At 41.5% G+C, this 57,671-nt stretch carries 51 protein-coding genes, 1 tRNA gene and 2 pseudogenes (2 of these 54 running past the window's edge); 34 read left to right on the top strand and 20 right to left on the bottom strand.

Annotation, left to right across the window (positions count from 1 at the left end):
* The 6 genes from FD725_RS09295 to FD725_RS09270 form a co-directional block, all read left to right on the top strand.
* On the top strand, nt 1-45 hold the 3' end of the coding sequence (locus tag FD725_RS09295) for a ferredoxin thioredoxin reductase catalytic beta subunit (RefSeq protein ID WP_179047861.1). The gene continues 321 nt to the left of window position 1, outside the view; 45 of the gene's 366 nt are visible here — the last part of the coding sequence; its start codon lies off the left edge, out of view; its stop codon occupies nt 43-45.
* A complete protein-coding gene (locus tag FD725_RS09290; protein WP_179047860.1) occupies nt 42-419 on the top strand; it encodes a DUF309 domain-containing protein in 378 nt (125 codons plus the stop codon). The genes FD725_RS09295 and FD725_RS09290 overlap by 4 nt, the downstream gene beginning before the upstream one ends.
* Nucleotides 420-751: 332 nt before the next feature.
* Nucleotides 752-1,234: an LptA/OstA family protein gene (locus FD725_RS09285; RefSeq protein ID WP_179047859.1), complete on the top strand. Its 483-nt coding sequence runs from the start codon at nt 752-754 to the stop codon at nt 1,232-1,234.
* A gap of 28 nt (nt 1,235-1,262) precedes the next feature.
* Complete coding sequence (gene lptB / locus FD725_RS09280; protein ID WP_179047858.1) at nt 1,263-1,991, top strand: LPS export ABC transporter ATP-binding protein; 729 nt, start codon at nt 1,263-1,265, stop codon at nt 1,989-1,991.
* A 198-nt stretch (nt 1,992-2,189) separates the two neighbouring features.
* Nucleotides 2,190-3,305, top strand: coding sequence for an LptF/LptG family permease (locus FD725_RS09275; protein WP_179051485.1), 1,116 nt, complete (start codon nt 2,190-2,192; stop codon nt 3,303-3,305).
* 144 nt (nt 3,306-3,449) lie between these two features.
* On the top strand, nt 3,450-4,694 hold the full coding sequence (locus FD725_RS09270) for a hypothetical protein (protein ID WP_179047857.1): 1,245 nt from the start codon (nt 3,450-3,452) through the stop codon (nt 4,692-4,694).
* A gap of 16 nt (nt 4,695-4,710) precedes the next feature.
* Here the strand turns inward: FD725_RS09270 and FD725_RS09265 are convergent.
* Nucleotides 4,711-4,795: transfer RNA gene (locus tag FD725_RS09265), tRNA-Ser, on the bottom strand.
* A gap of 503 nt (nt 4,796-5,298) precedes the next feature.
* Between FD725_RS09265 and modA the strand changes: the two genes are divergently transcribed.
* Nucleotides 5,299-6,255: a molybdate ABC transporter substrate-binding protein gene (modA, locus tag FD725_RS09260; RefSeq protein WP_179047856.1), complete on the top strand. Its 957-nt coding sequence runs from the start codon at nt 5,299-5,301 to the stop codon at nt 6,253-6,255.
* Between the two features lie 112 nt (nt 6,256-6,367).
* The gene (locus tag FD725_RS09255; protein ID WP_179047855.1) at nt 6,368-7,078 is read left to right on the top strand and encodes a PEP-CTERM sorting domain-containing protein; all 711 of its coding nucleotides are present in this window, start codon (nt 6,368-6,370) and stop codon (nt 7,076-7,078) included.
* A gap of 68 nt (nt 7,079-7,146) precedes the next feature.
* Here the strand turns inward: FD725_RS09255 and FD725_RS09250 are convergent, their stop codons facing one another.
* Nucleotides 7,147-9,051: a S8 family serine peptidase gene (locus tag FD725_RS09250; RefSeq protein WP_256871881.1), complete on the bottom strand. Its 1,905-nt coding sequence runs from the start codon at nt 9,049-9,051 to the stop codon at nt 7,147-7,149.
* A gap of 610 nt (nt 9,052-9,661) precedes the next feature.
* On the opposite strand from FD725_RS09250, the gene FD725_RS09245 reads away from it, so the two are divergent.
* A complete protein-coding gene (locus FD725_RS09245) occupies nt 9,662-10,984 on the top strand; it encodes a DUF642 domain-containing protein (RefSeq protein ID WP_179047854.1) in 1,323 nt (440 codons plus the stop codon).
* Nucleotides 10,985-11,873: 889 nt separating this feature from the next.
* Here the strand turns inward: FD725_RS09245 and FD725_RS09240 are convergent.
* Entirely contained in the window at nt 11,874-12,020 is a 147-nt protein-coding gene (locus FD725_RS09240; RefSeq protein WP_179047853.1) for a hypothetical protein, read from the bottom strand.
* Between the two features lie 173 nt (nt 12,021-12,193).
* On the opposite strand from FD725_RS09240, the gene FD725_RS09235 reads away from it, so the two are divergent.
* The 9 genes from FD725_RS09235 (at nt 12,194) to FD725_RS09195 (ending at nt 21,974) form a co-directional block, all read left to right on the top strand.
* Nucleotides 12,194-12,808, top strand: coding sequence for a hypothetical protein (locus FD725_RS09235; RefSeq protein WP_179047852.1), 615 nt, complete (start codon nt 12,194-12,196; stop codon nt 12,806-12,808).
* A 105-nt stretch (nt 12,809-12,913) separates the two neighbouring features.
* The gene (locus tag FD725_RS09230; protein WP_179047851.1) at nt 12,914-13,291 is read left to right on the top strand and encodes a hypothetical protein; all 378 of its coding nucleotides are present in this window, start codon (nt 12,914-12,916) and stop codon (nt 13,289-13,291) included.
* A complete protein-coding gene (locus FD725_RS09225) occupies nt 13,239-15,986 on the top strand; it encodes a hypothetical protein (RefSeq protein ID WP_179047850.1) in 2,748 nt (915 codons plus the stop codon). Before FD725_RS09230 ends, FD725_RS09225 begins: the two co-directional genes overlap by 53 nt.
* 16 nt (nt 15,987-16,002) lie before the next feature.
* Nucleotides 16,003-16,803: a hypothetical protein gene (locus tag FD725_RS09220; RefSeq protein WP_179047849.1), complete on the top strand. Its 801-nt coding sequence runs from the start codon at nt 16,003-16,005 to the stop codon at nt 16,801-16,803.
* A 142-nt stretch (nt 16,804-16,945) separates the two neighbouring features.
* A complete protein-coding gene (locus tag FD725_RS09215; RefSeq protein ID WP_179047848.1) occupies nt 16,946-17,989 on the top strand; it encodes a hypothetical protein in 1,044 nt (347 codons plus the stop codon).
* 15 nt (nt 17,990-18,004) lie between these two features.
* Nucleotides 18,005-18,823, top strand: a complete 819-nt coding sequence (locus FD725_RS09210) for a hypothetical protein (protein ID WP_179047847.1) — start codon at nt 18,005-18,007, stop codon at nt 18,821-18,823.
* An 86-nt stretch (nt 18,824-18,909) separates the two neighbouring features.
* Nucleotides 18,910-19,617, top strand: a complete 708-nt coding sequence (locus FD725_RS09205; RefSeq protein ID WP_179047846.1) for a hypothetical protein — start codon at nt 18,910-18,912, stop codon at nt 19,615-19,617.
* The gene (locus FD725_RS09200; RefSeq protein WP_179047845.1) at nt 19,614-21,221 is read left to right on the top strand and encodes a TrbI/VirB10 family protein; all 1,608 of its coding nucleotides are present in this window, start codon (nt 19,614-19,616) and stop codon (nt 21,219-21,221) included. Before FD725_RS09205 ends, FD725_RS09200 begins: the two co-directional genes overlap by 4 nt.
* Before the next feature lie 204 nt (nt 21,222-21,425).
* Entirely contained in the window at nt 21,426-21,974 is a 549-nt protein-coding gene (locus FD725_RS09195) for a hypothetical protein (protein WP_179047844.1), read from the top strand.
* Between the two features lie 93 nt (nt 21,975-22,067).
* Here the strand turns inward: FD725_RS09195 and FD725_RS09190 are convergent, their stop codons facing one another.
* On the bottom strand, nt 22,068-22,343 hold the full coding sequence (locus FD725_RS09190) for a hypothetical protein (protein WP_179047843.1): 276 nt from the start codon (nt 22,341-22,343) through the stop codon (nt 22,068-22,070).
* Nucleotides 22,324-22,569: a hypothetical protein gene (locus FD725_RS09185; RefSeq protein ID WP_179047842.1), complete on the bottom strand. Its 246-nt coding sequence runs from the start codon at nt 22,567-22,569 to the stop codon at nt 22,324-22,326. Before FD725_RS09185 ends, FD725_RS09190 begins: the two co-directional genes overlap by 20 nt.
* A 1,108-nt stretch (nt 22,570-23,677) precedes the next feature.
* Here FD725_RS09185 and FD725_RS09180 point away from each other — a divergent pair.
* The 4 genes and pseudogenes from FD725_RS09180 to FD725_RS09165 form a co-directional block, all read left to right on the top strand.
* Nucleotides 23,678-24,037, top strand: a complete 360-nt coding sequence (locus tag FD725_RS09180) for a hypothetical protein (protein WP_179047841.1) — start codon at nt 23,678-23,680, stop codon at nt 24,035-24,037.
* A 240-nt stretch (nt 24,038-24,277) separates the two neighbouring features.
* Complete coding sequence (locus tag FD725_RS09175) at nt 24,278-24,817, top strand: Dps family protein (protein ID WP_179047840.1); 540 nt, start codon at nt 24,278-24,280, stop codon at nt 24,815-24,817.
* 179 nt (nt 24,818-24,996) lie between these two features.
* On the top strand, nt 24,997-25,764 hold the full coding sequence (locus FD725_RS09170) for a ChaB family protein (protein WP_179047839.1): 768 nt from the start codon (nt 24,997-24,999) through the stop codon (nt 25,762-25,764).
* 158 nt (nt 25,765-25,922) lie between these two features.
* Nucleotides 25,923-26,315 (top strand): annotated as a pseudogene (locus tag FD725_RS09165) (Rpn family recombination-promoting nuclease/putative transposase); the annotation flags it as partial.
* Between the two features lie 12 nt (nt 26,316-26,327).
* Here FD725_RS09165 and FD725_RS09160 read toward each other — a convergent pair.
* The 11 genes from FD725_RS09160 to FD725_RS09110 all read right to left on the bottom strand — a co-directional run bounded on the left by FD725_RS09160 (nt 26,328) and on the right by FD725_RS09110 (nt 33,773).
* Nucleotides 26,328-26,780 carry a hypothetical protein gene (locus tag FD725_RS09160; RefSeq protein ID WP_179047838.1) on the bottom strand — a complete coding sequence of 151 codons (453 nt, stop codon included), beginning with the start codon at nt 26,778-26,780 and terminating at the stop codon, nt 26,328-26,330.
* Nucleotides 26,777-27,268: a hypothetical protein gene (locus FD725_RS09155; RefSeq protein WP_179047837.1), complete on the bottom strand. Its 492-nt coding sequence runs from the start codon at nt 27,266-27,268 to the stop codon at nt 26,777-26,779. Before FD725_RS09155 ends, FD725_RS09160 begins: the two co-directional genes overlap by 4 nt.
* Before the next feature lie 5 nt (nt 27,269-27,273).
* Complete coding sequence (locus FD725_RS09150; RefSeq protein WP_179047836.1) at nt 27,274-27,537, bottom strand: hypothetical protein; 264 nt, start codon at nt 27,535-27,537, stop codon at nt 27,274-27,276.
* The gene (locus tag FD725_RS09145; RefSeq protein WP_179047835.1) at nt 27,537-28,118 is read right to left on the bottom strand and encodes a hypothetical protein; all 582 of its coding nucleotides are present in this window, start codon (nt 28,116-28,118) and stop codon (nt 27,537-27,539) included. Before FD725_RS09145 ends, FD725_RS09150 begins: the two co-directional genes overlap by 1 nt.
* Nucleotides 28,119-28,248: 130 nt before the next feature.
* Nucleotides 28,249-29,109, bottom strand: a complete 861-nt coding sequence (locus FD725_RS09140; protein WP_179047834.1) for a hypothetical protein — start codon at nt 29,107-29,109, stop codon at nt 28,249-28,251.
* The gene (locus FD725_RS09135; RefSeq protein ID WP_179047833.1) at nt 29,109-31,607 is read right to left on the bottom strand and encodes a hypothetical protein; all 2,499 of its coding nucleotides are present in this window, start codon (nt 31,605-31,607) and stop codon (nt 29,109-29,111) included. The genes FD725_RS09140 and FD725_RS09135 overlap by 1 nt, the downstream gene beginning before the upstream one ends.
* Before the next feature lies 1 nt (nt 31,608).
* Nucleotides 31,609-31,860, bottom strand: a complete 252-nt coding sequence (locus tag FD725_RS09130) for a hypothetical protein (RefSeq protein WP_179047832.1) — start codon at nt 31,858-31,860, stop codon at nt 31,609-31,611.
* A gap of 3 nt (nt 31,861-31,863) precedes the next feature.
* Nucleotides 31,864-32,436 (bottom strand): hypothetical protein, encoded by a 573-nt coding sequence (locus FD725_RS09125; protein ID WP_179047831.1) that lies wholly within the window; start codon nt 32,434-32,436, stop codon nt 31,864-31,866.
* Nucleotides 32,433-33,095: a discoidin domain-containing protein gene (locus FD725_RS09120; RefSeq protein ID WP_179047830.1), complete on the bottom strand. Its 663-nt coding sequence runs from the start codon at nt 33,093-33,095 to the stop codon at nt 32,433-32,435. The genes FD725_RS09125 and FD725_RS09120 overlap by 4 nt, the downstream gene beginning before the upstream one ends.
* A complete protein-coding gene (locus tag FD725_RS09115; RefSeq protein WP_179047829.1) occupies nt 33,082-33,426 on the bottom strand; it encodes a hypothetical protein in 345 nt (114 codons plus the stop codon). Before FD725_RS09115 ends, FD725_RS09120 begins: the two co-directional genes overlap by 14 nt.
* Nucleotides 33,427-33,428: 2 nt before the next feature.
* Nucleotides 33,429-33,773, bottom strand: coding sequence for a hypothetical protein (locus tag FD725_RS09110; RefSeq protein WP_179047828.1), 345 nt, complete (start codon nt 33,771-33,773; stop codon nt 33,429-33,431).
* A 212-nt stretch (nt 33,774-33,985) separates the two neighbouring features.
* On the opposite strand from FD725_RS09110, the gene FD725_RS09105 reads away from it, so the two are divergent.
* Nucleotides 33,986-34,567 (top strand): tyrosine-type recombinase/integrase, encoded by a 582-nt coding sequence (locus FD725_RS09105; protein ID WP_179047827.1) that lies wholly within the window; start codon nt 33,986-33,988, stop codon nt 34,565-34,567.
* 65 nt (nt 34,568-34,632) lie between these two features.
* On the top strand, nt 34,633-34,755 hold the full coding sequence (locus FD725_RS32435) for a hypothetical protein (protein WP_256871880.1): 123 nt from the start codon (nt 34,633-34,635) through the stop codon (nt 34,753-34,755).
* Between the two features lie 172 nt (nt 34,756-34,927).
* On the opposite strand, the gene FD725_RS09100 is transcribed toward FD725_RS32435, so the two are convergent.
* From FD725_RS09100 to FD725_RS33115, 3 genes are all read right to left on the bottom strand, one after another.
* Complete coding sequence (locus tag FD725_RS09100; RefSeq protein WP_179047826.1) at nt 34,928-35,344, bottom strand: hypothetical protein; 417 nt, start codon at nt 35,342-35,344, stop codon at nt 34,928-34,930.
* Complete coding sequence (locus FD725_RS09095; RefSeq protein ID WP_179047825.1) at nt 35,341-36,033, bottom strand: hypothetical protein; 693 nt, start codon at nt 36,031-36,033, stop codon at nt 35,341-35,343. Before FD725_RS09095 ends, FD725_RS09100 begins: the two co-directional genes overlap by 4 nt.
* 355 nt (nt 36,034-36,388) lie before the next feature.
* A complete protein-coding gene (locus FD725_RS33115) occupies nt 36,389-36,610 on the bottom strand; it encodes a ribbon-helix-helix protein, CopG family (protein ID WP_179047824.1) in 222 nt (73 codons plus the stop codon).
* A gap of 545 nt (nt 36,611-37,155) precedes the next feature.
* Between FD725_RS33115 and FD725_RS09085 the strand changes: the two genes are divergently transcribed.
* The 6 genes and pseudogenes from FD725_RS09085 to FD725_RS09060 form a co-directional block, all read left to right on the top strand.
* Entirely contained in the window at nt 37,156-37,407 is a 252-nt protein-coding gene (locus FD725_RS09085) for a hypothetical protein (protein ID WP_179047823.1), read from the top strand.
* Nucleotides 37,404-37,586, top strand: a complete 183-nt coding sequence (locus FD725_RS09080) for a hypothetical protein (RefSeq protein WP_179047822.1) — start codon at nt 37,404-37,406, stop codon at nt 37,584-37,586. Before FD725_RS09085 ends, FD725_RS09080 begins: the two co-directional genes overlap by 4 nt.
* A 110-nt stretch (nt 37,587-37,696) precedes the next feature.
* Nucleotides 37,697-38,014 carry a hypothetical protein gene (locus FD725_RS09075; protein ID WP_179047821.1) on the top strand — a complete coding sequence of 106 codons (318 nt, stop codon included), beginning with the start codon at nt 37,697-37,699 and terminating at the stop codon, nt 38,012-38,014.
* A 19-nt stretch (nt 38,015-38,033) separates the two neighbouring features.
* The gene (locus FD725_RS09070; protein WP_179047820.1) at nt 38,034-38,411 is read left to right on the top strand and encodes a hypothetical protein; all 378 of its coding nucleotides are present in this window, start codon (nt 38,034-38,036) and stop codon (nt 38,409-38,411) included.
* Nucleotides 38,412-38,725: 314 nt separating this feature from the next.
* On the top strand, nt 38,726-40,108 hold the full coding sequence (locus FD725_RS09065) for a transposase (protein ID WP_179047819.1): 1,383 nt from the start codon (nt 38,726-38,728) through the stop codon (nt 40,106-40,108).
* Nucleotides 40,109-40,197: 89 nt separating this feature from the next.
* A pseudogene (locus FD725_RS09060) lies at nt 40,198-40,680 on the top strand (DUF4351 domain-containing protein); the annotation flags it as partial.
* Nucleotides 40,681-40,721: 41 nt separating this feature from the next.
* Here FD725_RS09060 and FD725_RS09055 read toward each other — a convergent pair.
* Nucleotides 40,722-42,125 (bottom strand): amidohydrolase, encoded by a 1,404-nt coding sequence (locus FD725_RS09055; RefSeq protein ID WP_179047818.1) that lies wholly within the window; start codon nt 42,123-42,125, stop codon nt 40,722-40,724.
* 180 nt (nt 42,126-42,305) lie between these two features.
* On the opposite strand from FD725_RS09055, the gene FD725_RS09050 reads away from it, so the two are divergent.
* From FD725_RS09050 to FD725_RS09035, 4 genes are all read left to right on the top strand, one after another.
* A complete protein-coding gene (locus FD725_RS09050; RefSeq protein ID WP_179047817.1) occupies nt 42,306-43,082 on the top strand; it encodes a cysteine hydrolase family protein in 777 nt (258 codons plus the stop codon).
* A 22-nt stretch (nt 43,083-43,104) separates the two neighbouring features.
* Nucleotides 43,105-43,560 (top strand): cupin domain-containing protein, encoded by a 456-nt coding sequence (locus FD725_RS09045; protein ID WP_179047816.1) that lies wholly within the window; start codon nt 43,105-43,107, stop codon nt 43,558-43,560.
* 481 nt (nt 43,561-44,041) lie between these two features.
* Nucleotides 44,042-44,782: a hypothetical protein gene (locus FD725_RS09040; protein ID WP_179047815.1), complete on the top strand. Its 741-nt coding sequence runs from the start codon at nt 44,042-44,044 to the stop codon at nt 44,780-44,782.
* A gap of 102 nt (nt 44,783-44,884) precedes the next feature.
* Nucleotides 44,885-57,671 carry the 5' portion of a pre-peptidase C-terminal domain-containing protein gene (locus FD725_RS09035; RefSeq protein ID WP_179047814.1) on the top strand. It continues 3,518 nt past the right edge of the window, so only the first 12,787 of its 16,305 coding nucleotides appear in the window; its start codon is at nt 44,885-44,887; its stop codon lies off the right edge, out of view.

The following is a 57,671-nucleotide window of genomic DNA, read 5'->3' as shown; positions in this document are numbered from 1 at the left end:
ATCTCTCTAGAAACCATTAAAGAAGTGCGAGAAAGCATGGGATGAGTGAAACCATGCCCCAAGAGTTTTGGCAAGGTGTAGAACAGTTTAACGCTGGCAAGTTCTATGCCTGTCATGACACCTTAGAAGCTTTGTGGATAGAAGCCAGCGAACCGGAAAAAACCTTTTATCAAGGTGTTTTACAAATTGCCGTCGGGATTTATCATTTGGGTAATCTTAACTGGCGTGGTGCAGTCATTTTACTAGGGGAAGGTTGTAACCGCTTACGTCGTTACCCAGGGATTTTTGGTGGTATTGATGTCGATGAATTACTCAATCAGAGTATAGACTTGTTGACTACTCTACAAGAAAACGGCCCAGACAAAATCAACACGGAAAATCCAACCTGGACTTTACCCAAAATTGCGATCGCTAAATAATACCAATTCCTTTGTGTCTTTGTGCCTCTGTGGTGAAAAAAAAGATTTGTTTAACCACAGAGACACTATAGCGGTTCTCGTTCACGTGAGGTACACCCGTAGGGGCAATTCATGAATTGCCCCTACACCTTGCAATATAATTTTGTACCCCATCAGAGTGGGAACCGCTATAAGACACAGAGAGTGAGAAATAGGAGAAACTTTAAACTTTAGCAAAGCGTCAAGACTCCAGCTAGCGGATATCTCAAGTTACTCCCGATTGGAGATGATATTTTGGGATAAAGTACTTGAGATAATTAAGATACCAGCCAAAATTCCCCATTTCTATCGCTATGATGCTTTGCCATAAACCCATATCAAAAATACGTCGCCTGGGATTAGCTTTGCTAGCACCTGCGGCATTACTCACCTCTGTCGCCTTACCCATAGCCACAGCTCAAACACCAGGGGGAAATCGCCCGTTAACTATTCGCTCTGATATTCAAGAATACGATGCCAAGAATCAAGTGATCACGGCTCGTGGTAATGTGCAGATGTTGTATCCAGCTCGACAAATTCAAGCAACATCAACTCAAGCACAGTATTTCAGCAAAGAACGCCGGATTGATTTCAGTGGCAATGTCTATATTTTGCAACAGGGTGGTAACAGTATCCGCGCCGAAAAGGTGACGTATTTGATTGATGAAGGACGATTTGTGGCTTTACCTCAATCCAATCGTCAGGTAGAGTCAATTTATATGGTGGAAGATTCAGAGATTGGTGGTCAAGCTAATACACCTGCTCCTAAAACACCAGAGTTACGGCGTTCTAATTAGCATCAACCATTAAGAAAGCACGCGCATAGTGAAAATTGTTTTAGAAAATATTCACAAATCTTACGGCAAGCGAGTAATTGTCAATCGCGTCAACCTTTCTGTTTCCCAGGGTGAAATTGTCGGGTTACTGGGGCCTAATGGAGCTGGTAAAACGACAACATTCTACATTGCTACAGGTTTAGAAAAACCAAATCAGGGAAGAGTCTGGCTAGATAGCTTGGACATTACTGGTTTACCGATGCACAAAAGAGCCAGATTAGGTATTGGTTATTTAGCCCAAGAAGCAAGTATTTTCCGTCAACTTTCCGTCAAAGATAATATTCTGTTGGTATTTGAGCAAACCAATGTGCCACGCTGGGAATGGTCAAAGCGATTAACCACTCTATTGCAAGAGTTCCGCTTAGAACGAGTGGCCAGAAGCAAAGGTATTCAACTGTCTGGGGGGGAAAGACGACGAACAGAATTAGCTAGGGCTTTAGCCGCCGGGCGAGAAGGTCCAAAATTCTTACTCTTAGATGAACCCTTTGCTGGCGTTGACCCAATTGCTGTATCTGAGATTCAGCAGATTGTAGCAGAATTACGCGATCGCGGTATGGGTATCCTGATTACAGATCATAACGTCCGAGAAACCCTAGCCATCACCGACCGCGCCTACATCTTACGTGAAGGTCAAATCCTCGCCTACGGTACAGCCGATGAACTGTACAATAATCCCCTAGTGCGTCAGTATTACTTGGGGGATAATTTTCAAGTGTAAGGTTGGGGACTGGGGACTGGGGACTGGGGACTGGGTAATAGGTAACAGGTAATAGGTAAGAAAAACTAATGACCAATGACCAATGACTATTGACTATTGACCAATGACTATTGACTATTGACCAATGACTAAAAATCTATGCTTCCCAAACAGTTTACGCCTTTCTACAGCTTCAACTCACTGCTGCCTTTAACGATTATGGATCGTTATTTGACGAGCGAATTGCTACCTACATTTTTATTTGGTGTTGGGGCTTTCTCGTCAATTGGGGTGACAATTGATGCTGTATTTGAACTAGTCAGGAAAGTAGTAGAATCTGGTCTACCCATTAGCATCGCAGTGCAAGTTTTTTTGTTAAAACTGCCTAATTTCATTGTTTTAGCCTTTCCCATGTCTACGTTGTTAGCGACTTTGATGACTTATAGTCGCCTGTCTACCGAAAGCGAACTCATTGCCTTACGGGGATGTGGGGTGAGTGTTTATCGGATGGTGCTAACTGCCGTGATGTTAAGTTTTGTTGTCACAGGATTGACATTTGTCTTTAATGAGCAAATTGCCCCAGCAGCCAATTATCAAGCAACTCTGACTCTAGATAGAGCAATTAAGTCAGATAAACCCAGTTTTAAACAACAAAATATTTTTTATCCTGAATACCGAGACGTTCAAGACCCAGATGGAACGAAAACTAAGATGCTATTACGCCTATTTTACGCTGACCAGTTTGATGGTAAGCGGATGAGAGGCTTAACCATCATAGATCGTTCTACTAAAGGTTTAAATCAAATTGTTGTAGCCGAATCTGCCCAGTGGAATGGCTCTCAAAGTGCGTGGGATTTTTATAACGGTACTATTTATTTAGTAGCTCCTGATCGCTCTTATCGAAATATTCTCCGCTTTGAAAAACAACAACTCCGTCTACCCCGCACACCCTTAAGCCTAGCCGAACAAAGCCGCGACTACGGTGAAATGAACATTTCCCAAGCTTTAGAACAGCTAAATGTGGAACGGTTGGGAGGCGATCGCCAAAAAATTCGTAAACTAGAGGTGAGAATTCAACAAAAATTTGCCTTACCATTTGTCTGTGTTGTCTTTGGCTTGGTCGGTGCGGCAATGGGAACCATTCCCCAACGCACAGGACGCGGTACAAGCTTTGGTATTAGTGTAATCGTGATTTTTTCATACTACTTATTAGGCTTTATCACCGGTGCTTTGGGACAAGCCGGTATCCTTTCCCCTTTCATGGGAGCATGGTTACCCAACTTTATCGGCTTAGGTATAGGATTATTTTTATTAATGCGTGTTGCACAAAAGTAAAAGCATCAGGAATTAAGCCTGAAAGAAGGGTAGCTAATGACTGTTGAAATACGATAAAATCATAGGCTAAACTTAAAATAAAAGCTCCTTTCAGAGCTTATGTAAATATTAATTAATTATTTATAAAATTATTTACAAACAACCATGTCAAATCGTCGTTATCCTTCCCCATACTTACGTTATCTCAGAGCTAGATTATTAAATTTAGGCAGACCCAGTTTTTGGGGAACAGCTATATTTTTATCTGTAGTTGGGTTGCTGATTCAACAATACTGGTCTAACCCCAATGGAGTCACCAGCAAACCAAATGTTACCGTTTCCGATTCTACAGATGCTGCCCTTTCGGAAGAAGATAAAGCTATTGCGGCAGACATTGATAATTTACCCGCCTTGTTTGGTAGCCCTGAACCAGTCACGCCACCAGTAAAAACCAATAGCAAAGAGAATCAAACACAAACTCCCTTTCTGAATGCTACCAGCAAACAGCCTGCTAATGATAGCGCCAAATTAAACGCCAACTCCACTCCAGATGTGAATTCCAAACCTACATCTGTAGACAAAAATATTTTTGTATCACAAGCAGAAGACTTATTACGGTTCAGTGCAACTGATACTAATAATAGTCAGTTTTTGGGTTTCAAATCCTCTGGCTCTACAGGGGGAAAAACTTCCTCTACACCAGGGTTGGTATTACTGAATCAAACCAATAGTAGTCAAAATACCAACCCTAATAGTTTTTTCCCAACAGTCGCAAATCAATCAACTACGCCAAACCTAACTGGTTTAAATACCTCCACATCTGCAATCAATGCTGCCGAAAGAACTCCCTATGGCACAATAATTCAGTCTTTACCCACCAGCACCTCAACCAATCAAACTTTTTCACCCAGCACAGGGTTAAATTCTCCATCAGGTTACGTGCAGCCAGGAACATACAATAATTTGAATAACACTCAGGTAATTCCTGCAAATAGGGGGTTCAATTCAGGGACAGGCTATATTCAGCCAAATACACCCAATATTCAACCAAACCCATACAGTAATTTCAATAATGGGCAGATAACCCAACCGAATACACAGTTGAACCAAGGAACTGGTTATGTTCAACCTAGTAATCCTAATTCCCAGCCAAATTCATTCAATAACTTGAATAATAGTTCAACCTTACCTGTACAAACTCAACCAGTTCCAACTGTTCTCACAGGAACATCACCGATTATCGGCCCCTATTCTGTCCGCAATCCTCGTGCTAATACTGTGATTAACACGACTCCAGTTGTACCTAACAATCAAGTTCCGCAAGCAACCATACCTGATTCCTTGTATGCTCCTTCACGTCAAGGACAGTATCCCAATGGAGTCCAGGGTAACGGTTACTCCTATCCATAAAATGCCATCTAATCAACGGAGAGGGGGGGATTCGAACCCCCGTTGAGTTTCCCCAAAACGCATTTCGAGTGCGTCACCATCAACCGCTCGGACACCTCTCCAATTATTTTTCTATAGATTTGAGTGATCAAATCAGACGAGCTTAGGAAACTGCTGAGACAGAATTTCCTTCTGCCATGATAGCATCCCGGTGGCGGAAGCGATAACTTGTCTTCTACTGTGAGAAACGCTGTAGCAAAGTTAAGCTTCAACAATTAACCACAAGTATTTTCCCTGTCATTTATCCCATGCGAAAGCAGAGGTATGGGTTGATTTTCCTTAGCATTTGCTACAAGTGCAATACTCAAGTTACATAACTTAAGTGATGATTTCTTGAAATAAACCAACTTTATTGGTATTTTTTGTTGGATTTTTTTAGCTTTGAAAATCATATTTTCTACCTGCCCCTATTGAATTACATAGCTTAGAGCCTATCGGAAGATTTATGAACTAAAGTCAGCGCTTCTTAAAATACCAACTTTACCGGTAAAAATTCCCGACTTTTTTGGTATTGTTCTATTTAAAGCCTACTTTGCGTCAGTAATCTCTCTTAGGTATTTTTTTAATGAACAGAAAAAGAGTTATTGTTTGGATAGCTGGGGCGATTACCAGCTTGATAGTTGCGATCGCCTTTCCATTCTTGATGTCGTCACCAGTTACAGCACAGACCGCACCCCCAACACCGCAGTTTACGACAACAGTAACATCAGCAAGTGCTACAGCCAATCTGAGGGTTTACGGTGCGGTTAGTTTATTAGAAGTACTGACAGACTTGGAGAATGCCTACAATAACAGCACCTCCACACCAAAGATTAACTTTACCAATAGCCTAGATTCTTCCGGGATTTTGCTCCAAAACATCAACTATGCACCAAATGAAACAGCTGGGATTCCAGATGTGTTTATTTCGGCAGCGACAAGTCAGATGACCAGTTTACAGACAGCAGGAAAACTAGCATCTGGTTGGCCTCAAAATATTGCTAAAAATAGGCTCGTATTGATCAAACCTACTACATTTACTTCTCCTGCTCCTACTGGTAACGCTATTTCCAGTTTCAGTACCTTGGTAAATAGCCCACCAACTAGAGCTGGTATTCGTGGGATTGCTATTGGTAGCCCCTCAACCGTCCCAGCTGGAGAATATGCCAGACAAGTTCTCACCAGTACCGCTAGTGGTTGCGGTGGAGGTACTTACAATACACTGCTGAATAACCCAGCGCCGAATAAGTTGTACTTTGCCACTAATGTCCGTAACGTTTTGAGTGCAGTTGAGACTAAAACCCTCAATGGAAACACCATCGACGCAGGTATAGTTTATGCGACAGATAAACAAGTTTCTACTCTCACATCACAAGTAGGCTCTGCGGCTCCTTCAAGCTGTCTAACTACCCCCATAGTCTATCCAGAAGCTGTACTCAACAGAACTACAAGTGCTACGGCTGCTAATTCTTTTGCTAACTTCCTCTTTACCAATTCAGCTGCCCAATCTGCCTTAACCAATCGTGGATTCCTTCTTCCTTAAAAGCGGCTACCCGCTAAGTTTTACTCAAAAGAGTGTAGCTTTAGCCCATCGCTTCAACACTTGGTTTCCAGAAATACTCTTGACTATTTAGCTATATTTGGAGAAATTTTTCATGAAATCGACCAACAAAAATCTCAAACATTTCTTACTGACTATTAGCAGTGCTGTTGTTAGTACTTCTGTCGGGATAGGTGGTTATGTTTCTCAGGCACAAGCTGCCCAGTTTGTAAATATTGTGCAGAATGGAGACTTTACAGCCGATTCACTGTTAAATCCTAACGATCCTACTCGTGCTAATCCGTTTATTACAGGATGGTACAACAGTACACAAAATGAGACTTTCTACACGACTTACTTAGAGAATTATACTGTCGATAGGGAGGCGGATCTTTCTAGAAGTGTACGTATGGCTGCATTTCCCGATTTTACTTACATATCTCAAAACTTGAACACCAAAAAGAATCAAAAATACCAATTAACCTACTACTTAGCTAACTCAGATGAGGAGGATCTAAGTGTATTTCGGACTTATATAGGGGGAAACTTGGTGGATGAAAAACCTCACGTTCCCTTCCAGGATTTTACAAAATACACGTTGAATTTCACAGCCACCTCAGCCATTACAGAGTTAAAGTTTGCTGCTCATCAACGTAAAGCTTGGTACAACCTCGATAATGTCAGCGTCGTTCGGATTGATGATGGGGATGAACAATCCACTTCTGTTCCCGAACCATCAATTATGGCTGGACTAGCAGTTTTAGGAATGATGGGAATTGGTACTAGAAAAAACCGTTTGGCTAGTAATTATAAATCCCAATCATAGCTTTTATCGCTACACAGATACGCTTGTAGCGAGAGAAACCCAAGATTTATGTCTTGGGTTTTTGTTTCTTACACTATCAAACTATTGGCTGCGCTGGCTGTCACAATTTGACGTACTTGGGCATCAGTTAAACCTTTGTTAGCACTGAGGATCAAAGCTACTACCCCAGCAACATAAGGAGTTGCCATAGATGTTCCATTCCAAGAAGCATATTTATTGCCAGGTAGTGTGGAATAAATACCAACACCAGGGGCTGTGACATAACTAAGTAGTTCATTTCCGGCCCGGTTAGAGAAGCTAGCTAGGTTTCCATACTTATCAACTGCTCCTACAGCCAGCCCCCAGTTTTTTGCATAGTTAGCAGGGTAGTATGGTGTTGGCTGACTGGCGTTTCCAGCTGCCATGACAACGATCGCACCCTTGCTGCTAGCATATTGAATAGCCAATTGGATATCTATACTAGGCTGCTCTTTACCTAGACTCAGGTTAATCACATTTGCTCGATTGTCCACAGCATAACGAATACCTTTAGCGATCGCACTATCAGCACCTGAACCATTATCACTTAAAACTTTCACTGGCATAATCTTGGCATTATAAGCAATACCTGTGACACCAAAGCTATTTCTTACTCCCGCAATAGTGCCAGCGACATGAGTCCCATGTCCTTTTTTATCTAAGGTGTTGTTGTTGTTGTCAACAAAGTTCCAGCCGTAAACATCATCAATATAGCCATTACCATCATCATCCTTACCGTTACCAGCAATTTCTTGGAGATTTTTCCAGATATTACTACTCAAATCGGTATGGTTACGGTCAACCCCGCCATCTACAACAGCGACAGTAATTCCTTGGCCTGTATATCCTTTTGCCCAAACTTCTGATGCTTTGATGAGGTCTGCGCCCCAATTGTTACCCCCTAAATTAACAACATTACCAAAAGTAGTTTGACCTAAAGCTTTAGCTACTGCTGCGGCTGCATTAATCAAGCCATAGCCATTAGTGGAACTAAAATTATTCTTGACATTGATAGCTTTAGCAACAATGTTATTTATTTCGTTAGTTTCAATCACATTGTTGTTACCATCAGCTTTGTACAGCAGATAATAGCTACCTGCGGTGATATTGTTCACAATCTTGAGTGAGATTGACCTTGAACTATAAGCACCTGTTTGAATACTACCAACTTCATTTGCACCTAAATACAGATCATCATTACTGACAGTTTTATCTTTAGATAAATAAAATGTAGTAGAGCTAGGAAAAGAATTTCCCACACCTTGATTTTTAACTTGATAGCTGATTTTAAAGCTATATCCGACAGATACTGAACTGGGAGCTATAGCATTTTGAACTATTAAATCTGTCTTAACCAGATTAATATTGATAGCTTTGGCTAAAATATTATTGGTTTCATTATTTTCCAGAATATCTCCATAGCCGTCTGCTTGACACAATAAATAATAGCTACCTGGAGCAATACCATTGTCAATTTTGAATGTGGTTGATTCCGAACTGTAAGCGCTGGCTGCAATACTATCAACGTAGTCTGAACCTAAGAAAAAATCATCGTCACTGACATTGTTATCTTTAGACAAGAAAAACATTGTATAGCTAGAAAAAGCATTTTCAGCACCCTGGTTTCTAACTACATAATTTAGTTGAATAGTGGTTCCAATTGATGCTGCACTAGGAAATAGAGCATTTTGGATGATTAAGTCGGGTTGAGTATCAGTAATATAAATTGTTTGAATATTGAGGTTATTATTAGTATTTGAGATAGTTGCAGTCAAGTTAGAATTAGTTGACAATGATGTATAATCTTGCTGAGTTGAAAAACTACTGTGAAAGCTTGAGCTTAATATATTGTCAATACTTAGTTCACCATCAGAATAATTAGTATATTCTGGAAAAGAGTTACCTTTTCTAGTTAAGTTATGAATAATGCTGTTATTTATTTGTGCCAGTTTCACTTTAATACGCTACCTATACATCATTAATTAATGCTTGAGTACTATTCAACTGCAATTGGAACTCCATGCTGAACAGTATGTTACCAACATAGTTGGAAAAGATCAATCAATAGAAATGATGAATACAGCGTAAGCATTTCGTTGATTTGAAATGGATTATTTATTTACACTCTGCCGTACTAGATAAAATAATTTTCCCTGGATTGCGTAGTATCTGAAATACTTAAGTTACATAAATTAAGTGATGGTTTCTTGAGTTTTTCCAACTTTATTGGTATTTTTTTAGCAATTTTCTTGACGTATATTCTTCTATATATACTTTTCAGCTTGTTTTAGTATTTATGTACTAAAAATGTTTCGACTTAAAATACCAACTTTGAAGGTAAAAACGCCTGACTTTTTTGGTATTGTTCTATATCAGAGCCTACTTTGCTTCAGTAATCAATTCAGCAAAGCGATAAATATTGTAGCTATCTCAATTACCCAACCTCTCTTTTCAGAATAGAAATTCTCATTAATCCTAGACTGTGTGGAGTGAAATCACATGATAACAGCCAAAAAAATTAGGTTTTTTGTTTGTGGTATTACTAGTACTTTTATAAGTGCTGCCATGATAATAAGCTCTAATATTTCTCAAGCTCAAGCAGCAAATCTTGTTTTGAACGGAGATTTTGAACTCGATCCTAGTTATAGTTCTAATTACAACCCAAATGATTTTTCTACTCATACCAATAACCCTAATATCACTGGCTGGACTAAAACTAGTAATAATCAAGAAGCCCAATGGATTAGTGTTATCAAAGGTAATTACAACACAATTATAGGTAATTACGATACAGATAGTACTGGTAAAAGTACTTTGAGGGGTGGAGGGTATTTAGACTTTGGCTACTTGTCACAGAATCTCACTACAACCCCTGGTCAGGTATACAAACTGACTTATAGGTTAAAAACTGATGACTGGCCAAAGTTTGTAGATAATACCTTTCAGGCTTTTGTTAGTGGAGAAAAGATTTATGAGCTAACAAATATTCCCTCTAAACCCTGGTCTTACCCATATGATCCATACACCGAGTATACATATAACTTTGTAGCTACAGCACCAACTACAGAACTAAAGTTTGGGTATAGAAACCCGAACGGCTTTTTCTTCTTAGATGATGTAAACGTCGAGGCTGTAGATGAAGCCGCAACCTCTGGTGGAACAATTATGATTACTGGTGTAAATCCTACGGATGTTGAACCATCAGTACCTGCCATTGGTGGAAATATCGAGTACCCAGATAATGACACTTACTATATTCCAGACCCTACATTAGATCCTAGTTATTCTGTAGATCCTAAAAATATTGTTGTTAATGGTAGTTTTGAAACAGACCCACTTGTAAGTCCTGTAAACACCACTTTGCCTAACCCTTATATTACAGGATGGGTTAATGATAGTGATGTTATTGGAGATGGCACATATTCTTTTAAAGAGTCAAATTATCCCAATACTGGATTTCGGAGTTTAGAACTGCGTGGAACTGGCTTCTTTTCTCAGATTCTTAATACAGTTGTTGGTCAAGAGTACTTACTAAGTTATGACTTAGCATCTACAGAAGAGTCCATCCCAGACAATCCTTTTCTTGGTAACATATTTCGGACGTATGTAGGTGGCAACGTAATTGATGAGAAAGTAGATACAACTTTTCAACAATTTCACCAACCAGACTTATACAAAACGCGGTATGAATACAGATTTGTCGCCACAGCACCAACCACAGAATTAAAATTCTTTGGCAGAGTTAACCATGATGGGTTGAATTTGGATGATGTCAGTGTTACTCCTGTACCTGAACCATCAATTGCTGGTGGAATGATAGTTGTATGGTTAACAGGAATGTGGCTAAAGAGAAAGCGTTTAGCTATTAGTATCAAGCCAAGCAAATAGTATTATCTAGGGCTTGCTAAAAAATATTTGGCAGAGTTCAGTGAGTGTGTTTGTGTTCCATTTATCTATATATTATTTGTCTATGAATATTTACAGATAATATATTCAGCTATTGAGCGATCGCATATCTAAGAGGGTGTTTGAAAAGTTTCAGTAGGTATAAAAATGTCATTCTGACTGGAGCGGAGCGTCAGGAAGAATCTAGGTTTTGTGGTACATACCGAGATGTTTCATTCCGCTACGCTGCATTCAAGATGACACAGAAACAGACTTTTCAAACATCCTCTAAACAAATCTCAAAAATTTTCAAGTTGGATTGAAAATATTCAATTCAACTTGCTATTTTCAGGAAAACTTTATAGATAGTTGACTTCAAGACAAATCAAATTGATCAAACTCATCTGCGTTGCATAGAATGTTCAGCGTTGAATCTCCATCACTTGATAGAATCTGGTTAATTTGGCGTAAAAATTTTCGTAGTCAGTTTGTCACTGATCGTACCGAGAATTATGGCTATAGCCACCAGTAGAGAGTATACAAGTATTTCGTAGTGAACAGTAGAGAGGTTGCAATGCAACGTCTCTACATAATTCATGTGTATCATGATTAACGTGAAATGGTATTAAGTGTGTCCATTCAGGATATACCAAATATTTATTGGTAAATTTTATATCGAAATATTATACATAAGTTTTACGTATAAATACTCCAAACAAAGTAACCTCGCAGCATTTTTCCGTAAATATCTTGGTGTTGTTCAGAATTTTTCCGCATAATATTTTCAGCTAGGGTGTTGTGCGAAAATTTTTAGATATCATTTCTCAATCAGAACTACCAAAAAGCCGCTATACCGGATATGAGCAATGGTGCAAGTTACCTATGCAGTTAATCAGCGTAGAGGTTGTAACAGGTGCGTAAACATCGCTCTACTTGAATATCTCAGAGATGGTGATGAAATATAACTTCTTGTTCGATATCGAGTATCACTAGTGTTGAGAAGCGATCGCGGTACATCAGCTACAATCTTCTTTAACATAATGTTAGGTTTTTGTTAACTATTTTTTAACGATATGTAATATCATGGACGGATATTGTAATAAAGATCAATACTTTATTGAATTGCATCAGGAGCGTGATCTCGTGATAAATTATCAAAGTTTAAACAGCAGTCCACACCTGCATTTGTAATCAGTAGTAGGAAATTGGTCAATGGCTAGGCAGAGTGTTAATATCAGAAAAAAATATCAACTTTTAAAAATTAACGTAGAACCAGGTGTTAATAAATTGCAACTGATATTAAAAGAATTGTGGATTAAATTGGTCGAATCAGTACCGTTTTTGTTGGCTTGTGCTGTATTCTTAAGCGTTATCAGCTTAAAGAGTCCTCTATTGCTTTTCTGTTTGCTCTTTGGGAGTTTGATTACTATTGTCATTCAACAAATTGGGCAATACACAAACTTACCAAAGAAGTGGCTAATTTTATCTCAAATATTAGCAGTAGCTGTCATTTTGAGTTTATTTTGGCTAGATTATTTCGGATATCCAGCACAGGCACAGTTCTTTAAAAAAGCTGAGGATTTTTTCAAAAACACATTAACTCAAGGCGCTACCAACAATAACTCCCAACCTGCTGTAAGTTTAATCTTCAACGTATTACGAGCTGTTTACTTACTCTACATTGCGGTATCGTTAGTAGGTGTAATCAATGCGGTGCGTAAAGATGAAGATTGGCAAAGTGTTGCTAGAGTTCCGCTATTAGTTGTTGTTGCTGTCACAGTTGCCGATGTGCTGACAGGCTTTGTCATTGGTGATACTGGTAAATAGGCAATAGGCAATAGGCAAATAGGGAATAGGGAATAGGGATAGGGGTATTAGCCTAGTTGATTTTTCTTTACAAATTACTGAGTAGCTTGATGTTAGTGGATTGTTATGTCTGAGGAACGGCAACAAGAATTTCGCCCAGTCAACCAAATTTTAGGCTCTCAACCATCACTAGGGCCGATTCCTGCCGATCAAATATTTCCTTGGACAGTCATCTGTTTGACCTCTTACTTTATCATCAATGGTATTTTTGGAGGGATGTTTGCAGATGACTTTCAACGATGGCTGTGGACTATTCTCATTGCTGGTTGGGGGATGGCAACTTGGTGGATATTATCTGGTGGTAGGAGTTGGCGCTTTTTAAGTAAATTCATTGGAGTTCCCACTTGGACAAGAGGCTTTGCACGTTATCAAAGCTTGTTAGAAATTAACCATGAAGCAAAAAATCGGAAAACAAAGCATCGGTATCGCCGGACAAGAAAGTAGACTAACGCCATTTGAAGATGCGTTACATTTAGCAACTATGCTCCGCATCGCTCTTGATGGGCGTGATATTGGTGCTTATATTTTAAATAAAGGCACTCAAAAAGATAGATTTTGCTTTGTTTTTGGTTTTGAATGTCAAGGCATTCATAGCACTTTAAGAAAAGAACAAATAGACACGATTTTTAATAATCTGGAATCTGGATTAAAAGACATTCCCGAAGGGGAAAGAATGACGTTGCATATGGGATCTTTTAGTTCTGATAAAAAACGACAAGCAGAACTAACGGATTTAATTAAGCGCGCCTCATCACGAGATATTAAGTATTTGTTGATGGCAGAAAGAGCCAGAACTCAAGAATTAACTGCGGCGGGGATTCGCAAGCCCAAATTTCTCAAAATTTATGTGACTTACACAATTGAACCCAACGCCACTCATGCAGATGATTGGATTGAGAAACTACTATCTAAAGCTGAGGGATGGTGGTTGAATTTCAAGGGCGATATGGCGGAAATTGAAAACCAACGGATTGAGAGTATTATTACCAAGGCTTACCAACAGGGCTTTTGTCGTTGGGAACAGCTTTTATCGAATAAGATGGGGTTGGATGTTAAGCCTTTAGATGTAGAAGAACTTTGGGAGAATATTTGGCAGAGATTTAATGATACACAGCCAATAGAAATTCCCCAATTATTACACTTAGATGAAAATGGACTCCATGAACAAGTTCATTCAGAGTTATCTAGTAGTAAATTGCTTATTGAAAATATCCACAGTACAACGATGCTGATGGAATCTGGTGTACCTTGTGCCGATCGCCGTTGGGTCAATGTCAACAATAATTATATTGGGGCAATGACTTTCTTAGAAAAACCCGGCGGCTGGCCGAATAAGTTTGCCCAACTGCGCTATTTGTGGGAACTGCTAGCCAGGGAATCTGTAGTGGATACAGAGATTGTTTGTCAACTGACTGCGGCAAACCCAGCCTTGGTGAAGACGACTTTGCAAAGAGTGCTGAAACAGTCGAATGTGACAGCCTTATTAGCACAGGAAAAAAGTAAGACAATTGATGTCAATGCTCAATTAAAGTTAAAAAAATCAGTTGCAGCGCAAGAACAATTATATGAAGGCGCAGTTCCGATTTACACGGGGATAGCAATTTTTGTTCATCGTCCCACTGTTGAAAAATTGGATGAGGCGACAAGGTATATTGAAAACTGTTTTCAACGTCCTGCAAGGGTAGTTAGAGAAGTAGAATATACTTGGAAGATTTGGTTACAATCTTTGCCGATAGTTTGGGAAGGTTTACTCGTTAAACCCTTTAATCGTCGCCAGTTATATTTAACTAGTGAAGTACCGGGATTAATGCCTTTAGTGATTACCAAAGCAGGTGATAAACATGGCTTTGAATTAATTGCGGAAGAAGGGGGTACACCGGTTCAACTAGATTTATTTAACCAACATAAAAATTTAGCATTGTTTGCCACAACTCGTGCTGGTAAATCAGTCTTGGTGTCAGGGATTTTAACCCAAGCTTTAGCTCATAATATTCCTGTAGTTGCCTTAGATTTCCCTAAACCTGATGGGACATCTACCTTTACCGACTATGCTCAGTTCATGGAAGGACGGGGAGCATATTTTGATATTTCTAAACAATCCAATAATTTATTTGAGCAACCAGATTTACGATCGCTCGATCCTGAACAACAACGCGATCGCTTGCTCGATTATACAGCTTTTCTGGAATCAGCCTTAATGACAATGGTGCTAGGCTCATCCAGTGACAACCAACTCCTAGCACAAACCATTCGTTCCCTACTCAACTTAGCCTTGGGAGCCTTCTTTGCTGATCAAGGTATCCAGGAAAGATATAAAATGGCGATCGCTGGTGGATTTGGTTCTCCAGCTTGGGACAAAACCCCCACCTTAAATGACTTTCTTAATTTTTGCTCACCAGAACATCTCCAGCTAGATTCTGTTAGTGGGAGAGTGGAAGACGCACTCAGTCAAATTCACCTGCGCTTGCGCTTTTGGCTGTCTAGCCGTGTTGGACAAGCCATCTCTGCACCCTCCAGCTTTCCTACCGATGCTCAACTTTTAGTATTTGCCCTGCGAAACCTTTCAGATAACGAAGATGCCGCAGTTTTGTCCTTGAGTGCTTATTCTGCTGCCTTACGACGTGCTTTGAGTAGCCCCGCTTCCATCTTCTTTATTGATGAAGCGCCGATTTTGTTTGAATTTGACCAAATATCTGACTTGGTAGGCAGAATGTGCGCTAACGGAGCTAAAGCTGGGATTAGAGTCATTTTATCAGCACAAGACCCCGACACCATCGCTAAATCTAGAGCCGCATCGAAGATATTACAAAACTTAACTACCCGATTAATTGGCCGTATTCAACCGGTAGCTGTGGATAGTTTCGTTAACATTTTAAAGTATCCGAGAGAAATCATTGCTCGTAATGCGACAGAAAGCTTTTTTCCCCGCAAAGAAGGTGTTTATAGCCAATGGCTACTAGATGATAACGGCATTCATACCTTCTGTCGTTATTATCCAGGCTACGAACAATTGGCAGTAGTGGCTAATAACCCCCACGAACAAACTGCACGTCAACAAGCAATGCAAAATTATCGGAATAAATATGAAGCAATCTCAGTATTTGCTCGGCAATTAGTAGCTTCGTTACGCGGTAGTTAAAATTAAATGTAAAAACATGAAAAAAACTATTTTACTAACATTCGGATTTTTAAGTTTACTCATTGTACCAGCAACGGCACAATTAGGTAGAGTTTGGGCAGATTTTCAATACTACTCGACAGATTTACAGAACTATTGGAAATACAACCTCAGTGAAACTTTAAAACCTTTAGAAAGTAGCTCGCAAAATGCTCTCAATGGTGCAACTGGTGATTTAAATATACCTAACCCAGTTGAAGCAGGGGATCAAGTTCGTCGGGATCTGATATTTTTTAACTCCATCCCAGACAAATTTGAAAATAATCAAGCGATACGTTCAGTAGCTGTTAATAATGAAATTAATCGACTGATGACACGTAGTTCAGTTGTAGGCAGCCTGGGCAGAGATGGACAAACAAGATTAAAAAATAAGTTGGAATATACGGAAAAAGTTATAGAAAGTATCGATGAAATTATCCAACAAGCAGAGAACAATAGCCAAAACTTACTTGATCAAATTACTGGTAAAATTACGGGAATTATCGATCCAACTCAAAACGCATTAGCATCAGCAACAAGTCTCAGTGCTAATAATCAAGCCCAATTGCAATTGCAAATCCTCAAAGTCCAAGGTGATCAAGTAAAACTTAACAGTGAAGCACTAGCGCAGACAATCCAAACTAACCAGTATTTACAATATACCAACTTAAATTTAGCCAACCTTTCGCAGCAGATGGAAGAAACAAATCGAGCGCGACGAGTTGATACATCAGCCGAAGCCGCGAGACTTTTACGGACAACAGCACAAATCGATTTATTTGGCAGAAAACTTGATTAATTCAAATCTTCTTTGTGCCTCTGTGCCTTTGTGGTGAGCTTTTTAAACACAAAGACACAGCGAAAAGTCGGAGCGGAGGTTTCCTCCGATCTGAACTTTTCAAGACAAAGACACAGAGGGATGAATTTACTTAATACATATTATGTTTTATACAAAAATTCTGGCAGATATTGGCGTTACAGATACCCTCGATAGTGGGACAGCAACAGCTCGCAGTATTGCGGAAAGTTGGGATAATCAATGGCTAGATTTATTACAAAATAATACCAGCAATAACTTATATGGAGCATTGACAAATCTAGGTGTCTTCTTTGCGGTGGGAACCTTACTTTTTTTCATGGTGCAATGGCTAAAAGATGTCATCTATAGTGAATATTCTCGTCCGATATCGGCGCTGGTATGGCCTTTTATCGTAGTTGTATTATTGAGTAATTCTGGCGATGGCAGTATTCTTTCGACTCTGACATTGAGTGTGAGAAACTTTATTAATACAGTCAATCAGCAAGTCATCTCCACAGCAGATGCAGAACAAGTTTATCAACAAGCATTGAATATGAGTGTGGCAGAAGAAGTTGCAGGTTCGCTGCTACGTCCTTGTCAAGCTTTGACGGGGGAACAACAAAGTCAATGCTTGACAAAAGCCAGTGAAAAAATTGATAACTTGTGGCGAGAATATCGCAATTTATATGGCAATAAGCCTTGGATAGTCAGGTTGGAAACCCAGGTTAATCAAATTAGGTTTGGTACAGGCAATATATCAGAAACTACCTTTAGTGCTTTGTTGGGGAATACAGTCCAAACTAGTATTAAAAACTTTCTAATTTCCTTACAATACGCTTTTCAAAATTTGATAGAAGCGACAATGTTGCTAACAGCAGCTTTAGGCCCCTTAGCTGTGGGTGGTTCTTTACTACCTATTGCAGGTAAACCAATTTTTGCCTGGTTGACTGGGTTTTTAGCAGCAGGAATTGCCAAAATATCATTTAATATTATTGCTGTATTAACTGCGGCAGTGATTGTCAATGGGCCAGCTCAAGACCCAAATGCTAATCCTGATTTGATGTGGTTTATTATTTTCTTAGGAGTTTTAGCTCCCTTACTATCCTTAATCTTAGCAGGATTGGGTGGATTAGCGGTATTTAGTGGGATTAGTAATGCAGAGACTTTGGTGAGGGATAGATTATAAAATGGGTGGGGAGAAATGGGTAACTTTTTAAAACAGAAAAAAACAACGATTAATGTCCTGACAACTTTTGCGATCGCTACTTTTAGTTTACATATATTAGTATTACTAATTTTCCTCCTCCAAGGATTGAATATTCGTCAACTGAGTCTACGCAAACCACCTAATTTTGTGCAAACAATTGATGGTCAACCAGTAGATAAGATTGATGATTTAGCCAGAGATCCAGAAGTGATTCGGCAATTCGTCAGTAAGACAATGATGGCAATGTTTAACTGGTCAGGAAATCTGCCACCACAAACTGTAGAAGACTTCGCCAAACCCAGACCAGATTTAGGGATATTAATTAGAACTCCCCAAGGTGGTAGTCAAAAAGTGACCACTAGTAGTTGGGTAGCGAGTTTCGCCTTATCAGAAGACTTTCGTAAAGGTTTTTTAAGTGCGATCGCTGATATTACACCACCAGAAGTTTTTGCTAGTAATTCCAGCCAAGCTATCACCGGACAATTAACAATTAAACGGGTTTATCCCCCCGTGAATATTGCTCCTGGGAAGTGGCGAGTCGGGATGGTAGCCGATCTTGTCCAACAAAAAGGTTTAGATGCGAGAAAAACAATTACTCCTTTTAATAAAGATTTATTAGTCCGTGCCATAGACTATTTCCCATATCCTTTAGCCACTAATAGCACCGATATTCAAAAAGCAATTTATAGTAGTCGCACTGATAAATTAGAAATTTACGAAATTCGCAATTTATGTTTGTTAGATCAATATAAGAACTCCAACCCTAATCCAGCGTATCCCTGCGAATCCAGCAGCTTTATTAATAGTCAATAGTCAATAGTCAATTAGTCAATAGTCATTAGTTTTTCTTCACTATTACCCAGTCCCCAGTCCCCATTTCCTCACTCAGCACTCCCCTTATGCAATTACTCAAGCCAGAACATAAAAAAAACTCTATCTTGCCCTTGTTTGCCGTGGGGACATTGGGGTTAAATTTGTTGACCTTACTCTTGCTGATGTTTCATGGTTCGATGTTACAGCGATTAAATCGGCAATTAACACCCCGTAGCCTCGTGCAGCTAATTGATGGTCATGCTATTACAGTAGATCCTAAGCCAAATTTAGCCAGACATCCAGAAACAATTCGCCGCTTCGTTGGTGAAACTATGACTCTGATGCTAAATTGGTCACAGCAACAACCACCAGCAGCCATCTGGGAAGCTAGTTCACCCTTACTAGCTAACAAATTACAAGCAAAATTTTTATCAGAGATTAATAATCTAAATTCGGCTGGTCAATTTGGTAATACTAATAGAAGTGAAAATCATGTATTAGTCATTCAAAAAATCTCCCAACCCACACAACTCAGTGATGGTGAGTGGAAAATAGAAATGTTGGCAAATCAGTTAGTTTTTGGTAGTTCTGACAATTTAGGTAAATCCATTCCTTTTAATAAACAAATTATCATTCGTGCCATAGATGAACAAGCTACTTCCCTACCATCCAATCCCTTACCCTGGCAGTTAGCTGCTTACCGCCTGGGAGAGTCTCGCCTAGAAATTGATAATATCTGCGACATCGAAGACAACAATTGTTCTGGAACTTCTAAACTAAGCAATACACCATGACTCCTTACTCCACAACTTCTGAAACCCCACCAAAACCAAAGACTAATCTATCTCCTGATGGTTACCATCCAGAAGTAAATGCTGCTGATTGGGAATCACAAATGGCGAGATTAGTTGGTTTGGCAGTAGAACCCACCACTGATGATGTTGAGTCTACAGCAGATTTAGCGATCGCCGAGCGATCCTCAAGCACACCAGAGCAAGCTAGAACCGAACAACCTCTAGCTACTAACCCTTTTGCTAAGTTGGCTTTGGTGGGTACAGCTACCCTGGCTGTCGTCGTCTTAGCTGGGGGCTTTTTATCTCAATTGATGAGTTCAGGGAATCAAAAAACCCCCAAAAATAATCAAGCTGTTGCGCCAGCCGAATCACTAGCGACAAATTTATCTCCAGAAGCCAATCTGGAACAAGAAGTAGAAACTTTAAAAACTAAATTAGCTTTAGCAGAACAAGCGCAGGGAGTCAAGGCAGCACAGCAAAATCTCAGAAATTTACCACGCCCGACAGCAGCAGCACCAACTAACAATCCCGTGGTGCGAGTGACACAGCAAACAACCCCCACATCAACCACCCCACGGACTGTAATTGTTGAGCGCGTTGTGCAGAATCCTTATCAACCAAGACCTTTACCTGTAGCTACCAGTGTCATCACACCCCAACAACTACCACCCCCACCCCCATTAGCAGCCAATCCTCTCCCATCCCCACCCAATCCTTTGCAAGAATGGACAAGATTATCTAAATTGGGTAGTTACGGTCAAGCCAGTATCACAGAACAACCACCAAGTAGTGTGGGTGCGGTTAATCCGGTATCAACAAATGATCCGGAAATGCAACAACAGCCAATCAATCCTAATCCCTATCAAGGACGACAACGACCCAATCCTTTCATTGGTCAAACACCACAACAAAATCCCGGTTTGGTCAGTCAAGCCTCATCCCGCAATCCTGCATCCCTGAAGGTGGGAACTACCGCTAAAGCCGTGTTAGCAACGGCTGTGTTCGGAGAAACCACCAGATCCAGAGGCAATGATGACAACAACGAAAATCCCAACTTATTTGTGGTGCGGTTACAACAACCACTCAAAGGTGTCGATGGGGCGATCGCTCTACCAGCCAATACCGAATTATTAACACAAGTGCGATCGATTTCTGAACAAGGAGTAATACAACTTATCTTAGTTAAAGCGATCGTCCAAGATAACGGTAATCTCTCCGAACGAGATTTACCCACCAACGCCCTGACCATCCGCGCCCCCCAAGGTAGACCCCTACTCGCACAGCAGTACCCAGACCGAGGTGGTTCTATCGCCTCAATGGATGTAGGATTATTCGCTTTAGGAGGACTTGCCAAAGCGGCCGAATTATTTAACCGGACTGAATCTCAAGTTAGTGTCAATGGCGGCTCAACTGTAGTTACTAACAACAACATCCAACGCAATATCCCAGCCGGTGTTGTCGAAGGTGGTTTGAATTCCGTAGTTCCGCAGATTTCCCAACGCAATCAACAAGCGATCGCCCAAATGATGCAACAAACCAATGTTTGGATCTTAAAAGCTGGCACAGAAGTTGAGATATATGTCAACCAATCAATACAGCTTTAGTGATGAGTGGGGAGTGCTGTTAGCGGTAGCGGGGCGATGCAGCCCGTGCTGAGTCATGAGTGGGAAGTGAGAGAGTAATAAAAATTTTCCTCCTATCCCCCGTCTCCTTTTTGGATTTTGCGGAAAGTTCTGTAGGCGGGTTTCCCGCCGTAGGAAACTTTTCAAGACGAATTTTGAATTAATTTGTTCCCTTCCTTTAAAACTATGAAGGTTAAAAATTATGTTCCTCACTTGCCTTTAGCATCCCTGATATTTTCGGGGGTGATGTTATTATTGGCAGGTCGTGCGATCGCTGACAATGCGGTGCTGCGTTCTATATTTTCCTGTCAAGCGCAAGGCTTGGGGGGAGTGATACCGACAATCAAAGTCTGGTTTCAACAAGGGACAAATCTCAGCTTTATTCCCGCAGGCGAAAAAATTAAAAAAGTCTGGCTCAATGACCCTTCTCAAGTCACCCTGGATTTTGATGGGCCGATGTGTATGCAGTTTGGTCAAGAAAATGGTGCTAGCGGAGATTGTAAAAACTCAGCTGCAAATGTGATTCAACTGCGACGAATTTCTAAATTAAATATTCCTGGTTTGCCTAGTACCAAAAATACACTGTTGACAGTGATTACTGAAGGTCAAGGACAAAGTAAGCTATATACTTTTAAAGTCATATATGCAGACAATGCTCCTGAGTATTATACTCTGGCTGTTTTTGCTGATCCCCCATCTGCCACAGAAGCAGCTTGTGTAAGAGTTGCACGCTAACAGAACAAGTGTTTAATTGAGTGTAGGTCTTTGACAAAATATACTGAAAAGATCCAGGAAAACAGGTTGTGAAAAACCTACACGTATAAACTTTCAATTTTGATCAAAATTAACTAAAGGTTTCCTCAACGAAAATATATTTCTGCGCTTGTGTTTATGCTTGACACTGGTGAGATAATTGTCGGCATAACGAAAAGCAGATGCACCATCATAAGCAGCGATCGCAATCGCTTGAAAAAAAACTTTTGTTGGGACTCTTTGGTGAGAAAGCCTTTGAGTCAAAACCAATAGATCATTATCTGTTGCAGGTATGGTATCTTCCGACCATTCTGGGTTGTGATAAATATCATCAATTAGAACTTTGTACATTTAGCACCTCTCCAAAAGCGTAAGATGCAAAACCAGCGATGAGATTGAGTTGCTGTTCTCTTGTTTGTAAGTTTTCTGGAAGTTCCGTATCGCTACATCCAATTTCCTGTAGAATCCGCAAACAATAAGCGCTAACTTCACTACATGGAGCTTGTTCCCACTTCTGAGCAACTTCCTTAGCCATTTCCAAATTGAGGTGCATAACCTCTGTTACAGGGCTGATCATGAATAAACCCTCATTAACTTTATATGTGCAGTGTTGATCAAAACTACAAAACAACGTAACCGTAATCTTGCGGAATTTATGAAGCCGAAAACCAAAAATATCAGCGCATTTGCGTAACCAGATATAGTGCGATCGCCCCTTAATTTTAATTTTATAATTCTCTAAAAATGTGTTTGAAAAGTGTTTCAAGCATTCTTACGCAGGTTTTAACATCAAATAAACCAAAATCAAAAGACAAACACAAAATCTTAAATCCGTATACTATAGAATTTTTACTAATTGACAAAATATTTTGATTTCCACAAGCTAGTACTAAGTAAGTAAAGATAAGTGAATGTGAAATCTTAGAAGATTTTTTCCGTATTTGTACGTTATTTTTAATTTCAGTAGTTACTTAGGGCTTGCTGAAAAACCAATAAACATCTCCATAAATTCATTCTGTATTATCCGAAATCCTTATAGAGACATTGCACTGCAATGTCTCTACATTCATTTTTGAAGATGTCTAAGAGGACGTTTGAAAAGTCTGTTTCTTTGTCATGTTGAATGCAGCGTAGCGGAATGAAACATCTCGGTATGTGCCACAAAACCTAGATTCTTCCTGACGCGGAGCGTAAGGAAGAATGACCTTTTTATACCTACTGAAACTTTTCCAACACCCTGTAATGTATATTTTGGTGTCTTGACTAAAGGGAAAACAAAATAATTGTGCCTTCCCAACTTAATATAAAATCAATCAAGATGATAAATTAACTAATCTGTAATTTTTTACCATACTATAACCATGCTAAATATAAGCTTTATTTATCAATAATTAGTGTTTTTAAATCAGGAAATTTGATTATTAATATCTATCTAAAGAATGATTCTTTTGTAAATAAAAACAAAGCCAACTTCACTCTATGGGTCGATTTGTTAATTCGTTTTTTATATTAGAAATATTATCATGAACCCCTTGCTTGAAGAAGATATCTAAGTAATTCTTCAAAAGGAAGATAGCTCAATCACTTGTCAGATAGAAGCCATGTTCTTTAAATCAAATTCAAGATATGTGCTTCCCTGAAAAAGTAAGAGTTATAAGTAGTTGACACCGTTATTGAGGTTGCAAATGAAGATTTCTAGTGTTGTTTTATCTGTTTTACGCCCAGTGCGTTTTCTCATCGTAGCTTTCACTTGTGCCTTGCTACTTTTATCTAACACTGTTCCTGCTTTTGCTATTGGTACTTCCCCAAGCGATCCCACCAAAGCAACTGATCAACTCCTAGAAACTCAAAAAGAAACTGACAAAGTTGCTAGATCAGCACCTCCTGGATTGAAAGAAGTTCAGAAAAAATCCAATGAAGGACTCAACGAAGTTCAAGGAGCCGCAGATATTGATAAGCAAAAGCGCCCTGAGAACTCACAAAATGCTACAACAGTAGAAGGTGAAATTCAAAACCTGTTAGAAAAAGCTACTGGTAAAAAATAATGTGTTGGTAATAAGAATAAATTCTGACTCATTACCTATTACCCATTAGCAATTACCAATCTTATCATTTTAAGTAGATATCTTAATTTTCAAAAATTGAGATATCTACTATCGTTTTTTATATACAAACCTAATCCTTTAGTTGTAGTTTTGATCAAAGGATAATCTTTCTTGTGATTGATGTTGATATAGCCTGATTTTTGGGAACTTAATACATGAGTCACCAAGGAAGAAAAAGCAATGCCTAAAATCAACATTGGTTTAACAGACGAGCAACGTCAAGGTGTAATTAATCTGTTGAATCAAGATTTAGCAGATTCTTACTTACTACTGGTAAAAACAAAAAAATACCATTGGGACGTTGTCGGGCCTCAATTCCGTACTTTACATGAATTGTGGGAAGAACACTACGAGAAATTGACAGAAAATATTGATGCGATCGCTGAACGTGTCCGTACCCTCGGTGGTTATCCCATAGGTACAATGGAAGGGTTTCTCAAAGTGGCTACCCTCAAGGAACACGCCGGAGATGTTCCCAATGCAACGGGAATGGTAGCACAACTAGTAGAAGACCACGAATCGATTGTTCGCAACTTAAGAGAGCATATCGACACAAGTAGTGAAGAGTTCCATGATGAAGGAACTGCTGACTTTTTGACTGGACTAATGGAAGAACACGAAGAGATCGCTTGGATGCTGCGCTCATTTATTGAAGGACAGCCAGTAGAACCAAGTGGTAAACAACCAGCAGCAAAAACTAAAACTCCTGTGGGTGTATAGAGAGTGCTGAGTGCTGAGTGCTGTTAGCGGTAGCGGGGCGTTTAGCCCGTGCTGAGTGCTGAGTGAGGGAGTGAGAGAGTGAGGGAGGGAGGGAGTGAGAGAGTGAGTCATGACCAATGACTATTGACTAATGACTATTGACTATTGACTATTGACTAATGACTTAAGGAGTAATTTCTGTGACAGAAGTATATCAAGCAGAACGTACTATATCTGCTGTATTCAAAGAGCAGCAGCAAATTGATGATGTGATTAGACGTTTGTTAGACAGGGGTGTACCCAGAGATCATATTTCCGTCATGGGGAGAAACTTCCAGTCAGAAACTCGGATTGCTGGCTTCATCACCAAAAGAGATGTAATTTTAGGTGGTTTACGTACAGGAGCGATTTTTGGTTCCTTGTTTGGTTCATTCCTCAGCCTACTTACAGGCGTGGGTGTACTGTTTATTCCTTTCGTCGGCCCCATTGTGGCAGCTGGGCCCATTAGTGCTATCTTACTAGGGGCTGCGAGTGGTGCGATCGCCGGCAGTGCAGGTGCTGGTTTAGTCTCTGTTCTCACCACATTAGGAATGCCAGAAGATAAAGCCGCAATCTACCAAACTCGGTTACAAGCTGGGGAGTTTTTGTTGTTAGCTGAAGTCCCAGGCGATCGCTCAGGAGAGTTTCAGTTACTGCTTGAAAGTGCTGGTGCTGAGGAAATTAACACAATTGATAAAGCCTTAGCTCATCCTTGTCCTGGCCCTTGCAATAGTCCAGAAGACCTATCTCCGGAAGTGCGTTGTCACCTTTCCCAAGAAGCACAAAATACTTTCATCGAGCGTTATAATGCCGTTTTAAATAGTACGAATGACGAATTCACAGCAGAACAAGCCGCATGGGAAGTTGTGCATCAAAAATTTGATGAAGACGAAAATGGTGTTTGGTCAAAGGCGAAAGTAGGAGTATAAAAAAAGATTGTCGAGGCGGGTTAAGCGAAATATTCGTAAATAATTGAATATTTTTGTCAACCCGCCTTTACCGCTACTTGTGAAGAATGCGGGTGTTTTGATAGGGATTACTCGGCACACTGGTAATATGGAGAACATAGGGTGATAATACTAACTTCATGCGTCGAGATTCAATCTTTTACAAACTATTTCAACAATCGCCTACACTGTTGTTTCAATTACTAGAGACACCTCCAAGCAATGCAGATGCTTACCGATTCGATTCAGTAGCAGTTAAAGAACCGAGATTTGAAATTGATGGCGTGTTCCTCCCACCAGAAAATCAAGGTGCAGGAGTTGTATATTTTTGTGAAGTACAATTCCAAACCGATGAACAGCTTTACGAAAGAGTCTTTGCGGAATCTTCACTATATTTCTATCGTAACCGCAACAGGTTTAGCGATTGGCAAGCTGTGATCATCTACCCATCACGCACTACTGAACAAAATGATATTCATCCCCATCGCTCATTATTAAAAGGCGAACAAGTGCATCGGGTGTATTTGGATGAATCCCCAGAGAGTCTATAAATGACTTTCACGGACAGTAAAGTGATGCTTTTGCAGAAAACCTTGTATTTCCTTGATTTCGGCTTTCTGTTCTGCCAGTGCTTTCTCAGTTTTGATCCAGTTATGCCCAATCTGTTTTTCTAGCCCGTTGAGATGAATAAGATTAGCATCTTTATAATTGATGTAATCCTGTAGATGCAAGTCGAATTTTTTATCTAACTTCAGCACTTCAGAATGTAAAACATTTAATTGGCTTAATGCTTGAGTATTCGCGTTAATATCCTGCCTCAATTCCTTGATGCTGATATTAATTAAGTTAAAGTTAGTAACAATCTTTGTAAAACCCGCCACAAGTACAGAGAAGCTTACCAAAGCACCTAAAAAAATACCCGTTGATTCTAGGGTAAGTGTAATTGTAGGCTGACTAGGTGCTGTGGGCTGTGGAGTAGTAGCAATAAAAGTATTCATGAAAGCTGACTTTGTATCTGGTCAAGTCTGAAATTAATATTTGCAAATTCCTGAGTCAGCAATATTTCCTCAGATGTGTCGTCTACTCCGGTGTACTCCCAGATATTCACAGATGCACGCGGAAACCACCTGGGAACCTTGATACTGACAGCGTAGGATGTAGAAATTTTCTGAAAGAGAATCAAGTTTACTTGGTCTAAAAATAGTGGACGACCATTAACTGTCGTTGCATCCTGACCACCGCCAACAACAAGCCCAGTACTAATTCTTTGATTGATATATCCAGCAAACCTCCAGATAGAGTCTGTCGGGACATCAGTATCAACGCTAATAGCCAGAATGAATTTATCTACTACAAAAGGAACGACTATCTCAGGAATAGGATTCATGAGATATTTTCCATCCTGCATGGGAACTTGAACAGCGTTAACAGTGGTAGAGTAAATACTTTGCCAATTAGCACTATTACTTAATTCAACGACTCTCACTGTTTTTATCCGTGAGAAATTACAAAATCAACATGATCAGCAAACTCGTCTACAATCTCAAACGGATCAGGGATGCCGTAATACTCCAACATATCCAGGTATTCAACCGTGTCAATTGTCCCAGTTAACCAATCTCTACCCGCTTGATTGATGGCAAGCATTCCCTGAAAATCAGCTTCAGAGCAGTTGCCATCAACATCGACGGATAGCAGGTCTAACGGATCATCTGGAGTCCAAATAATCCCAGTTCGTTCTGCTATCTTGCTCATTAGCCTTCAGGAGTGAACCTAAACCGATTTTTACCGCCATTCCCTCCAGTGAAGGTAGCGAAAGCCGTTTCACCCTTGATAGCTAAAACAGCCGCGTCATAAGCTTGTCCACCAGTATTCTGTCCAAAAGCACAGGTAACAGAATCTACGTCAGGTTTTTTGTATTCAGCACCAGTGATGCGACTAGCTTTTTTGGTAGTTGCAGGTACAACAGAAGTGAGCGTTAGCTTGGCAAAATTAAATTTATTCGCATCAATCAGAATTGGCGTGGTTAATGCAGCAAATTCGGTAGCAGTCGTAGTGTAGTTAGCCAGTAGCCCACGAAGTGCGAGAGCTACTCCAGATCCTTGACCACTTTGTCCATCCTTGATTAATCGGGCAGGCAAATAAATCTTGGTATTGCCAGCAGTGCCAAACGGAGAAACATAACCTTTTTCTCTTTCTGTCTTCACCCGCTTAGTTTCATCGGTGATAGCGGCATATTTGGCTTGGCGCTGCTGGGGAGTGGAATCTAGCCATTCCTTATATTTGTCATACCGAGCTTTCTGGGCTGGATAACGATTTAGGTCTCTAAACCCCATAATTTTTATTGGTGATGGTTACAGTTTTCACCAACTCTAGCCCGTTAAAATCCTTAGAATTTTCTATGGAAACCTTATAGGTTTTTATCGTTATTGTTTGCCACAGTTACCCCTTGACACTGGTTAAACCTCACGGATAACGGACTAATCCAGTATTTCGGAGTGTTGTGTCTATCAAAAATATTGGTGGGATGAGATTCCCCAAAGATATGTAAGCGCTCCTGAATCTAAGGACTGCTACAGGTCTGTACCTGCGGTTTTGCACCTGTTTACCTAAAATCGTGATTTTACCTGCTGATGCGGTTGTTGTGCTGGGTTTGTCTGGGTCATTGACGATCAGCTTTTCTTGCTTGAATGGTACATCAATCACATTGCAAATTTTTTGATAGATTTCTATACCATCAGCACGACTGTTAACTAATAAGTAATTGCCTTTTGCAAACCCATTTTCAGGGTCAGTGTACGAAGCTGATTTATTTCCAGCAGTGTAAGTTATCCCCCTATTACCTGACAGAAATATACCTTTAATTTCATTAGCAATTTCTGTCATATTTGCTTTAGTAATGGCAGGTTTGGTACTCCCATCATCATCACCAGAGATGCAAGAGAATTTCATCAATCTTACTGATTTTTCATGCTGTATCGGTGATTCTTCTGGTGGAGATGCTGACTCATCTTGAGAAAACACGAAAAATAGTTGTGGATGCCCGGCAACACTAGGGGCGTTATCAAATTTACTGCCATAAAAAACAGCTAAATTTTTACGCCCATAGCCCATGATGTTATAAAACAGGTCTGAACGCATCCAAGATGCGTACATATTATCATTGTCTAAAGCCCGACAAGCTAGCTTTAAAGATGGTCTAACACCCGACAAATCACCATTCCCTTGCACATCTTTAAAGTATCTATCAACCCGACGATTATGTTCTTGATTCCAAGTTTTCTGTAAATGCTCAATATTGTCAAAACCTTCTGGTAAATCTGCCATTAGTCCTCTCCATCGAATAAATCTGAAAAATCAAAATTCAATGGTTGAGAATCAGTCTTAGACTGAGTTTCTTTGGCTTTTAGTTCGTCGGGTTCTGGTGTGGGTGTAGATTTATTCTCTGGTTTATTATCTTCTTTGATGGCTTTAACAAAGTCAGTAGAAGCTGTTGTGAATTCAGTGGTGGCGTTAATCACATCCAAGGGAACTTGAGTAACCATCTGCACGGTAGAAGCGGTAGTTTGCAGTCCCTCTAAAAATTTGGTGACTCGATTGAATTTAGGCTGGGGATTCATCCAGCCATAAGCGTTTTCTAGGATAACGCCACTCTTTCTTAAAGCATTCCCTATTCTGCCTGTGTAAGCCGCTATCAACTCAGATGCTTGTAAAATAGTTTGCGATAGATTCAGAAAACTATTTAGCACGTTGGTTGTGGCTTGATAAATTCGATTAGCTTTAGCCCAAGCGTCCACTAATCGATTATAGTTAGCGGCTCCAATGAGACTTTGTATAAAGCCTTCTATTGAAGCGCCAATTATCTTGCCAACGTCGATACCCGCACCATCTTCATCCGTCAAGCCTAGTCCGGTTAATACGTTGGTTAAAGCTCCTACTAATGTAGTTCCAATATCGTTACTGAGCATCACGCCATTATGAATAGTTGCCGCAAGGGTGAGCATTCCGAAGACTCTATCAAACTGCAACCATTTACCCAATTTACTTAATTTGCCACCAATGCCACCGGGAACTTGTTCACCAAGTTTGTTGTTTATTGTTGGAAGTAAAGCCAAACTTGTTGCTAAATTTCCAGCGTTTAACCCAGTATTCAACGCATTAAGTAAAGCGTTAGTATTGTTATTACTATTACCAAGAACATTGCCTACAGCGTCGTCAATTGCTTGTTTACCACAACCTGTTCTTAGGTTTTTACACATTGCAGTACCCACAGAGTTTTCTATCTGAGGAAGTGTAGGAATAGAAGGCTTCAATGTATCTGCTACTCTGCCAGGGATAAGGGGAATTCCTGCAAGTGTAGGAATAATTTGGTCAAGCTTGGGTAGGATTTGGTCTAGTTTTTTATTGCCTTCAGTGTTCACCTTCTCCATCTCCCGTATCTTTGTCTCTAATGTAGTTAATCGATTGTTATCTTTGTTTAAATCACTTTCGATGTCTTTCCTGAGTTTGTCTATATCAGGCTTTACTGTGTCAATAAGAGCCGTCTTCCTTTCTACGTCCCTGATAAAATCGTTAACCTGTTTGTCTACATCTTTTATTCCTTGTTTAATTAGATCTGACGTAGCATTACCTTGCTTTAATTGGTTTAGAAAATTATCGGACAACTTTCTTTGGTCTTCATTCCACTTGACGGCTTGAGCTTCAAATGATTTAGCGTAAGTATCCTGAAGACTCTTTACTACTCCATCAAAATATCGAGTAGTAACACCATTTTTAGTGATTTCTGTATAGCCATTTTGCAGTGTATTTACTGTCTGCTGTACGGGCTTGAGGATATTTTGCAATACATCGTTATTTGTCTTTATCTTGCTATCAATAATTGAATTATTTTTATCTATTGCAGCACTAATATCTGATTTTGTTGCTTGAGTTGCTTTGAGTGAAGTAAGTTCAGCTTTGATGCTGTTAACGGTTGAGGTGATGTTTTGCTGAAAATTATCTTTAACGCCATTGGTAAAAGCTGCAATCTTGGCGTTAATATCTGCAATTTGTTTGTTAATAGATGTTTGTTGTTGTTGAATCTGTGCGTTGATTTTTGATGCTGTTCCCCTTGATTCTGCTAGCACATCATTTGCATATTTCCGTGCATCAGATATCTTTGATTCTAAAATACTCCTGCCCTGCCTCACTTCATACAAGGCATCGTTAGCTTTATCCCTGATGGGTACGAGTTGCTTTTCTAGTCCATACACTCTATCTCTTGTTCTCTGGTTATCCAGTTTTTGGTCATTGATTGCTTTGTTATTATTTTCAATCCTTTGTTGGTAAGCGTTAAGCTTACCTAATATCTTGCTGACATCATTACCTAATAAAGCTAGACCTTTCTCGTTCTGGTCAGAACGCCATCCCTGTATTTGGTTTACCGCTACAGCAATCCCTACAGCAGCCAGAGCAGTTAGTATGGGAGCGAACTTAGCTAACGCGCTTCCCGCTTTGGCTATAGTACCGCCAGCATTAGCCGCACCCGCTACGTTAGCAGTGCCACCGGCTTTGTTAAGAAATGAATTCCACAGGTTCTTGCTTTCCTTGACATCTTTATTTAATACATCCACCACTTTCTGAGCGCCACCAAATTGCTTTTCTAGTGTTTTTACACTAGAAGTAGCAGTGCTAACACCTCGTTTTATTTGGTCAATTTCTGCTATCGTTGCCTTGAGTTTACGTGATGCTTTAAATCCCTCGGAATAAAATTTTAGTTCCTTAGAGAGACTGGTTAGCGACTCTAGTACCAATCTCCCAGACTGTGTTTGTGGTGGTAATGGCATATTATTTAAATATCTGAATTATCGGTTTAAATAAGTTTGCTATTTGACTAAATAGATTTTCAATACTTTGGCAATAGCTCTCAAGCTTGTTCAGTCTGTTATATATGTCATCTAAGTTTTGATTTTTATTATTTTTATTGTCGTTACAACATCTTTTCTGTTCTTTCTCTAACTCTCCAATACGTTTATTTTGAGCGTCAATTTTGCGCTCTAATCTTGCTAGCGCTGCGTCGATATCTTTGCACTGTGCCATTGATTATCTACCCACCCTTGCAGCTAAATTATTAATCTTACTGGCTGTAGCTTGGCAGGGAATACAGCAAAATCCAGGATATCCAGGATGCTCACATTTAATTTCACCGGGCTTACAGTCGTCGTCACAAGTAACAATCCAAGTTGCGTTGCCGGGACGCAGTATCTTAACCGTCCCTTTCTGATCAACTACGTTTACCTCGGTATAAAGCTCACTTTGTACTAACTGCAAATTACTAAAATTTGAACCATAACTTGAGTTTCTTGCCATCACAATCGTGGTGGTTTTTGTTGGATTGCCAGAGGTAACAACTAGGTCTACTATTTTTTTGTCACTACTAGAAACAAGCTGATAAGAAATGGGTTCTTCTAGTACACCTAAATCCTTGAATGAATCGTAGGAGTCTACAAAATTATTGCTGTTAGCCACTACATCGTGATGATAGGTAATTCTGTATGAATAGGAGAGTTCTGCAAATACATCTACAGCAGGATACTCACTGGTAACACTCTCTTTATCCCCTTTACTCCAGGTAATTTTTACTGTGGCTTTACTCTTACCTTGGCAATAACTCATAGCGCTACTACCTGCCCGTAAAACTCTAATTCACTACAACAAAACTCGTAGCTACCAGCGCTATTAACTGCTGTCATCAAAAGCCTTAATAATTTGTAAGCAGTGGTAGCATTTACTGTTACCTTCACCCAGTCAAAAGGATTATTAAGTGTAGTGTTATTTGTCTGAGTGTTTAGGTCTGTCCAGGTTGTACCGTTGTCACTTCCCTGTAATTTCCAGCTTCTTAGCGCGTAACCGCTATTAGCATCGTGTCTTATTAAATAGTCCGTCACTTTCAATTTGTGACTAACGAAGTCAACACCCCAGTAAGCGTTAGCTGCGTTAGCTGGATAGTTACCACCCCCTGTTGTTCTGTCTACTATGGATGCTAGGTTACTTACCCCACTACCACTGCTAATCACAATAACCTTGCCTGAATTGTGAGGATTACTCCAAGTAGCACCCCCTCTAGTAGCAAGCCAGTAACACATACCATTAGCATCACCGTTGCTAACATATGTCAGGGTAGGTAATGTATTGTCTGCTGGAGGCTCTACTCCCAAATAGTCTCTTAAAGTGCTAATTTTTATCACGGAAACAATATCATTAACACTGTCCCAGCCCAGTAGTAAATCATTTTCAGATAGTTGTATCAATTCGGGAAAATCATTCAGCTTCATATGTGTCGATTACTATTGTTTTTCTAATGAATTGCTGGTTATTTCTCTTGGCAAAAAATTCCTGCCAGTTGAATATTCTGAGAAACGTATACGCATTCTTGTTATCAAAGCTTATGGGAGTGTCATTCTCGTCAGTAATCGGAATGTTATTCTCGTCTTCTATGTAACCTTGAAAATTTTCTAGTGACTTTAATAGGATTGCAGTCAGTAACGATTCGGCTGTGTTATTGCTGCTAGGGGTTAATAAATTTAAGTCAGACTTGTTGATTGTTAAAGTCTGACTATTCTGTGAACTATTAACCCCGAATAATTGCTGTAGGGTTAATTCCATGTTTAGTAATCGTCTGGGTCGATTCCTGTGCTGGAATAAGGTTTATCTAGTTCTATGCTGATTGTGTCTCTGATGTAAGTAGCGGTTGTAGTGCCGTTAATTCTGGTGGTGAAGCTTGGGGTGTTGTCGGCATCAATGGTGATTGATTGGTCGATGTTTGAATCTCGGTTAGTTGAGGTCAGGCTTACAGCCCCAAGTTTGACTATTGCTGTTAGTAAAGCTTCTGGTTTATTTGTCGCTGCAACTGTTAGTCCGACTGTGGCGAGTGCTGATTTTTGAATGGTGAGTGTCGTTGCGTCTTGCGTTGCACCTGTACCGAATACTTCAATTAATGTTGGTTCTGCCATTGGATTTATTTTGTTGTGAATAAATCCGTTGTATTCGTGATTTGAAGATTGGTAAATGTTCCAGTTTTATGTAGAAGTGGCATATTCACCGATGGCGTGTAATGCCTACCAGCAATAGCATTGAGCAAATATTTACTATTAGTGAATATCTACAAAATTCCGCTTTTACCTAAATAAAAGGTAAAAGCAGAATATCTAAAGTTCAGTTTTATATGGCTAAAAATAACAGATCCGGAAGAGCCACTGTCATTAGTGATAGTGATTTTGTCAAAATTCGTAAGCAAATTAAAACTGATAAGTATAAATTGCTTTTTGACCTTGGCTGGTATACGGGTGAGCGATGGGGCGCACTTATCAAGTTAAAAATCAACGATGTTTACGAGAAAAACGGAAAGCCTAAAGATGTGCTGGTGTTTCCGGCTATCATTCGCAAACACAGGCCAGATGGTACAGCTGACACGGTAGAAATTGCAGTGCATGAAAATTTACGAGAGTCACTCTCTAGGTTTCAACCAGGGGACTCGGTGTGGTTATTCCCTTCAAGGTGTGGAACTAAGCCGATTACGTGGCGAAACGCCTACGACATTCTCAAACGAGCAGCTGAGAATGCCGGAATGGGAACTAAGGGAATCTCAACTCACACTACCCGCCGGAGTCTGGTAAACAGGTTACGCAAGAACGGGGTTGATAAGGCTGTAATTCGCAAAATCACCGGACATCGTGATAACAAAGGCTTAGACCCCTATTTAGAAGTTGACATCGACGAAGTGAGGGCAGCGATCGCCACATTATGACTATTACCAGAACTGAACTTGCGCTTTCGCTCGGATACCTGATTGGGCAGGTGCTTAACGGCGACATGGATGACCCTAAAACCCTGGCGACTACATTACAAGGATTCGCTGATCAGGCTTGGGAGGAGTGCGATAAGCTCATCGAGGCGGCTGACTTACTACCACCGTCACTCAGAATCGATCCGTGACTATAGTGTACCTAGAGATTACTAATTACAGTTTGGCGATCGCTTGCGTTCATGCGATCGCATTTTTCATTTACGATTTGCTCTAAAGCACTATTAGTCATTGGTCATTGGTCATTAGTCAGTAGTCAACAGTCATTAGTCAGTAGGGAACAGGGAGGGGGGAGGTAGGGAATTATCGCCAGGAGCGAATGAGTTTTTCTATTGCTAATGGAGTTTCACCGTCTGCGATCGCTCTCTCAATTTGCTGTTTTCTACCAATAGCAATTTGTGACTTTACACTCCCACCTGGTATGTGACGATGGTGCAGCTTCCGGCCAGACATCCACAGGTAACGGTAGTAATAATGCTCTTTACCGTAACGAATCACGGTGTACTTTTCTACCCAGTGTGACTGTTCTGGAGCAGATTTATTTGTGTTAGTTGTTGCTTGCTCCAGAACATTAGAATCAGCTTTAGACGACTGCTTAGTTTGCTCCAGAACAGTGTTAGTTACTGAATCCGGTTTATCCCAACTGTCATCAGTGACACTCTTAATTACTGGTGGTGCGGTGAACTGTTGCAGGTCGAACAGTGAAAGTTGTTCTCTCATAACTTCACTCCCAAGGCTGCAAGTAATCCGGCAAAGCTCCACTGTTGGGGTTGGTCATACCATCGCTTTCGCAAACAAGCTAAGAGCCAACCTTGGGGATTTTTGACTTTGACGTGACCACCCCGACTGTGGAATAGTGCGATCGCACTCCTCACTTCCTCGATGGTGTAGTCTAAAATTTCTGGTGACTGTTCAGGGTCAAATACTATACCTGCTTGCTCACACTCACTGAGAATTTCCTCAAGTTCAGCTACCCGTTCTTCTGTTAGAGGATCTATGCTGCTGCTGTCTAACTCCTGTTCGGCAGTTAGGTTATTTGGAGTATGTAAATTGAAAGTTTTACTACGGTTTGGTAAATTTTTTCGCGGTTTTAACCAATCAAGAGGACGTGTAATTATTCGTACTATTGACCACGTAAACTTTTTTATGATCTGCACCACTCGACACTCAACTAATTGGGCTAGTGCTGCTTTGAGAGTTGGTCTGGAGTAGCCTTTACCTCGGTGCTGTTGTACCCAGTCGTTGAATTCGTTGAGGTCTGGTTCTGTCTCATCCCCTATTCCCTGACGAATCAGCCATTGCCACAGGAGTTTGGCGGCGGGGGTGATTTTGTTCTCTAGGCAGTATGCGTCGTGCTGCTCTGTCCAGTTGTTGCACTGAGTATTTTGTATTTTCCTGTTTTCTGTCATAATACCGATAGATGCTATTCAGGAAGCCACCTACGTTTGTAAGTAAGGGTGGCTTTTTGGTTTTTTCATGGCAATTGGCGATCGCTCCGTAGTGTTGGCGATCGCAAAACAAAACCGTCCTCACCCATAAAGGTAAAGACGGTTTAAGATTTTTCTTCTATTTCTGTTGTTTCTGCTGGGGAAGGTGTTTCGCTGTCCTGTTCACCCAGCAATGCTAGTATTTTTTCTCTTAACTCTCTAGCTTCTTCCTGAAACTCCAGCTCTGCGTTTTCGCTTTCTTTGCGTCTAATGTCAAGTCTTTCTTGGTGAGCATGGACATAGCTGTAAAATCTAGACTCAAGATTTCCCAGATGTTCTAAGACTTTCCCAAGATTTGCATCGACAGGTTTGTCGTCACGCTCACTTCTATATCCCCATTCGCTAAAGCTCGAATCATTGCACTGAGGTCTTTGTACCCCAATCCCTTGGCTTTCCGGTTCAGAGATGCTTTGTCCTCCGGCGCTAGACGAATTGATAGCCTTGACTCGTTTTCTGGCAGTTCCTTTCTCCTGCCTGCTGACTTGCCTGTTTGATTCATCTTTTTGATTCATGTGATTTTCCTCATTGTACTTCTGTGAACACAAAATTTTTTGTGTTCACATTATTGACTTATTGTTGTGGGTGTACGAATATGATAACAGTATTTTGTGAACACAAAATTAGTTCACTCCCTGCTCCCCCCTCATCCCTTGCCATAGTGCCTGTGAGGGCAAAATCAGGAGCCACCACCGCATCACTAGGCGAATTGCCACCGATGCGGAAACAACCTAAAAGTTAATACTCAGTTGTCAGTGATCAGTTATTGGTCACTGGTAATTGGTTATGAATACATTTCCCTGGCGCACACCTTCACCACTGCGTCCCGTACAGCTATGTCCTTTAGTTTGGAGGTTTAATTAGACGCAAATCTCACTAATCACAAGCGATAAACGACTTTTTAGTCTATAAGGTTAAACGCTTTCGCCAGTCATACACCCACTGGCGATTTCTTACCATTACCGCCCGTTACCGTTAGTAGCACATATCTGGATTACACCAGCCTTAGTTGCTGCTAAAGCTGGTGATTTTTTGGAACTAAAAAACATGACCGAAAAATTTGAAATTTATGTCAAAGACTACATTTGTATGTCTTTAGCGCTAGCTGCGGCTGCCGAACTTATCAGCCGTTATACAGGCTATTCGATAGAAGAAATATCTGCCCAATTGACCCTTGAAGCTAATCATCGCATGGCGAAAATTCCCCCAGAGTCTCATAAGGATATCGTAAATTCTTATTTCTTGGGAAAAGAACACCATGCACCCGCAACCCTGACAACTATCAATTTAAAACCATGACTTACCAAGATGACTTAAGACCTTGGGCTATTTTTCGCCCCCATGAAGTTAAGAATATCTGCGTTCTTAGATTCCGCACTCGGACAGACGCTGATGCTTACATGACCATCCTACGCCGACTCACTCCTGACGTGAATTTTCAAGTAGTTTTTGATCAATCGGTGAAAGTTCAAGGATAGCTCACAATTTTTCAAGCGATCGCTGTAATTGGGAGAGCGATCGCTGTAATTGGGAGAGCGATCGCTGCTGCTAAGGTGCATCTACCAATGTCAAAAAAATAGCACAAGTTATGCAAATCAAAACTATTACTTACCAACGAGTAATCAACCTCGGCAACTACGAAAGCAAGCGGTTAGAAATGACTGCTGAGATGTGGGAAGGTGACGATTTAGAATTTGAAACCAGTTTCCTCATGGAAATGGTAGAGCGAAAAGTTAGAGAAGATTCACAAAAAGCAATTGAACAAGAAATTAGACAACTCAGAAATGAACTACGCGAACTTAAAAAGGAATATGAGTCAGTCCAATCACCAAAACAGGAGGCTGATGATATCCCTTTTGATTCAGTGGCAACGTCCCCAGATAACGATACCGTTGGCAGTTTCTAACTTTCAGATAATGACATTTATGAATAGAGTCCCTAGTATTATGCTGCCACCTAAACAAATGTTAAATTATCAGCTTGCATTCTGGGTAAATAATCCCGCAAAGCTTTTTGAACAAAATCGTGGTAAATCTAACAGCGAAAGACTCGCCAATTTAGAGGACTGGCAGAAAGTCGTTGCAGTTAAACAAAAAATTGTAGATGCTTTTAAACCGCGTCCTGGTGAGACTGATGTTTTTATTGAAATCTACACGGGTGAACGTTTAGCTTATCCACACTGCACTCTTGAGAAACTGTTAACACCAGAAGAAATTGCACTTTTAGATGAAGACGACTCAGTTTTAGAAGTGTTTACAGATGGTTACGTCTCCGCACTGCACACGATCATGAATCCCGCCTGATGATGGCTACCTGACTCAGTAGCCGAAACTACGGCATACGCCGTAGTCGCGGGTTGAGTCCACATCAATTCGCACCACTACATCGGGATGGCGGCGTTGTGGATGAATTGCGCCCCTTACTTAGTGAGGCGTTTCCCAATTCAAGCGCAGCATCCCCAAGTGTAGATGGGTTCCCCAGTTCGTTTAGGAGTGAATCGCGCCACTGCTTAATTGATGTGTGGCGTTAGGGTGATTCGTGCGCTCAAGACTGGGTTTTAAACACAGTAAACAGTGTTGCCTCACTGTTATTACACCCATAAATTGTTAGCTGAACCATGACAATCGAATTAAAAGTTATCGGGATTGATGTCTCTAAATCTAGTGTCACAATTCATATTTTATCATCATATCCAAAAGGAGGTTTAAAGGGATATTGGGATAAAACCAGGAATAAAGCATCAAGTTTATATCCAGTTTTTTATAGTAATCCTGATACCAAGAAAAAACAAAAAAGTGCTTTTGAATTTGCTAACTTTCTTGAAGAACACAAACCTGATATTGCTATTCTTGAGCCAACAGGTAATCATTACTCTCGTCTGTGGTCAAAGATAATTGACAGCTTAGGAATAAAAATTTTGTGGGTTGGTCACATAGAATTGCGGCGTTACCGTGGTGGTAAAAATCTGCCCAACAAATCAGACGCTGCTGATGCACTCGCTATGGCTGCCTATCCTTTAGATGGTGAACACCACACCATCAATGGAGAACTCAATCAAAAGTATTTTCTCATGCACCGCCCCGAACCAATTGACCAACTACGGGAACTGTGCCAACAGCTTGAACACCTAAATCGTGTCCAAAACCCAATTATCAACTACGCCAGGCAATTACTAGCTTGTCAATTCCCAGAAGTTGCTCACGTCAAATCTAAAAGTACTAAAGTCGGTAATATACCACCACTTTGGGGTTGGCTTGCCGAAAGAGAGCTTGAAGTTTCACCGCAAGCTTGGAAGATGATGAGTAAAAAATATGAGTCATCATCTGCCAAGCATTACGGTATTGCTATTAACCCCATACTTAGAACTCATGCTGATTGGTTGTGTGATATTGCTTTAAGTGAGCAACGGCTTGAGGGTGAAATTCAAACTATCCTTGATCATGAATCATTCAAACCTTACAACCACATTTTTAGTCAGTTTGGTTTTGGCTTACGGGTACGCGCTAGGCTACTCAGTCGGATTTATCCGTTTGAAGCATTCCTGGTAAACGGTAAACCACTGATTGAGTATGAGGTCAGGGAAGTTAAACGGGTTGAGAAAGTTCGCCAAGATGGTAAAACCGTGGTCAAGCGGCTTCCTGGCGATGTCAAACGAGTTAAACGCAACCGCAGCCGCGACGCTTTCAAAATGCGCCTCGGTATGGGTACAACTCTTGAGCAATCTGGTGATGAGTTGATTGAGGTGACAAGCGGCTCGGCATTATGTCGAATGTCTTTTTGGCAGTATGTTTTGTGCCAAATTGAAACGGAGAGATTACCCGACACTAACACCGCCGCCGCTATTCTTGAGTACCGCACCAAACTCAAAGACTTTACTGATGAGTCTGGCCGTCAGTTGCTCAATGGCAAACATCTGCAAGGTAAGCTTATGGCTAAAGTTGCCAATTTACTGTTTAACAAGTTAGTTGAAGCAACCACGATCGTAAAAACTGATTCTTAAAATAGCCACTCAAGTTTTTAAGCTAACTAATGACTAATCCCCTACACTACAGTGGGGGATTGTTATTGTCTTTTGAAGGTTACTAGAGTGAATTGGGGAATATTAGTCAATTACCTGTATGGGTAGCGTTAATGGTGCTGACTACGGTAGAAGAAGCACAAGCACCAGAAACAGCAAGATATTTGTTAAACAGAACTCGTCAAGAAGTATCTGAGCAAGCAAGTCGCGCCATAATAGAGATGATCACAACCATTATGGTGTACAAGTTTGAAAAATTAAGCAGGATGGAAGTTGAGTCTATGCTGGGGATCACACTCAAAGAAACTAGAGTTTACCAAGAAATCAAAGAAGAAGGACGTGAGGAAGGACGTGAGGAAGGACGTGAGGAAGGACGTGAGGAAGCAACAGGTAAACTCGTAATCCGACTTCTAACTAAGCGGTTTGGAGAAATATCTGAGGAAATGCGCTCCTTGATTACTGATTTGCCTTTACCTGTACTGGAAGATTTGAGCGAAGCATTGTTAGATTTTACCAGTTTGGCTGATTTACAGACTTGGTTAGAAAGGCCGTAAATTCAACTTTGGTAAAAACTAATAAGTAAGTCAATTTATTTTTATGAAGATAAACCCATGATGTGACGATAATGATGTTCTAATTGGGTGCGAGTGGGGGATTGGCGTTGAGTAGTCCATTCACTCAGGTTGAATAATTCTTGTCGCAATTCGTCAACATTAATTGTTGTTACTTGTCCATTCGCTACAATTTGTTTGCCCTTTACCCAAGCACTATCGACAACATTGGTGGGACGACCTAAAACTAATAAACCAATGGGATCTGTGCGGGGCATTAATGATAAATTTGTCAGATTATATAATACTAAATCAGCTTCTTTCCCTACAGTAATAGAACCAAGTTGATCTGCTAAATTCAAGGCTTTTACACCACCTAAACTAGCCATTTCTACTGCTTGTCGGGGAGTGATCCAGTGACGATAATCGAAGTCTGTGACGTTGTGCAGAATTGCCCCAATTTTGATAGCTTCCAACAAATCTTGAGAGTCATTACTAGAAGCCCCATCACACCCAAAAGTCACATTTACACCAGCTTGGCGATATTTTAAAATTGGGGCAATACCGCTACCTAACCGTAAATTACTTAAAGGATTGTGAACGACTGTAGATTTGGTGTCAGCGAGGATAGTAATATCAGCATCGTTTAACCAGACACAATGAGCAAGAGAAGTGCGATCGCCTAAATAACCAATTTGTTTAAGATGTGTAACAGCACTACAACCGTACTTTTCTTGGGCAAGTTTTGCTTGGGCTTTAGTTTCCAACAAATGAGAGTGACGACATAAATTATAGCGATCGCTTAACTCAATACACCCGGCAAATAAAGCATCTGTACACAATTGTATCCCTGTTGGGGCAACTAAAATATAGACACCCTCATCTGGGCGATGAAACTGTTTGATAGCCTCTTCAATAATTGCCAAGGTTGCAGTTGTGGAACGAAAAAATGGCTCATGGCTTTGGCTAGAGTCCCCAGCAGGTAAGCCAGCACTGAGGGATTCATCTTGCAGGAGGGGAGCTATAAAAGCCCGGATTCCGACTTCCTGATAAGCCCGGACTGCACTAGCAATGGTTTCTAACTCCTGTCCCGGAATCAATACCAGATGATCTACTACACTTGTACCACCAGACAAGAGAGTTTCTACGGCCGTACCCAAAGCGCTGAGATAGACTTTTTCTGTGTCGATGGGGGCAAAGTCATATAGTTCTGCTAGCCATAACTCTAGAGGTAAAATGGAGATGACACCCCTTTGCCACATTTCTGATGAGTGGGTATGAGCATTAACAAAACCTGGAAGTAAGAGTTTATTTGTGCCATCAATTATGTCACCCACTACGTCTAAATTTGGGGCAACAGCAACGATTTTCCCATCTACAACCTGCACATCACTAGTGGTATAACCATCATCAATAGCCAGCAAAACATTTTGGATAGTGAAAGTCATTGATTTTAACCTTAATTAAGTAATTAAACGCTCAAGAGCATTTCACGGTACAAACATAGTTAGGACTTACGCTTGTCAATAGTCAACAGTCAAGCGGCTATTGACCTTTGATAAACAAAGACGAAAACTTTACTACACTAGCGTAAGCCCTAAAACTATTGTCTTGGGTGTGGCAATTTTATGAATCAGCCTTATCGGACATTGGGAGTTGCACCAAATGCGTGGATGGTGAATCAGGCGATCGCAGATATTACTCGTCCGCCAAAAAAACCACAGCCAGTTATTCTATCAACAGAAACCAAAACTCTGCACTTAGACTTGGCAAAAACTGCCATCCTCGTCATCGATATGCAGAACGATTTCTGTCACCCTGATGGCTGGCTAGCACATATCGGTATAGATGTCACTCCAGCCCGCAAACCTATAGAATCTTTAAATAGTTTACTCCCAGAACTGCGTCGAGTTGGTATACCTGTGATTTGGCTCAATTGGGGTAATCGTCCAGATTTACTCAATATTAGTGCCAACGCCCTACACGTATACAATCCCACAGGTGAGGGTGTGGGTTTGGGCGATCGCCTACCGAAAAATGGTGCTAAAGTATTGATGGCTGGTAGTTGGGCAGCCGCAGTAGTAGACGAACTTCCCCAGTTACCGACAGATATTCGTGTAGACAAGTATCGGATGAGTGGCTTTTGGGACACACCATTAGATAGTATTTTACGGAACCTAGGAATTACGACATTATTCTTTACTGGTGTCAATGCCGATCAATGTGTGCTGACCACCTTATGTGATGCTAACTTTTTAGGATATGACTGTATTTTAGTTAAAGATTGTACAGCGACAACTTCTCCCGATTACTGTTGGTTAGCGACGTTATATAACGTCAAACAATGCTTTGGTTTTGTCAGTGACTCGTCAGCGATTTTCACAGCTATTAATCCATCATCCTGAATTTACAGGAGGAGATAAATAAATGTTCGCTACTCGTTGTGTAATTCCTGTTATCAAATCTCCTAAAGATTACCAAGTCTACCGCATTAGTCCCCGTGATACTAATCGGTTAGCCATTATCTTTGATTCGACAAATGCTAATACTTCTCTAACTTGTTGTGTAGAAATTTTTGAAGTTGGTGGACAAACACCACCGAATCGTCATCAATGGGCTGTAGAAATGTTTTTTGTCCTCAAGGGCGAAGGAATTGCTATTTGTGATGGCAAAAAAGTGCCGATTAAAGCTGGAGATAGTTTACTAGTACCACCTACAGGTACTCATTTGATTAAAAATACAGGGACTACTCGGTTATACACACTGACAATTATGGTTCCCAATGAAGATTTTGCCGAACTTATTCGCAGTGGTACTCCTCTGGAGTTGGATGCGGAAGATATGACGGTATTGGGTAGATTAGATGCTTTGATGCCTTGTTAGGCTGAGTCTTTTGTGGCTTTGTCTTGAAAAGTTCAGATGCCTGCGGCAAGCCGCAAAGCGTCTACGGAGGAAACCTCCGCTCCGACTTTTCGCTGTGTCTCTGTGGTAAAAAATTTTATGCACCACAAAGGCACAGAGACACAGAGAAGACGGTAAAGCTTTGGGGAAAAAATTTATATTTCTTTAAGCTTAAGTACTGTCGTAAATCTACTGATACTGATAATATTCATTTAAGTGTTTTTGGTACATCTTTTTTATGGTACTGACCTAAAAAAACTGCTAACGCCCATTTAAGTCTAATTGTTGAATTTATTTAAACTTCTATTTGCTGGCAATATTTAGAAGCAGATAACTATCAGCTAATTTTTGCTCTCAGAATATGGAGTAAACAAATTGTGCTGCTTTCATTATTATCAATTGCTGAGATAGCTACAGGTTTACATAACCCAGTTTTAGATTCTTTAGTGACACGAAAAATATCATGAGCCAAAACTTTGAAGTTCAAGAACTGTTGATTGCGATCGCTACCAAACAACAAAATCCCAGCATATTAACTGCCGACTTTCTCAAGTATACAGGGATTATTCCCGGTGATTGGGAATTGGCTAGACCAGCAGTCCTCACTAATACTGCGGCTCAAGTGGTGTTTCAGAATGGGGTGAGTGTAGTTGCAGAGGTGAATAGAGTTATTTTTGCAGAAGCGATCGCGAATAAAGAAGCTGATGAAGTGCAGATTCCCGCCATTGCTCATAAATATATTGAAACAGTAAAACAGGTAAATTATCAAGGCGTAGGCATTAACTTGAGAGGCTTGGCTATTTACGAGCAAAACAATCCCAGCGCCCCCAACTATATTTTTAGCAAACTCCTCCAGCCAGGAGCATGGCAAGATTTTGGTAATGCGCCAGTGCAAGCTTCTATGCGACTGGTTTACACGCTGGATAGCACACAATTATATCTGGATATTAATGAAGCACAGTTACAATATCCAGACCAAACAACCAAGCCTGCTGTCCTATTTTCGGCTAACTTCAGTAGGGGAATTACTCAAGAAGAACCAACAGAACGTTTGGCTGCTATTAGTGCAGTGATTGACAAGTGGCAAAGCGATGTCCAAACATTGAAAGAACTCATCAATACTAAGTTTTTTCATACCGCAGGTTATCCCATCAATACAGCATCCACTGACACGATTCAGTTCCCTGCATTAGTCGCTGAGTAATTGAATACTCCATCCCATTCCCTTGAAATCTAGAGACGTTGCAATGCAACGTCTCTCTCAAGCATTTTGTCACAAAAATACATTCTATCTATATAAAATACTATGGCTGACACCGTTGGAAATACCTTAGAATTAGCTCTCAATGTTGGTTCACTAACTACTGCGCGTACCTTTAACGAAGATGTTGGTGATAGTGATTATTATGACTACTATCGTTTGCAACTTGATGGCAATAGTACGCTGAACGTTAACCTGAATGGACTGACGGCTGATGCAAACTTGGGACTTTATAACAGCAATGGTTCTACTATTGCTAATTCTAATAATGCTGGGACAACAAACGAAACCATCAGCCGCAATTTAGCCCCAGGGACATATTATGTACTCGTATCGAAAACCAGTACAGGTAGCACCGCTTATAGTTTACAACTTTCGCAAACGGCTTTAGGGGCAATACCCGCAGATCCCGCCGGGAATAATTTCGATACAGCAAGAAATATTGGAGCGATCGCCACTACTCCCCAATCTTACACCGATTTTGTCGGCGACTTTAACGGACTTTCCCAAGATAATTCTGACTACTATCGCCTACAACTAACTCAAAATAGTACCTTAAACCTGAATTTGAGTGAGTTGACTTCTGATGCTAATCTCTACCTATACACCATTGGTGGGGATTACATTATTGCTTCCACGGTTGGGGGAACAGTGAATGAGTCGATTATCCGCAACTTGACAGCAGGTACATATTATGTATGGGTACAGAAATCTGGCAGTGGTGGGACTAACTATAAATTACAAGCCTCAGCTACGACTTTAGGTGCGATTCCGATTGATGGGGCGCTTAATGCGATCGAAACGGCGAGAAATATTGGTACAGTTAATGCCACAGCCCAAAATTTTAGTGATTTTGTCGGCGATTTTAACGGCCTTGCCCAAGATGACCGAGACTATTATCGGTTGAATCTGACGCAAAATAGTACCTTAAATATTAGCCTGACTGGGTTGAGTGCTGATGCCAATTTATATCTATATAATAGTGTCGGCAGTAGTATTACTAGCGCCACGAATTCTGGCATAGCGAATGAGTCGATTATCCGCAATTTGGTTGCTGGTACATACTACGTTTTAGTCGATAAATCAGGCACTGGTGGAACCACTTATAGTTTACAAACTTCTGCCACAGCTTTAGGCACAATTCCCACAGATAATGCAGGTAGTGCGATCGAAACTGCCCGCAGTGTAGGGTTAATTAATTCTACAGTGCAAACTTTTAGTGATTTCGTTGGTGATTTCAACGGCTTATCTCAAGATAACCGAGATTACTATCAAATCCAACTTAGTCAAAATAGTACCCTCAACTTGGGACTGAGTGGATTGAGTAGTGATGCTAATTTGTCTTTATATAATAGCGTCGGCAGTTATATTACTGGTTCCTCTGCTTCGGGAACAGCGAATGAGTCAGTAATTCGTAATCTGAGTGCTGGTATTTATTACGTTTTAGTTGAAAAATCTGGCAGTGGTGGCACAACTTACAATTTACAAGCTTCAGCCACTACTATTGGAACAATTCCTGCTGATAATGCCGGCAATAATCGAGATGTTGCCAGAAATATTGGTGCTTTAACTAGCACTGTGCAAACCTTTAATGATTTTGTCGGTGATTTTAATAGCTTAAGTAGTGATAATGAAGACTATTATAAATTTAATCTGACTCAAAATAGCAATGTCACCCTCAATTTAACTGGGTTAAGTTCCGATGCCAACCTGTATCTATATAACAGTTTTAGTGGCTATATTACGGCTTCTACAGGTGCGGGAATTTCCCAAGAGTCAATCATTCAGCAATTGACACCAGGCACTTATTATATTTTTGTGCAGAAGTCTGGTAGTGGTGGCACAAATTACAGTTTACAAGCTTCAGCGACGGCGGCGAGTGGCACTATCACAAATACAAGTTCCCCACTAGATACAGCACAGAATCTAGGTGCTGTGAGTACGGTGCAGACTATTAGTAATAGTGTGAATAATACCACCAACACTAAAGATTACTATCGTCTGGAAATCGCGCAAAATAGTACTTTGAATGTACTGTTAAGTGGTTTAACTGCTGATGCTTATATTACGCTTTATAGTGGTGGGGGGAATTATATTACTGCTAGTTCTGCTTCTGGAACTACCAACGAAGCCATTGTTAGGAACCTAACAGCAGGAACTTACTTTGTTGAGGTTGCTAATAACAGCAGCACAACGACAAACTATCAATTACAAGTTTCGGCTAATTCTCTAGGGACAATTCCCACAGATAACGCGGGTAATGAACGGGAGAATGCCAGAAATATTGGAGTAGTTACCACAACTCAAAGCTTCACTGATTTTATCGGTAACTTTAACGATTTAATCCCACAAGATACCTACGATTACTACCGCCTAGAATTAGCCCAGAATAGTACCCTTAATCTGAATCTAAAAGGGCTGAGTGCTAACGCCGAGTTATATCTATATAATCTTTCCGGCAGTAACATTGCTTCTACCTCAGCTTCAGGAATAGCCAACGAATCGATTATTAAAAATCTCGCTAGCGGGACTTATTTTGCTTTAGTTTATCGCACTGAGAATACTGCGGGGACGAATTACACTCTAGATGTGACGGCGACATCTTTGGGTGCGATTCCAGTTGATAATGCTGGGAATGAAAGAGAAAGTGCTAGAAATATTGGTGCTGTTACTACTGCCCAAACCTTCACCGACTTTATTGGCGACTTTAACGGCATTTCCCAAGACAGTTATGATTATTACCGCCTAGATTTAACGCAAAATAGTAGATTAAATTTAACCCTGAGTGGCTTAAGTTCCGATGCTGATATCTATCTCTACAGTTTAGGTGGTAGCTACTTGGTGGGAACTTCGGCGGCTAATATTGCCAATGAGTTAATTGTCAGAAATCTGGTAGCGGGAACGTATTTTGTCCAAGTCAATAAAAATGGTAGTGGTGGGACAAATTATTCTCTGCAAGTAGCGGCGACGGCTTTAGGTGCTATTCCTATAGATAGCGCTGGTAATGACAGAAATATAGCCAGAGATATCGGGGTTATTAGTAGTAACCAAACCTTCAGTGATTTTGTCGGTGATTTTGAGGGGATATCTCAAGATAACTATGACTACTATCGCCTGCAACTGACGCAAAATAGCACCCTGAATCTGACATTAAGTGGACTCAGTTCCGACGCTAATTTATATCTCTACAACAGCAGTGGTGGTTACATCACCCAAAGTTCAGCGAGTGGTTTAGTCAATGAGGTAATAAAATATAATCTCCAGGCTGGCACTTATTACGTCTCGGTGCAAAAATCGGGAGTGGGCAAAACTAATTATAGTTTGCAAGTAGGTGCAACTTCTTTAGGTGCAACTCCAGTTGATATTGCGGGTAGTAATTTAGATACGGCAAAAAATATTGGTATCCTCAACGGTACACCGCAAAACTTTACTGATTTTATCGGTGACTTTAATGGCTTATCCGATGATAATTATGACTACTATCGTTTCCAGTTAGATCAAGCTAGTACCGTTAATTTAACCTTGAGTGGGTTGAGTGCTGACGCAATTTTATATCTGTACACAGTGGCGGGAGGAACTATTGCTAGTTCTAACAGTGCAGATACAGCCAGTGAGTCGATTACTCGCGCTTTAGCCGCCGGCACTTATTATGCTTTAGTCTATAAAGGTGGGAGTGGAGGCACAACTTACACCCTGCAAGCCAAAGCATTGCAGTTAGATACAGCTCAAGTTATTCCCAATTTAAATAATGCTAACTTAATCGGCACTGTCAGCAACACCGATAACAGTGATTACTATCGTTTCCAACTCACAGGCAATAACACCGTTACCTTCAACTTGAGTGGGCTGAGTTCTAACGCCGATTTACATCTATATAATAGTAGCGGAGAAGCGATCGCCTCTTCTACCCAAACCGGAGTCAACGGCGAAACCATCTCTCGTACTCTCCCCGCAGGTACTTATTATCTCCACGTCAATAAACCCGATAGCGGTAGTACTGGATATACTTTACAAACAAGTACAATTTCCCTCGGTGCGACTTCCCCAGATAATGCTGGTAATACCTTAGAAACTGCTAGAGAAATTGGTGTCCTGACAAACACCGTCAATTTTAGTGAAAATATTGGTGATGCTGACGCTTACGACTACTATCGCTTCCGCGTCAGCGAAAATAGTAGAGTCAATATCAATCTCACTGGCTTAGTTAACAACGCCGACTTATATCTGTATCGTAGCGATGGCGGTTCTATTAAAAACTCCCTCAGCAATGGCACAGGTAACGACAACATTACCAGCAATTTACTCGCACCAGGAATTTACTACGCCTTAGTTTACCGCAACGGTGCAGGTAGCACCCCCTACAATTTACAACTTTCCCGCACCCTTTTAGGCAATATCCCCACCGATGCTGCGGGGAGTAACTTCGATACAGCCAGAAATCTCGGCACTATCACCACAACCCAAACCCTCACCGATTTTATCGGCAACTTCAACGGACTAGCAAACGATAACTCTGATTACTATCGCTTGCAACTCTCACAAAATAGTACCCTCAAACTCGATTTGAGTGGCTTGAGTAGTGATGCCAACCTATATCTATATAGTATAGGTGGTTATACAATCACCAGTTCCACCGGCAATCTATACAACGAGTCAATTATCCGCAACTTAGCGGCGGGGACTTACTATGTTCTCGTGCAAGACTCCAGCAATAGTGGTACTAACTACAACTTACAAGTTGCTGCCACATCTTTAGGTGCGACACCTGCTGATAATGCTGGTAACGCCATAGACACAGCCAGAAATTTAGGTACTCTCACCACAACCCAAACAGTTAGTGACTACATTGGCGACTTCAACGGTTTAACTGACGATAACTACGACTACTACCGCCTGCAACTTAGCCAAAATAGTACCCTCAGTCTCAACTTAACTGGATTAAGTAGCAATGCCAATCTCTACTTATACAATAGCGTTGGTAATACTATCACCAGTTCATCAGGTGCGGGAATTTCGCAGGAATCAATTATTCGTAACCTGACAGCTGGCGTTTATTATGTCTTAGTGCAGCAATTCGGTGAAAGCGGTACAACCTACAGCTTACAAGCATCTGCCACATCTCTTGGCACAATTCCCGTGGATAATGCAGGGAATAGCTTAGATACTGCCAGAAATCTCGGCACTATCAGCACAACAGTGCAAACGGTGACTGATTTCATCGGTGACTTTAACGACTTATCCCAAGACGACTACGATTACTATCGCCTAGAACTTAGTCAAAATAGCACCCTCAACCTCAGCTTATCTGGCTTAACTAGCGATGCTAACTTGTATTTGTACGATCGCACTGGCAACTATATCACCTATTCCAATGGTTCTGGCATCTCCCAAGAGTCAATTATTCGCAACCTCCTCGCCGGAACATATTACGTTGGTGTGCAGAAATATAGCACTGGCGGGACAAACTACACCCTACAAGCCTCAGCCACTGCTTTAGGCACAACCCCAGTAGACAATGCAGGTGATAACCGAGATGTTGCCAGAAATATTGGCACTTTAACAAGTACAGCCCAAAGTTTCAGCGACTTTGTGGGTGATTTCAACGGTTTACTCCAAGATACTTACGATTACTACAGATTCCAAGTCAGCCAAAATAGTAACGTTACCCTCAACTTAACAGGCTTGAGTAGCGACGCTAATTTGTACCTGTACAACAGCGTTGGTAATAACATCACCTCTGCCACAGGTTCGAGTACTGTCAATGAGTCCATTGTCTATGCTTTGACAACCGGGACATATTATGCAGTAGTCCAGAAATCTGGTAATGGTGGCACAACTTATAACTTCAGTGCTGTTGCCACTACCACCTCAGCAACCATCCCCAACACCAGTAGCGGCTTAGATACAGCCGTTGACTTAGGTACTCTTAGCACCCTGCAAACTGTCACCAACTCAGTCAACAATACCACCAATCAAATCGACTACTATCGCTTACAACTAGCCAACCCCAGCACCATCAATTTAACCCTGAGTGAATTGAGTGCCGATGCTTATCTGTATCTGTACAGTAGTGGTGGTAATTATATTGTGGGCAGTAATGCGTCGGGCATCACCAACGAAAACATCACCCGCAATTTAACACCAGGAACTTATTTCATCGCTGTCGGTAATAACAACTCAGGCACAGCCAATTACAAATTACAAGCCTCAGCCACCTCCCTGGGGACAATTCCCGTCGATAATGCAGGAGGCGATCGCAATACAGCCAGAAATATTGGTATCATTACCACCAGTCAAACCTTTAACGATTTTATCGGTGACTTCAACGGTTTAACTGACGATAACTACGACTACTACCGTTTAGAACTTACGGAAAATCGTACCCTCACCCTCAACCTCACAGGCTTAAGTAACGATGCCAGCCTATATTTAACTAATTTTAATGGCAATACTCTTGCCTCCAGCACCACAGCCGGCACAGCTAACGAATCCATCACCAAAAACTTGACAGCCGGTACATATTTTGCTTATGTCTACAAACCCGGTACAGGTGGAACAAATTATAGTCTACAAGCAACGAGTACTGCCTTAACTGCAACACCACAAGATAATGCTGGCAATAACCGCGAGACTGCCAGAAATATTGGTGTTATTACTACCAGTCAAACCTTCAACGACTTTATTGGCGACTTTAATACCATCACCCAGGATACCGAAGACTACTACCGCTTCGATTTAGCGCAAAACAGCACCCTGAACCTGAGTTTAACTGGATTAAGTGCCGATGCTAACTTGTACTTATACAATCTCAACGGTAGTAATATAGCCACCAGCACCAACACTGGTACAGCCAACGAATCGATTATCAAAAATCTAGTTGCGGGAACCTATTTTGTCAGAGTATATAACAACGGTATTGGCGGGACAAATTATGCCCTCACAGCTAATGCTACAGCATTAGGGGCAATTCCCGTCGATAATGCGGGGAGCGATCGCAATACAGCCAGAAACATTGGCGTAATTACCACCAACCAAACCTTCGGCGATTTTGTCGGTGATTTTAACGGCATTGCCCAAGATGACTACGACTATTACAGTCTACAACTCACCCAAAATAGTACCTTAAATCTCCTCCTCAGTGGCTTAAGTGCTGATGCCAACCTCTATCTCTACAACAGTAATGGTGGCTACATCACCGGCACATCCGCCAGTGGCACAGCCAACGAAAATATCAACTACAACCTCCTCCCCGGTACATATTACGCCTTAGTCCAAAAGTATAGTACTGGCAGCACCACCTATAACTTACAAGTAGGTGCAACATCCCTGGGGGCAACACCTCTAGACTTAGCAGGTAACAACCTCGACACCGCGAGAGTTGTCACCAACATCACCACCACACCCCAGACATTCAGCGATTTTATTGGCGACTTCTACGGTTTATCTCAAGATGATGACGACTACTACCGCCTAGAATTAACAGGTAATACCAAAGTCGATTTAAAACTTAGCGGCTTGAGTGCCAACGCCAACCTCAACCTCTACACCATCGCCGGTAACTATATTATCGCTTCTTCCGGCTCAGGCATTTCCGAAGAAAACATCAGCCGCAACCTCGCTGGTGGCACTTACTTCGTACGAATTGATCAACCAGGCACAGGTAGTACCAACTATAATTTACAAATCTCCGGCACATCCCTACCCGCCACACCCGCCGATAATGCTGGCAACATCCTCACCGCCGCCAGAGACATCGGCGTTTTAATCAACACCCAAACCTTCAGTGATTATATTGGCAACTTCCTCGAACTTTCCCAAGACAACTACGATTATTATCGCTTTGAACTCACCAAAGACAGCAGCTTAACCCTCGCCCTCAGTGGTTTAGATACAGGTACTAACGCCAGTATCGCCCTCCTCGATAGTGTCGGCAATGCCATCACCAGTAGTGGTAGTGCCATCAACACCTTATTATTTACCGGCGTTTACTATGCCCGTGTCGCCTCCACCTATGGAGTCGGCACAAACTACACCCTCACCGCCACAGCCACATCCGTCGAAGACTCCGCCGGCAACTCCCTCAGCGAAGCCAGAAACTTAAGCATCCTCAACGGTACACAAACCTTCAGCGATTTTGTCGGTGAATTAGACCGCAACGACTATTATCGCTTTGAACTGACCCAAGCCAGCACCTTTAACCTCACCCTCAACGGCTTAACTGCTGATGCCAACGTCGAATTACTGAGTAGCAACGGCAGCATTATCACCAGTTCCACCGCCTTCGGCACAAGCCCAGAATCCCTCAGCCGCGACTTAGAAGCCGGCACTTACTACGTCCGCACGTACCGCAACAACGGTAATACCAACTACAACCTCAACCTCACTGCCACACCCAAAACCACAACCACACCCTTCCAAATTCGCCAAGTTAGCCCCAACACAGGCAGTAACGCCGGACAAACCACCATCACCATTGAAGGCAATCAATTTACCCCCGGTGCAGTCGTCAGTTTAATTGCCCCCAACAATACCATCCGCACTGCGACTCAAGTCACATGGCAAAATAGCAGCACCTTAGTCGCTACCTTCAACTTAACCGGATTAACAGGTGGTGCTTACGACGTGCGCGTCACTGATACGCCGGGAACAGCCACAGTCAACGATGTCTTTACTGTCAACGGTGCTGCCCCTGGACAGTTAGAGGTGTTTGTCAGTGCGCCAGGAAGAATGCGTCCTTGGATGACGGGAGAAGCAATTATTACCTACCGTAATGCGGGTAACACAGATATTGCTGTACCTGTGTTTAACTTAGATGGCAGTCAAATTTTATTCCGTCCCATTGGTGGCACGGGCTTTACCGATAGTAAAGTACAGTTCCTGGGCATCAACACTCAAGGGACGGCGGGAGTTCTCGCCCCTGGTGCAACAGGTACTTACTCCTTCCTGTTCCGTCCCGTAGCAGGTGCTACCAGTGGCAATTTGACCATTAGCGCCCCCAGAACCGGTGCAGCTATTGATTGGAATACCTTAAAAGATAGTAGCCGTCCGGCTTATGTGTCTGCGGAAGCTTGGAATGTCATTTATAATAACTTTGTCAATGCAGTAGGTAACACCAGTGATAGCTATCAAGCAGTTCTCAATGAAAATGCCAGCTATCTGGGTCAATTAGGTGAATCTACCACAGATGTTGCCAGATTGCTAGGCTTTGAATTGCAACAAGCTAGCAATACCTTCCCTGGTACAACATTAGCAGCCGCAATTGATGCCACTGCACCCACACCAGGACTATCTTTAACCTTTGGGCGCACCTATCTCCAACCCATAGCTGAACGTTTTAATTTAGGTGCATTGGGACGGGGTTGGACACATCCTTGGGACTTTAGTGCCACTGCCGATAGTAATGGTGATGTGAGAATTAAAGGTTATGGCAGCTTGCGTTTCTACAATAAACAAGCTGATGGTAGTTACAGTAGCGAATCAGCAGACTATGCTACCCTGAGTCTCGTTGGCGGTGTGTATCGTCTGCAAGAAAAAGATGGGACAGTGCGTGTGTTCCGCAGCGATGGCAAGCTGAGTTACTTGGAAGATATTAGCGGTAACCGCATCACTTTAGGTTATACAGGTTCCCAATTAACTACTCTCACCCATAGCAACGGTAATAAATTCACCTTGACTTACAATAGCCAAGGCAGAATCAATCAACTGACAGACCAAGCAGGACGAATTACTACCTACAGCTACGATACCACAGGCGATCGCCTCCTCAGCGTCTCCGGGCCAGATGGCACAACCAGCTACAGCTACGATCCTAGCAACACTGGAGCCACAGCCTATGCTTTGAAATCAATTACCTTCCCCAACAGCACCCATAACTACTTTGATTATGATGTCCAAGGTAGGTTAATCAAGCAAAGTCTGGATGGTAACGCCGAAGCTGTGACTTATAGCTACGATAACGCAGGTGGCATTACCGTCACAGATACCACAGGTGGCAGTACCAAGTTATTCATCAACGATGTTGGTTTAATTGGTCAATCACAAGATGCTCTTGGTCGAGCGACACAATACCGTTATGATGCTAATGGGAATGTCGTCAGAATTATTGCTCCTGGAAATACCATCTCTGCCTTTACTTACGACACACGGGGGAACTTAACTAGTACTGTCGATGCCCTGGGTCACAAACTAGAATTTACCTACGATCCTAACTTCAATAAGCTGCAAACTTTAGAGGATCAGCGAGGCAATTTCACCACTCTGCAATACAACGGTAGCGGTAACGTCAACAAAATTGCCTACGCCGATGGCAGCATTGAGACTTACAGCTACGACACCCAAAGTAATCTGACTGTAGGTGTGAACCGTCGGAATCAAAGCCTGACCTACACCTATGATAGCCGGGGACTACTACTCAGCAAGACTTATGCTGATGGGACAACGGCTACCTTTACTTACGATAATCGAGGTAATCTACTTTCTGCTACCGATGCCGATAGTAGTTTTACTTACACCTACGATAACAGCGATCGCGTTACCAAAGTCAATCAAGGCGGTGGACGGTTTGTCGAGTTTACCTACAATGCCAGTGGTCTGCGGACTAAAATGGTCGATCAAACTGGTGCAACCACTAACTACCTTTACAACGCTGCTGGCAGACTCGCAGAATTAACCAATACCAGTGGTGGACGCATCATTGCTTATACTTATGATGGTGCAGGTCGTGTAGTCCGAGAAGACAACGGTAATGGCACTTACACCACCTACGGCTACGATGCCGTTGGGCAAACTACCAGTGTGGTGAACTACAAAGCTGATGCTTCTGTCAATTCTCGCTTTAATTACACATACGATAACTTAGGACGCAAAACCAGCCTCACCACCCTTGAGGGTACAACCACTTACGGCTATGATGCGATCGGTCAACTGACATCTGTCACCTTACCTGGTGGACGCAAAATTGAATATCTCTACGACGCAGCAGGTAATCGCATTTCTGTCAAGGACAACGGTGTTACAACTGCTTATACCAGCAACAATCTCAACCAATACACCACAGTTAACGGTGTAAATCGCGTCTATGACCAAGATGGCAACCTGATTAGCAAAACCGAAGGCGGTCAAACTTCGACTTACACCTACGACCAAGAAAATCGTCTGATTGGTGCTGTCACTCCTGATGGGACTTGGAGTTACGAATATGATGCCTTGGGTAATCGTATTGCCAGCGTCAAGAATGGACAACGGACTGAATACCTGCTTGACCCAGTTGGTTTGGTGAGTATCGTCGGCGAATACAATGGCACAGGTAGCCTAGTAGCCCGTTATACTAATGGTGTCGGACTGGTGAGTCGGACGGATGGTAGCAATGCCACAACTTATTATGACGTTGATGCGATCGGTTCAGTTGTGGGATTGACTGGTGGTACAGGTAGTTATCTCAATCGCTACAGTTATTTACCCTTTGGTGAAGACCTAACCAAAACGGAGACAGTTGCCAACCCCTTTGAATATATCGGACTCTGGGGTGTCACCGATGAAGGTAACGGTCTAGACTTCATGAGATCCCGATACTACGAAACCAATACAGGTAAATTTACTGCCATCGACCCCATTGGTTTACTAGGCGGCAATAGCAACTTGTATACCTACGTCGATAATAAACCCCTGTGGGCAGTTGATCCTCAAGGCACGTTCCTCTGGCCTCTGGCAGTAGGTGGGGCGATTATTGGCGCAGCCGTTGGTGCAGTGGGCTATGGCATTACTACAGCCGCTACTGGTGGTAGTTTTAGCTGGGGAGGTCTAGCTGGAGCAGCCGTTGGTGGCGGATTATACGGTGGAGTCGTCGGCGCAACTGGTGGACTGGCGGCTTTAGGCACTGTGGGAGGAGCCATTGGTATGGCAGGTGTGGGAGCTGCTACTAACAGCATTGGTTACGGTGTGCAGACAGCTATTGATGGTGGATTTAGTTGGGGAGGTTTAGGTACAGCCGCAGGTTTGGGCGCTGCTACGGGTTGGATACCCTGGAAAATGCTGGGTTACAACGGACGAGGAGCAACAGCTTGGGGATCGAAATATATGATTACCCCCAAGTTAGCTAATGTGCTGGGAGGACTCAACAAGTCAGGAAAATCTTTGTGGAAGAGTTTAGGTGTCAGTGGTGTAGCTGGAGTGATAGCCAGCTTAGGCCAGGCTGGTCTGAATTTCCTATTTGCCGTCGATCCCAACGATATCACTGGCCCCCAAGGCTTCGGCACTCAAGGCTACCTCACCCCTTACCAAACCTTCCCCTACCTAATTCGCTTCGAGAACCTAGCTACAGCCACAGCACCAGCCGTCTTTGTCACCGTCACCCATCAAATCGATGCTGATCTCGACCTCAGCACCTTTGAACTAGGCGACTTTGGCTTTGGTGATATCTACATCGACGTTCCTGACAACCTGCAAGCCTACAACACCAGAGTTGATTTACGCGACAGCATTGGTTACTACGTCGATTTCCAAGCCAGCCTCAACACTACGACCCGCACGGCCACCTGGAAATTAACCACCATCGACCCGGCTACGGGCGATTTACCCAATGATCCCGATGCCGGTTTCTTACCTCCCAACAACGCCAACCATGATGGGGAAGGCTTTGTTAACTACAGCATCAAACCCAACGCCAACCTCACCACAGGTACACAAATCGATGCCCTCGCTAGCATTGTCTTTGATACCAATGACCCAATTAACACACCTTTGTGGCGAAATACGGTTGACATTAGCGACCCGACCAGTACTGTAACTGCCCTACCCAGCACTACAAATAATGCTAACTTTACCGTTTCCTGGT

Source organism: Nostoc sp. TCL26-01 (assembly GCF_013393945.1).
Classification (GTDB): domain Bacteria; phylum Cyanobacteriota; class Cyanobacteriia; order Cyanobacteriales; family Nostocaceae; genus Trichormus.
This window is presented reverse-complemented; position numbering and strand designations above follow the sequence as displayed.

What these genes read in the sequence shown, in the direction of transcription:
- FD725_RS09140 (WP_179047834.1), bottom strand. Translation starts at nt 29,109, where the DNA reads ATGGCAGATTTACCAGAAGGTTTTGACAATATTGAGCATTTACAGAAA.
- FD725_RS09080 (WP_179047822.1), top strand. Translation starts at nt 37,404, where the DNA reads ATGACTTACCAAGATGACTTAAGACCTTGGGCTATTTTTCGCCCCCAT.
- FD725_RS09040 (WP_179047815.1), top strand. Translation starts at nt 44,042, where the DNA reads ATGAGCCAAAACTTTGAAGTTCAAGAACTGTTGATTGCGATCGCTACC.
- FD725_RS09290 (WP_179047860.1), top strand. Translation starts at nt 42, where the DNA reads ATGAGTGAAACCATGCCCCAAGAGTTTTGGCAAGGTGTAGAACAGTTT.
- FD725_RS09075 (WP_179047821.1), top strand. Translation starts at nt 37,697, where the DNA reads ATGCAAATCAAAACTATTACTTACCAACGAGTAATCAACCTCGGCAAC.
- FD725_RS09220 (WP_179047849.1), top strand. Translation starts at nt 16,003, where the DNA reads ATGAAAAAAACTATTTTACTAACATTCGGATTTTTAAGTTTACTCATT.
- FD725_RS09240 (WP_179047853.1), bottom strand. Translation starts at nt 12,020, where the DNA reads ATGTTAAAGAAGATTGTAGCTGATGTACCGCGATCGCTTCTCAACACT.
- FD725_RS09180 (WP_179047841.1), top strand. Translation starts at nt 23,678, where the DNA reads ATGAAGATTTCTAGTGTTGTTTTATCTGTTTTACGCCCAGTGCGTTTT.
- FD725_RS09065 (WP_179047819.1), top strand. Translation starts at nt 38,726, where the DNA reads ATGACAATCGAATTAAAAGTTATCGGGATTGATGTCTCTAAATCTAGT.
- FD725_RS09135 (WP_179047833.1), bottom strand. Translation starts at nt 31,607, where the DNA reads ATGCCATTACCACCACAAACACAGTCTGGGAGATTGGTACTAGAGTCG.
- FD725_RS09210 (WP_179047847.1), top strand. Translation starts at nt 18,005, where the DNA reads ATGGGTAACTTTTTAAAACAGAAAAAAACAACGATTAATGTCCTGACA.
- FD725_RS33115 (WP_179047824.1), bottom strand. Translation starts at nt 36,610, where the DNA reads ATGAATCAAACAGGCAAGTCAGCAGGCAGGAGAAAGGAACTGCCAGAA.
- FD725_RS09195 (WP_179047844.1), top strand. Translation starts at nt 21,426, where the DNA reads ATGAAGGTTAAAAATTATGTTCCTCACTTGCCTTTAGCATCCCTGATA.
- modA (WP_179047856.1), top strand. Translation starts at nt 5,299, where the DNA reads ATGAACAGAAAAAGAGTTATTGTTTGGATAGCTGGGGCGATTACCAGC.
- FD725_RS09120 (WP_179047830.1), bottom strand. Translation starts at nt 33,095, where the DNA reads ATGAAGCTGAATGATTTTCCCGAATTGATACAACTATCTGAAAATGAT.
- FD725_RS09105 (WP_179047827.1), top strand. Translation starts at nt 33,986, where the DNA reads ATGGCTAAAAATAACAGATCCGGAAGAGCCACTGTCATTAGTGATAGT.
- FD725_RS09205 (WP_179047846.1), top strand. Translation starts at nt 18,910, where the DNA reads ATGCAATTACTCAAGCCAGAACATAAAAAAAACTCTATCTTGCCCTTG.
- FD725_RS09150 (WP_179047836.1), bottom strand. Translation starts at nt 27,537, where the DNA reads ATGAGCAAGATAGCAGAACGAACTGGGATTATTTGGACTCCAGATGAT.
- FD725_RS09225 (WP_179047850.1), top strand. Translation starts at nt 13,239, where the DNA reads ATGAAGCAAAAAATCGGAAAACAAAGCATCGGTATCGCCGGACAAGAA.
- FD725_RS09130 (WP_179047832.1), bottom strand. Translation starts at nt 31,860, where the DNA reads ATGGCACAGTGCAAAGATATCGACGCAGCGCTAGCAAGATTAGAGCGC.
- FD725_RS09145 (WP_179047835.1), bottom strand. Translation starts at nt 28,118, where the DNA reads ATGGGGTTTAGAGACCTAAATCGTTATCCAGCCCAGAAAGCTCGGTAT.
- FD725_RS09190 (WP_179047843.1), bottom strand. Translation starts at nt 22,343, where the DNA reads ATGTACAAAGTTCTAATTGATGATATTTATCACAACCCAGAATGGTCG.
- FD725_RS09045 (WP_179047816.1), top strand. Translation starts at nt 43,105, where the DNA reads ATGTTCGCTACTCGTTGTGTAATTCCTGTTATCAAATCTCCTAAAGAT.
- FD725_RS09175 (WP_179047840.1), top strand. Translation starts at nt 24,278, where the DNA reads ATGCCTAAAATCAACATTGGTTTAACAGACGAGCAACGTCAAGGTGTA.
- FD725_RS09100 (WP_179047826.1), bottom strand. Translation starts at nt 35,344, where the DNA reads ATGAGAGAACAACTTTCACTGTTCGACCTGCAACAGTTCACCGCACCA.
- FD725_RS09055 (WP_179047818.1), bottom strand. Translation starts at nt 42,125, where the DNA reads ATGACTTTCACTATCCAAAATGTTTTGCTGGCTATTGATGATGGTTAT.
- FD725_RS09085 (WP_179047823.1), top strand. Translation starts at nt 37,156, where the DNA reads ATGACCGAAAAATTTGAAATTTATGTCAAAGACTACATTTGTATGTCT.
- FD725_RS09285 (WP_179047859.1), top strand. Translation starts at nt 752, where the DNA reads ATGATGCTTTGCCATAAACCCATATCAAAAATACGTCGCCTGGGATTA.
- FD725_RS09275 (WP_179051485.1), top strand. Translation starts at nt 2,190, where the DNA reads ATGGATCGTTATTTGACGAGCGAATTGCTACCTACATTTTTATTTGGT.
- FD725_RS09200 (WP_179047845.1), top strand. Translation starts at nt 19,614, where the DNA reads ATGACTCCTTACTCCACAACTTCTGAAACCCCACCAAAACCAAAGACT.
- FD725_RS09110 (WP_179047828.1), bottom strand. Translation starts at nt 33,773, where the DNA reads ATGGCAGAACCAACATTAATTGAAGTATTCGGTACAGGTGCAACGCAA.
- FD725_RS09215 (WP_179047848.1), top strand. Translation starts at nt 16,946, where the DNA reads ATGTTTTATACAAAAATTCTGGCAGATATTGGCGTTACAGATACCCTC.
- FD725_RS09185 (WP_179047842.1), bottom strand. Translation starts at nt 22,569, where the DNA reads ATGATCAGCCCTGTAACAGAGGTTATGCACCTCAATTTGGAAATGGCT.
- FD725_RS09050 (WP_179047817.1), top strand. Translation starts at nt 42,306, where the DNA reads ATGAATCAGCCTTATCGGACATTGGGAGTTGCACCAAATGCGTGGATG.
- FD725_RS09115 (WP_179047829.1), bottom strand. Translation starts at nt 33,426, where the DNA reads ATGGAATTAACCCTACAGCAATTATTCGGGGTTAATAGTTCACAGAAT.
- FD725_RS09255 (WP_179047855.1), top strand. Translation starts at nt 6,368, where the DNA reads ATGAAATCGACCAACAAAAATCTCAAACATTTCTTACTGACTATTAGC.
- FD725_RS09095 (WP_179047825.1), bottom strand. Translation starts at nt 36,033, where the DNA reads ATGACAGAAAACAGGAAAATACAAAATACTCAGTGCAACAACTGGACA.
- FD725_RS09125 (WP_179047831.1), bottom strand. Translation starts at nt 32,436, where the DNA reads ATGAGTTATTGCCAAGGTAAGAGTAAAGCCACAGTAAAAATTACCTGG.
- FD725_RS09245 (WP_179047854.1), top strand. Translation starts at nt 9,662, where the DNA reads ATGATAATAAGCTCTAATATTTCTCAAGCTCAAGCAGCAAATCTTGTT.
- FD725_RS09070 (WP_179047820.1), top strand. Translation starts at nt 38,034, where the DNA reads ATGAATAGAGTCCCTAGTATTATGCTGCCACCTAAACAAATGTTAAAT.
- FD725_RS09270 (WP_179047857.1), top strand. Translation starts at nt 3,450, where the DNA reads ATGTCAAATCGTCGTTATCCTTCCCCATACTTACGTTATCTCAGAGCT.
- FD725_RS09235 (WP_179047852.1), top strand. Translation starts at nt 12,194, where the DNA reads ATGGCTAGGCAGAGTGTTAATATCAGAAAAAAATATCAACTTTTAAAA.
- FD725_RS32435 (WP_256871880.1), top strand. Translation starts at nt 34,633, where the DNA reads ATGGATGACCCTAAAACCCTGGCGACTACATTACAAGGATTCGCTGAT.
- FD725_RS09230 (WP_179047851.1), top strand. Translation starts at nt 12,914, where the DNA reads ATGTCTGAGGAACGGCAACAAGAATTTCGCCCAGTCAACCAAATTTTA.
- FD725_RS09160 (WP_179047838.1), bottom strand. Translation starts at nt 26,780, where the DNA reads ATGAATACTTTTATTGCTACTACTCCACAGCCCACAGCACCTAGTCAG.